42 protein-coding genes and 9 pseudogenes (1 of these 51 only partly in view) are annotated in these 57671 nt (G+C 62.1%); 33 read left to right on the top strand and 18 right to left on the bottom strand.

Going from position 1 to position 57671, the window contains the following annotated elements; translation table 11 throughout:
• Window positions 1-3961 carry the 3' portion of a shikimate kinase gene (locus JN279_RS35305; RefSeq protein WP_202353873.1) on the top strand. The gene continues 4547 nt to the left of window position 1, outside the view, so 3961 of the gene's 8508 nt are visible here — the last part of the coding sequence; its start codon lies beyond the left edge, outside the window; the stop codon is at window positions 3959-3961.
• 27 nt (window positions 3962-3988) lie between these two features.
• Here the strand turns inward: JN279_RS35305 and JN279_RS35300 are convergent, their stop codons facing one another.
• Together JN279_RS35300 and JN279_RS35295 are read right to left on the bottom strand one after the other, a co-directional pair.
• Window positions 3989-4705 (bottom strand): IS6 family transposase, encoded by a 717-nt coding sequence (locus tag JN279_RS35300; protein WP_157866082.1) that lies wholly within the window; start codon window positions 4703-4705, stop codon window positions 3989-3991.
• Between the two features lie 206 nt (window positions 4706-4911).
• The gene (locus JN279_RS35295) at window positions 4912-5349 is read right to left on the bottom strand and encodes a Tn3 family transposase (RefSeq protein ID WP_202379377.1); all 438 of its coding nucleotides are present in this window, start codon (window positions 5347-5349) and stop codon (window positions 4912-4914) included.
• A gap of 626 nt (window positions 5350-5975) precedes the next feature.
• Between JN279_RS35295 and JN279_RS35290 the strand changes: the two genes are divergently transcribed.
• The 11 genes and pseudogenes from JN279_RS35290 to JN279_RS35245 all read left to right on the top strand — a co-directional run.
• The gene (locus tag JN279_RS35290) at window positions 5976-7178 is read left to right on the top strand and encodes a cytochrome P450 (RefSeq protein ID WP_010913992.1); all 1203 of its coding nucleotides are present in this window, start codon (window positions 5976-5978) and stop codon (window positions 7176-7178) included.
• Window positions 7179-7272: 94 nt separating this feature from the next.
• Window positions 7273-8562: a cytochrome P450 gene (locus JN279_RS35285; RefSeq protein WP_202351472.1), complete on the top strand. Its 1290-nt coding sequence runs from the start codon at window positions 7273-7275 to the stop codon at window positions 8560-8562.
• Window position 8563: 1 nt separating this feature from the next.
• A pseudogene (locus tag JN279_RS38870) lies at window positions 8564-8845 on the top strand (ferredoxin); the annotation flags it as partial.
• Between the two features lie 18 nt (window positions 8846-8863).
• Window positions 8864-9688: an SDR family oxidoreductase gene (locus JN279_RS35280; protein WP_027033417.1), complete on the top strand. Its 825-nt coding sequence runs from the start codon at window positions 8864-8866 to the stop codon at window positions 9686-9688.
• Window positions 9688-11031: a cytochrome P450 gene (locus JN279_RS35275; RefSeq protein WP_006329090.1), complete on the top strand. Its 1344-nt coding sequence runs from the start codon at window positions 9688-9690 to the stop codon at window positions 11029-11031. Before JN279_RS35280 ends, JN279_RS35275 begins: the two co-directional genes overlap by 1 nt.
• A 124-nt stretch (window positions 11032-11155) precedes the next feature.
• Window positions 11156-12121, top strand: a complete 966-nt coding sequence (locus JN279_RS35270; protein WP_202327574.1) for a polyprenyl synthetase family protein — start codon at window positions 11156-11158, stop codon at window positions 12119-12121.
• Window positions 12122-12430: 309 nt separating this feature from the next.
• Window positions 12431-13981: a hypothetical protein gene (locus tag JN279_RS35265; RefSeq protein WP_202351471.1), complete on the top strand. Its 1551-nt coding sequence runs from the start codon at window positions 12431-12433 to the stop codon at window positions 13979-13981.
• Window positions 13978-14880 (top strand): terpene synthase family protein, encoded by a 903-nt coding sequence (locus JN279_RS35260; RefSeq protein WP_096453947.1) that lies wholly within the window; start codon window positions 13978-13980, stop codon window positions 14878-14880. The genes JN279_RS35265 and JN279_RS35260 overlap by 4 nt, the downstream gene beginning before the upstream one ends.
• An 84-nt stretch (window positions 14881-14964) precedes the next feature.
• The gene (gene fni, locus JN279_RS35255; protein WP_010913998.1) at window positions 14965-16020 is read left to right on the top strand and encodes a type 2 isopentenyl-diphosphate Delta-isomerase; all 1056 of its coding nucleotides are present in this window, start codon (window positions 14965-14967) and stop codon (window positions 16018-16020) included.
• 405 nt (window positions 16021-16425) lie between these two features.
• On the top strand, window positions 16426-18078 hold the full coding sequence (locus JN279_RS35250) for an MFS transporter (protein ID WP_096453949.1): 1653 nt from the start codon (window positions 16426-16428) through the stop codon (window positions 18076-18078).
• A 356-nt stretch (window positions 18079-18434) separates the two neighbouring features.
• Window positions 18435-18638: pseudogene (locus JN279_RS35245) on the top strand (cold-shock protein); the annotation flags it as partial.
• Window positions 18639-19787: 1149 nt separating this feature from the next.
• On the opposite strand, the gene JN279_RS35240 reads toward JN279_RS35245, so the two are convergent.
• The 7 genes and pseudogenes from JN279_RS35240 to JN279_RS35210 form a co-directional block, all read right to left on the bottom strand.
• Window positions 19788-20054 carry a hypothetical protein gene (locus tag JN279_RS35240; protein ID WP_202351470.1) on the bottom strand — a complete coding sequence of 89 codons (267 nt, stop codon included), beginning with the start codon at window positions 20052-20054 and terminating at the stop codon, window positions 19788-19790.
• 43 nt (window positions 20055-20097) lie between these two features.
• On the bottom strand, window positions 20098-20952 hold the full coding sequence (locus JN279_RS35235) for a tyrosine-type recombinase/integrase (RefSeq protein WP_244672974.1): 855 nt from the start codon (window positions 20950-20952) through the stop codon (window positions 20098-20100).
• Window positions 20949-21104, bottom strand: a pseudogene (locus JN279_RS35230) (tyrosine-type recombinase/integrase); the annotation flags it as partial. The gene JN279_RS35235 and the pseudogene JN279_RS35230, both read right to left, overlap by 4 nt.
• A 29-nt stretch (window positions 21105-21133) precedes the next feature.
• A complete protein-coding gene (locus JN279_RS35225) occupies window positions 21134-22021 on the bottom strand; it encodes a dihydrodipicolinate synthase family protein (RefSeq protein WP_069093303.1) in 888 nt (295 codons plus the stop codon).
• A gap of 18 nt (window positions 22022-22039) precedes the next feature.
• Complete coding sequence (locus JN279_RS35220) at window positions 22040-22678, bottom strand: LysE family translocator (RefSeq protein WP_010914002.1); 639 nt, start codon at window positions 22676-22678, stop codon at window positions 22040-22042.
• Window positions 22679-22762: 84 nt separating this feature from the next.
• Entirely contained in the window at window positions 22763-23452 is a 690-nt protein-coding gene (locus JN279_RS35215) for a B3/B4 domain-containing protein (protein WP_202351469.1), read from the bottom strand.
• Between the two features lie 316 nt (window positions 23453-23768).
• On the bottom strand, window positions 23769-24026 hold the full coding sequence (locus JN279_RS35210) for a transposase (RefSeq protein WP_446720438.1): 258 nt from the start codon (window positions 24024-24026) through the stop codon (window positions 23769-23771).
• Between the two features lie 72 nt (window positions 24027-24098).
• On the opposite strand from JN279_RS35210, the pseudogene JN279_RS35205 reads away from it, so the two are divergent.
• From JN279_RS35205 to JN279_RS35195, 3 genes and pseudogenes are all read left to right on the top strand, one after another.
• Window positions 24099-24341 (top strand): annotated as a pseudogene (locus JN279_RS35205) (IS110 family transposase); the annotation flags it as partial.
• A 91-nt stretch (window positions 24342-24432) separates the two neighbouring features.
• Entirely contained in the window at window positions 24433-25587 is a 1155-nt protein-coding gene (locus JN279_RS35200) for an IS110 family transposase (RefSeq protein WP_202353872.1), read from the top strand.
• 282 nt (window positions 25588-25869) lie between these two features.
• Window positions 25870-26676: pseudogene (locus JN279_RS35195) on the top strand (IS110 family transposase); the annotation flags it as partial.
• A gap of 252 nt (window positions 26677-26928) precedes the next feature.
• Here JN279_RS35195 and JN279_RS35190 read toward each other — a convergent pair.
• The 4 genes and pseudogenes from JN279_RS35190 to JN279_RS35175 all read right to left on the bottom strand — a co-directional run.
• Window positions 26929-27627, bottom strand: a pseudogene (locus JN279_RS35190) (IS630 family transposase); the annotation flags it as partial.
• A 451-nt stretch (window positions 27628-28078) separates the two neighbouring features.
• A pseudogene (locus JN279_RS35185) lies at window positions 28079-29095 on the bottom strand (IS91 family transposase); the annotation flags it as partial.
• 10 nt (window positions 29096-29105) lie between these two features.
• Window positions 29106-29955: pseudogene (locus JN279_RS35180) on the bottom strand (site-specific integrase).
• 260 nt (window positions 29956-30215) lie between these two features.
• The gene (locus tag JN279_RS35175) at window positions 30216-30968 is read right to left on the bottom strand and encodes a carbonic anhydrase (RefSeq protein WP_010914007.1); all 753 of its coding nucleotides are present in this window, start codon (window positions 30966-30968) and stop codon (window positions 30216-30218) included.
• A gap of 679 nt (window positions 30969-31647) precedes the next feature.
• Between JN279_RS35175 and JN279_RS35170 the strand changes: the two genes are divergently transcribed.
• Together JN279_RS35170 and glmS are read left to right on the top strand one after the other, a co-directional pair.
• Window positions 31648-32292, top strand: coding sequence for an acyl-homoserine-lactone synthase (locus tag JN279_RS35170; RefSeq protein WP_006329186.1), 645 nt, complete (start codon window positions 31648-31650; stop codon window positions 32290-32292).
• A gap of 450 nt (window positions 32293-32742) precedes the next feature.
• Window positions 32743-34566 carry a glutamine--fructose-6-phosphate transaminase (isomerizing) gene (gene glmS / locus JN279_RS35165; RefSeq protein WP_202351468.1) on the top strand — a complete coding sequence of 608 codons (1824 nt, stop codon included), beginning with the start codon at window positions 32743-32745 and terminating at the stop codon, window positions 34564-34566.
• 258 nt (window positions 34567-34824) lie between these two features.
• Here glmS and JN279_RS35160 read toward each other — a convergent pair whose 3' ends face one another.
• The 3 genes from JN279_RS35160 to JN279_RS35150 form a co-directional block, all read right to left on the bottom strand.
• Window positions 34825-35223: a hypothetical protein gene (locus tag JN279_RS35160; RefSeq protein WP_202351467.1), complete on the bottom strand. Its 399-nt coding sequence runs from the start codon at window positions 35221-35223 to the stop codon at window positions 34825-34827.
• Window positions 35224-35554: 331 nt separating this feature from the next.
• Window positions 35555-36718 (bottom strand): porin, encoded by a 1164-nt coding sequence (locus JN279_RS35155; protein ID WP_202351466.1) that lies wholly within the window; start codon window positions 36716-36718, stop codon window positions 35555-35557.
• A gap of 630 nt (window positions 36719-37348) precedes the next feature.
• A protein-coding gene (locus JN279_RS35150) for an IS5 family transposase (RefSeq protein WP_202351465.1) occupies window positions 37349-38112 on the bottom strand; the annotation gives its coding sequence in 2 pieces (ribosomal slippage) (window positions 37349-37773 and window positions 37773-38112; 765 coding nt in all).
• Window positions 38113-38895: 783 nt separating this feature from the next.
• Between JN279_RS35150 and hemN (JN279_RS35145) the strand changes: the two genes are divergently transcribed.
• Window positions 38896-40221: an oxygen-independent coproporphyrinogen III oxidase gene (gene hemN / locus JN279_RS35145; protein ID WP_010914012.1), complete on the top strand. Its 1326-nt coding sequence runs from the start codon at window positions 38896-38898 to the stop codon at window positions 40219-40221.
• A 1-nt stretch (window position 40222) separates the two neighbouring features.
• Here the strand turns inward: hemN (JN279_RS35145) and JN279_RS38985 are convergent, their stop codons facing one another.
• The gene (locus JN279_RS38985) at window positions 40223-40780 is read right to left on the bottom strand and encodes a ZinT/AdcA family metal-binding protein (protein ID WP_446720437.1); all 558 of its coding nucleotides are present in this window, start codon (window positions 40778-40780) and stop codon (window positions 40223-40225) included.
• 34 nt (window positions 40781-40814) lie between these two features.
• On the opposite strand from JN279_RS38985, the gene JN279_RS35135 reads away from it, so the two are divergent.
• From JN279_RS35135 to JN279_RS35065, 15 genes and pseudogenes are all read left to right on the top strand, one after another.
• Window positions 40815-41213, top strand: coding sequence for a hypothetical protein (locus JN279_RS35135; protein ID WP_172347046.1), 399 nt, complete (start codon window positions 40815-40817; stop codon window positions 41211-41213).
• Entirely contained in the window at window positions 41204-41593 is a 390-nt protein-coding gene (locus JN279_RS35130) for a hypothetical protein (RefSeq protein WP_172352291.1), read from the top strand. The genes JN279_RS35135 and JN279_RS35130 overlap by 10 nt, the downstream gene beginning before the upstream one ends.
• Before the next feature lie 656 nt (window positions 41594-42249).
• Complete coding sequence (locus JN279_RS35125; RefSeq protein ID WP_202351463.1) at window positions 42250-44280, top strand: conjugal transfer protein TraG; 2031 nt, start codon at window positions 42250-42252, stop codon at window positions 44278-44280.
• Between the two features lie 118 nt (window positions 44281-44398).
• On the top strand, window positions 44399-44812 hold the full coding sequence (locus tag JN279_RS35120; RefSeq protein WP_202308585.1) for a CopG family transcriptional regulator: 414 nt from the start codon (window positions 44399-44401) through the stop codon (window positions 44810-44812).
• Window positions 44809-45777, top strand: coding sequence for a P-type conjugative transfer ATPase TrbB (trbB, locus tag JN279_RS35115; RefSeq protein ID WP_202295876.1), 969 nt, complete (start codon window positions 44809-44811; stop codon window positions 45775-45777). Before JN279_RS35120 ends, trbB begins: the two co-directional genes overlap by 4 nt.
• Before the next feature lie 11 nt (window positions 45778-45788).
• A complete protein-coding gene (locus JN279_RS35110) occupies window positions 45789-46097 on the top strand; it encodes a TrbC/VirB2 family protein (protein WP_010914020.1) in 309 nt (102 codons plus the stop codon).
• A complete protein-coding gene (locus tag JN279_RS35105) occupies window positions 46097-46369 on the top strand; it encodes a VirB3 family type IV secretion system protein (RefSeq protein ID WP_006329217.1) in 273 nt (90 codons plus the stop codon). Before JN279_RS35110 ends, JN279_RS35105 begins: the two co-directional genes overlap by 1 nt.
• Entirely contained in the window at window positions 46363-48813 is a 2451-nt protein-coding gene (gene trbE, locus JN279_RS35100; protein ID WP_202351462.1) for a conjugal transfer protein TrbE, read from the top strand. Before JN279_RS35105 ends, trbE begins: the two co-directional genes overlap by 7 nt.
• Window positions 48810-49535: a P-type conjugative transfer protein TrbJ gene (gene trbJ, locus JN279_RS35095; RefSeq protein ID WP_202308581.1), complete on the top strand. Its 726-nt coding sequence runs from the start codon at window positions 48810-48812 to the stop codon at window positions 49533-49535. The genes trbE and trbJ overlap by 4 nt, the downstream gene beginning before the upstream one ends.
• 31 nt (window positions 49536-49566) lie before the next feature.
• Window positions 49567-50889 (top strand): P-type conjugative transfer protein TrbL, encoded by a 1323-nt coding sequence (trbL, locus tag JN279_RS35090; protein WP_202351461.1) that lies wholly within the window; start codon window positions 49567-49569, stop codon window positions 50887-50889.
• Window positions 50890-51615 (top strand): conjugal transfer protein TrbF, encoded by a 726-nt coding sequence (trbF, locus tag JN279_RS35085; protein WP_010914023.1) that lies wholly within the window; start codon window positions 50890-50892, stop codon window positions 51613-51615.
• The gene (trbG, locus tag JN279_RS35080) at window positions 51612-52640 is read left to right on the top strand and encodes a P-type conjugative transfer protein TrbG (protein ID WP_064987383.1); all 1029 of its coding nucleotides are present in this window, start codon (window positions 51612-51614) and stop codon (window positions 52638-52640) included. Before trbF ends, trbG begins: the two co-directional genes overlap by 4 nt.
• Window positions 52641-52651: 11 nt before the next feature.
• Complete coding sequence (locus tag JN279_RS35075; protein WP_096453976.1) at window positions 52652-53866, top strand: TrbI/VirB10 family protein; 1215 nt, start codon at window positions 52652-52654, stop codon at window positions 53864-53866.
• Between the two features lie 12 nt (window positions 53867-53878).
• Entirely contained in the window at window positions 53879-54148 is a 270-nt protein-coding gene (locus JN279_RS35070) for a DUF2274 domain-containing protein (RefSeq protein ID WP_010914026.1), read from the top strand.
• A 592-nt stretch (window positions 54149-54740) separates the two neighbouring features.
• A pseudogene (locus JN279_RS35065) lies at window positions 54741-56068 on the top strand (IS1380 family transposase).
• Between the two features lie 222 nt (window positions 56069-56290).
• Here the strand turns inward: JN279_RS35065 and hemN (JN279_RS35060) are convergent.
• A complete protein-coding gene (gene hemN, locus JN279_RS35060; protein ID WP_096453978.1) occupies window positions 56291-57640 on the bottom strand; it encodes an oxygen-independent coproporphyrinogen III oxidase in 1350 nt (449 codons plus the stop codon).
• Between the last annotated feature and the right edge of the window lie 31 nt (window positions 57641-57671).

The raw sequence follows: 57671 nt of genomic DNA, 5'->3' as shown, positions 1-57671 counted from the left end.
TCAAGTGCTCAAGGCCCGTGCGAGCCTGGCAGGGTTGCTGCGGCGGCCCTATGTCGAGGGCAACAAGCCCGATTTGCGTGCGAGGCGCGACGAGCTGCAGTCCAAGACCAAGGAAATCCTGGACAGCACGCGCGAGCTCGTCGAACGCGACCTTTCCAACATGAGCTGGAACCTGATCGCGCAGATCGAAGCGGAGGGTCCGACCGATGCGCTGGACACGTTCATGGCGCAGAACGCCGCGACGGTGCAGGCCCAAAATCGAGCGTCCGTCTTCGACGTCCATCAGACTTTGCGAGCCATGGACCACGAGCCCAGACCGCCCCAGGGCGAGGCGGGGCTGATGCGATTGCCGGTGGTCGACATGCAGGGCCGGCAACTGGCCACGGAGGCCGAGACACGCTATTCGATCTTTCATCGCCTGACCTCGGGGGCGGTGAAGATGGTCGCGGTGCAACTGCCCGGAAAGCCGAGCCCGTTCATGCTGGCGCGCACGTTGACCGTCGAGGGCGTGCCATACCGCATGGACCTGTTCGGCGGCAGCAAGTTAAAGCCGCCGCCGAAGACGCTTTCGCAGGTCGCCGCCCGCATTCCAGGTCGGGTGGAGGCAGCATCTTCCGGCGGAAAGCTGCTGGCCATTCCCTATGCCGAAACCGCACCGGGCACTGCGTTCGAGCAGCTATCGCGCTCTTGGGCGCCTTTCAAAGAGGCATATTACTACACTCAGCGCAGGGGGTTTGCAGCGCCACCGAATTTACAAGGTCTGGGGCCTCGCGACTACGCGTTGGAAGGCGCCTTCAAATTGTCGCTGCTGCCGGACCGCCCTGCCAACCAGGAACGTCCCTTCAAGCTGATTGGGCCGGAAGGCCCGATCGCCTTGCGACCGTATGACGGCTGCGGTTTCATCAAGGCCTCGCTGGCCACGCGTATGCCAGCTGTTCGCCGGACCGGTCGGCAGGAAGGACCTGATCGGGTTCCTGCTTTTGGTGAGGGAAGGAGATCGTCCTTGCCTGCCTCGGCGCTGCAACATTATCCGCGCAGCGAGCAAGTGGCCGATGAGGCGCACGAGAAGGCCAAGACCTGGCTCGAGAGCAGAGAGGGGAAAGAGCTGACGGCCGAGGAGCTGTTTCGAACGGTGACTGTCGGACATATCGACGGTCCTGGCGCAGTCGCGGTACCGTCCGCTGATAAGTGTCTCCATGTGCCGACGCTCAAGAGCGAGACGTTGACGGGCAAAAGCGGTGTGCTGATCGGGCGGTCGCCCTACGACAAGCCCAACCTGCGCCCATTTTCCGCCGACCTGGTCAAGTCAGCAGTTGATGGGGACCCGACGGCAGCGTTCCTCGACACCTGCGTTGCTATCCAATACAGCTTTAATGTCGCCCAGAAGTCGGGGGAGGAACTCGCGGCCGACGATCCGACTTTCTTTGCCAAAGGCATCCTGATCGTCGTGCCGGACGAGATGTGGCCGGCCGCCCACGCCGACCGAGGGCTGGTTTTGTCTGCCGAGGACGTCAAGTCCCATTCGCACTGGACGACAGGCAAGGACCGCGTCAAGGAGGACACGCCGCTCGACTGCCTCGGCATCCTGCAGGCCACCGAGGTGTTCGCTCCGGGCTCCTTGGTTGCCGTCCCGACCGGTGAACAGAAAAAGCTTGACGGCGACTTCGATGGCGACACCGTCATCATCATCGGCGACCGGCCGCAGCTTTATGAGCATGTGCGCGAGTTCGATGAAAAGGAGCAAGCTCTCGGACTTCCATCGCTGAAGCCGCCAAAGTCGCATACTCCGGCGCTTGACGGCGACAAGTACCAGTTTGGTCGCGCCAGCCAGATTCTCGCCGCCACCCAGGATGTCCTGGAAACCTATAGCGGTCTGCAGCGAAACTTCCTGGCTCAATCCCATGAAGCGCGAGGCTGGTTTGCCGAGCGTGCCATCTTTGGCACCTACGAAGGCGTTCACCACGAGCTTCGGCGAGACATCGGTCAGTTGTTGGGCCGCGAAGAGGAGGTGAGTGGCCAGGATATCGAGACCGTGTTTGCGAGAGCGCGGCGCGAGATCGAGGTCGCCCGGCATCCGGTTGCTCGCGAAATGGCCGCGCTGCTGGTCGCCGACCTTGAGGCGTGGGCACAGAAGCCGGAACGCCTGCCCGAAACAGTCGGGCCCGTGAACGATGCAAAAAGCACGACGCTGAGCGCAGCAGTCTCAGAGTTGTTGCCGGATCTGGCGGATGCCTATCCGGTAACAAATCAGCCACGAGACCGCATCCGGGCTTTGATCGACAACTATCCTGCGCGGATCGATCCTCGCCCGGACGGTTACAACCCGGATGACCTCGTGCAAAGCGCAAACAATCTCCTGAGCCTCGGCATCAAGGTCGGCACCGATGCCTACAAATCCAACACTGGCGCTCGGCTTTTTTCCAGGAAAAGCCAAGATCTTCAGCGGCTGCTGCATACGACGCCTGGCTTGAGGTCCGTGCCCTACGTCAAGGGCCTGGCAGCGTCTCTCAACCATGGAAGGTTTGATGTCGATGCAGCCTTGAAGGACCTGGAGGACAACCCCACGCTGACGGCTTCAGTCATGGAAACATCGATCAATCTCGCTGCGGAGCACGGCATTTTGCGCAGACCCTCCGGCCTTCGGCCCACCGCCGAAGCTGCCGAGATGATCCCGCTGACCCCCGAGGAGGCCTCAGAGCGCGCCCGAATTGAGGTTGCGCGCGCTACAAAAGAGGAGGGGAAAATCACCGCAGCGGCACTCAGCGTCGCCGCAAGCCTCAGGAAAATGGAGATCCAGGTGAAAATGCCTCATCTGGAGCGCCGGTTGAGATCGGAACGCTCCATAAGAGAGCAGCTCACCGGCACGAGCATCTCGTCCGGCAGCACTCCACAGCTGATCAGCAGCGCCGTACGCCACGTCTTCGAAATTCCTGACAACGATTTTACACGTGCCTTCAAGGCAGCCATTCTGGCCTTCGAGGAGCAGCACTACACCGAAATCGAGGTGACCAACTGGTTCAAATTCGAGCGTCCGAGTTATCTCGGCATACACACTGTGCTCGCCACCACAGAAGGCTACCGTTTCCAGGTGGAATTCCATACGCCAGCCAGCTACAGCGCCAAAGTTGACAATCACGACGCCTATAAAGAGATGCAGGAGCTGAAGCGCCGTGATGCTTTGCAGAAGGCAGAGAAACTCGAGCAGAAGGTAAGAGAAGGCAATAAGGCAGTTGACAGACCCGATAACGTGCTCAGCATAGCACACTGGAGGGATGGTAAGGATAGTGCTGCTGCAGCACCTGGATTGCGAGCTGTCGGACGATCAACAGAGTCGGAGATCGCCAAGTCACCGGAGGCAAAGGAGACTGTCGCTGCCCTCGGCCATCGGCCGGTCGTGCTTGTCGGTATGCCGAGCGCCGGGAAAACCACGATTGGCGCGCCACTCGCCAAGCGACTGGGGCTGCGCTTCATCGATACCGACCAAGAAATTCAGAAGCAGACCGGGAAATCGATAACGCAGATATTCAATACAAATGGCGAGGGCTATTTTAGGAAGCTTGAGGCGGAGGCAATCGCGCGTGTGCTCGAGCAAGGGCCCGCGGTCATCGCGACCGGTGGCGGCTCGTTGAACGATGAGCAGACCCGGCGACTCATCGCCGACAAAGCGGTCTCGATCTGGATAAATACCGACCCGCGGGTGCTACGACGCCGCCTCAGGAACGATACCACCCGCCCGCTGCTGCGGGGCTCCGACCGGGATCAGACGGTTCCCCAACTCATGGACGAGCGCAAGCCGTTCTATGAACAAGCTAACGTCAGGTTTGTCCCACCCCGCAAAAACGATAAACAGAACGCGGGCCCATGTCTGAAGGCCCTGCACGCATACCTGTGCCCCACGGGGGCCGACGCTCAGTCGCTTTCTAATATATCCCACGGCACTGTAAAGTTATCAGCGGATTGATGCAGCGATAGCTGGCCGGGACGGCTGTCACGCTGCGGCGAGACACGCGATTTTGTTCCAGATTTGCATGGCGGCGTTACGCAGGTCTCGATGTTGAGCCGATGACAGCGTATTGCGGGGAAAGTGGAACAGGTTGGCAATCGGATCATGGATGGAAACGAACCGCTGAAGCTGGCGTGCCGACTTGAAGCGTTTCATGGTCCTTTCGCGTCGTCGGGTCGGCTGGTGCGAATTTTCCGCTCGATTATTGAGGCCTTTGTGCGACCGGTGTTCGACACCGGGCATGAGGTCGCGCCTGGCGGCATCATAGGACCGGAGCTTGTCGGTGATCATGACTCGTGGTGTCCGCCCTTGAGCCTTTAGCAACTTGCGCATCAGACGCTTTGCCGCCTTGGCATTTCGGCGGCTTTGCACCAGCACTTCGAGGACCAAGCCGTCCTGATCGACGGCACGCCAGAGCCACTGCTTCTTGCCATTGATGGCCACCACACATTCGTCGAGATGCCATTTGTCGCCCAGGCAGCCGGCTGACCGTCGCTTGATCTCCCGGGCGAAATGCCGCCCGAATTTCTCCGCCCAGCTTCGAATGGTCTGATGCGTGACGATGATGCCGCGGGCCGCCAACATGTCCTCAACCATGCGCAGGCTGAGCGGAAAGCGAAAGTAGAGCCATACCGCGTGCGCAATGATCTCGGCGGGAAAGCGGTGGCAACGATAAAGCGGATCACGAGCAACTTCTGACATGGCCCATGTTCGCACATCTTCATCAGCCGTCGGTTAACTTTACGGTGCCGGCCGGACTATTCCGATGTCGTTCTGGCCGGCCCAGATTGACTGTGGCCATACTGCTGCTCGACCTCCTCCCAAGTGAGGACCTTGGAAAGAATGGGAAGCATTTGGCAATTCAGCGCGCAGGCCTGGCAGCGCCAGCTTCTGCCAGGCGATCGCCCTCAGGCGTGGCGGCAGGTTGAACCCGAGCAGGCGGCAAAAGGGACGCCGAGGGCGCTCTGGCCATGGCTGCCGACATATAAGCGCTGGATCTCCACGTTGGTGTAATGTCGCAGCAAGACCTTGGTCATCGCCGCGACCTCCGAAGACGAACAGCGCTTGAGCTGCGAGAAAATGCAGGTCGAGCCCTTTTCGACATGCCAGTAGATCATCACGCGCGACCGCCATAGCGGACATGCCATTCCGTCATCAGGTTGCCGTCCCAAGCGCCGAACTTCTTGGGCCGTGCCGGCTTCGCCCCAGATGGCGGTGTTGCGGATCGCCTGTGTTGCATTGGCAACGAGCCCGCAAGCCGCCTCGAGCGCGCCCGGAGCAAGCACGTGACCCCTGAGCCAACCAGGAGCCCTCCTATGGCTCAATACGGTCAGGTCGCCTGCCATCATGCCACGACAGGACAACTAATAAAGAAGGTGTCGCCGGTCTGGCGTCTGACCACCGTATACTATCCGACACTGTTTTGTCGCCTTTGTTGGGTCCGCGACACCGGGCTATTTCATCGAGCTCTTGTCTGCCTCAGGCTAATCCCCTGAAAAGCAATCACAATGTTTTTCTTCTGCTGGGTCGGCCAAATTGGCACGAGTTTTGAGACTCCTTCGTTGGGAGCCGGGAGCCGACGACCGATCTTCATTTCGTGGATGACACCGCGATCGATGGAACGAAGAAAGAAAAGCATAATGTCAAATCCGCATTAGATAGCATCCTATGGCAAGGGGGCCTTGGCGAAACCGCCCGTACCCAAACAGGCTGCCAACCTTGTCGACGCTTGCGCAGGAAATCTTGATGGCCGGCTGCGACTCAAGGGCCCACCACACTCGCCTTAATCCTGAACTCGAAGGCGCAGGATAAAGTTCTGCATCTCGCCGCGCGGTATGCCTAGACAGTTACACGTTGGCCGATCTTGACATCGAGTCGGGCTACCCCCCGGACGACGTCTACGTGCCGTCGTAATCATTCGCTGCCCGCAGCGCCTTCCGCCCTTCCATCGCTTAGAGAGTGAAGTGCCACCATGTCCGAACAACCCTTGCCGACGCTGCCGATGTGGCGCGTCGATCACATCGAGCCCTCGCCTGAGATGTTGGCGCTACGCGCCAACGGTCCGATCCACCACGTACGCTTCCCGTCCGGGCACGAAGGCTGGTGGGTGACAGGCTACGACGAGGCCAAGGCGGCGCTGTCCGACGCGGCGTTCCGGCCCGCGGGAATGCCGCCGGCGGCATTCACCCCGGATTCGGTGATTCTCGGTTCGCCGGGGTGGCTTGTCTCGCACGAGGGGGGCGAGCATGCCCGGTTACGCACGATCGTGGCGCCGGCCTTCAGCAACCGCAGGGTGAAGGTGCTCGCGCAGCAGGTCGAGGCGATCGCCGCGCAGTTGTTCGAGACGCTGGCGGCCCAGCCCCAGCCCGCCGACCTGAGGCGCCACCTCTCCTTTCCGCTGCCGGCCATGGTCATCAGCGCGCTGATGGGCGTGCTCTACGAGGATCACGCCTTTTTCGCCGGGCTGTCCGACGAAGTGATGACGCACCAGCATGAAAGCGGCCCGCGCAGCGCGTCGCGCCTGGCCTGGGAAGAACTGCGCGCCTACATTCGCGGCAAGATGTGGGACAAGCGCCAGGATCCGGGCGACAACCTGCTGACGGATCTGCTCGCGGCGGTCGAGCAGGGCAATGCGACCGAGGAAGAGGCGATCGGCCTGGCGGCGGGCATGCTGGTGGCGGGGCACGAGAGCACCGTCGCGCAGATCGAATTCGGCCTGCTGGCCATGTTCCGCCATCCGCAACAGCGCGAACGCCTAGTCGGCGATCCATCCCTGGTGGACAAGGCGGTGGAGGAAATCCTGCGCATGTACCCGCCGGGCGCGGGCTGGGACGGCATCATGCGCTATCCGAGGACCGACGTGACTATCGCGGGCGTGCATATTCCCGCGGAGAGCAAGGTGCTGGTCGGCCTGCCGGCGACGTCGTTCGATCCGCGCCATTTCGACGACCCGGAAATCTTCGACATCGGACGCGACGAAAATCCGCACCTGACGTTTTCGCACGGGCCGCACTACTGCATCGGCATGGCGCTGGCCAGGCTGGAACTCAAGGTGGTGGTCGGCTCGATCTTCCAGCGCTTTCCCGCGCTGCGCCTGGCCGTGGCGCCCGAAGAACTGAAGTTGCGCAAGGAGATCATCACTGGCGGGTTCGAGGAGTTCCCGGTGCTCTGGTGACGCGCGGACGCCGCCCGGAATCGCGATCTACTCCGCAATTTGCCGGCGCGCCCAGCGCGCGCCGGTCAGATCAGCCAGCCAACAGGTAACCAAGATGGACGTGCAAGAAACCACGGCAGCATGCCGGGACGCCTTCGCCGAACTTGCGTCGCCAGCGTGTATCCAAGACCCGTATACGTTCATGCGGTGGTTGCGCGAGCACGATCCGGTGCATCGTGCGGCGTCGGGCCTCTTTCTGTTGAGCCGCCACGCCGACATCTACTGGGCGCTCAAGGCCACGGGCGATGTGTTTCGGGGACCGGCGCCGGGCGAACTGGCGCGCTATTTCCCGCGTGCGGAGACCAGCCTGTCACTCAATCTCCTCGCGTCCACGCTAGCGATGAAGGAACCACCGACGCATACGCGTCTGCGCCGGCTGATCTCGCGCGATTTCACCATACGCCAGATCGACAACCTGCGGCCGAGCATCGCACGCATCGTCGCAGCGCGCCTGGACGGCATGGCGCCCGCGCTGGAGCGCGGGGAGGCGGTGGACCTGCATTGGGAATTCGCGCTGGCTGTGCCCATTCTGGTCTTCGCCGAACTGTTCGGCATGCCCCAGGATGACATGTTCGGGCTCGCCGCCGGCATCGGCGCCATTCTGGAAGGCCTGAGCCCACACGCCAGCGATCCCCAGCTCGCCGAGGCGGACGCGGCCAGCGCGAGGGTGCAAGCCTACTTCGGCGACCTCATACAGCGCAAGCGCACCGATCCCCGCAACGACATCGTGTCGATGGTGGTCGGCGCACACGACGACGATGCCGACACGCTGTCGGATGCGGAGTTGATCAGCATGCTGTGGGGCATGCTGCTGGGCGGCTTCGCCACCACTGCTGCGACCATCGACCATGCGGTCCTAGCGATGCTGGCGTATCCCGAACAGCGGCACTGGCTGCAGGGAGACGCCGTGGGGGTGAAGGCATTCGTCGAAGAAGTCCTGCGCTGCGACGCGCCTGCCATGTTCAGCTCCATCCCGCGTATCGCCCAGCGCGACATCGAACTGGGCGGCGTGGTGATCCCGAAGAACGCGGACGTGCGCGTGCTGATCGCGGCCGGCAATCGCGACCCGGACGCCTTCTCCGATCCCGACCGCTTCGATCCCGCGCGGTTCTACGGCACCACTCCTGGCATGTCGACCGACGGGAAGATCATGCTGAGCTTTGGCCACGGCATCCACTTCTGCCTCGGTGCGCAACTGGCCCGGGTGCAGTTGGCCGAGAGCCTGCCGCGGATCGAGGCGCGCTTCCCCACGCTGGCATTGGCCGAGCAGCCGATCCGGGAGCCATCCGCGTTCCTCAGGACGTTCCGCGCGCTGCCGGTGCGACTGCATGCTCAGGGGGGCTGAGATGCGCGTCGTGATCGATCAGGATCTATGCGGAACCACCGGGCAGTGTGTGCTGACGCTGCCGGGCACCTTTCGCCAGCGCGAACCGGACGGCGTGGCGGAAGTGTGCGTGGCGACGGTCCCGCAGGCGCTGCACGCCGCCGCGCGGCTCGCGGCCAGCCAGTGTCCGGTCGCCGCCATTCGGGTCATCGAAAGCGACGCTGGCGAGCGCGCCAGCGCCGACCCTGCGCCTTCTCCGGCGCAGGCTGAGCGGCATGCCGCGAAAGACCAACGCAACCCAGGAGGACGGTTTGAAGGCAAGGTGGCCGTGGTGACCGGCGCCGGCGCCGGCATCGGCAAGGCATGCGCCCTCGCCATCGCCCGCGAGGGCGGCAGAGTGGTGGTGGCCGACATTGATGGCTCGGCGGCCGTCGCCTGCACCGCGCAGATCGCGGCCGAAGCGGGCCACGCGCTGGCCCTGGCCATGGACATCGCCGATGCGCAGGCGGTGGCAGCGCTGTTCGAGACGGCGGAGCGGCACTTCGGTGGGGTCGACCTGCTGGTGAACAACGCGAGCGCCATGCATCTGACACCGCGCGACCGCACGATCCTCGACCTGGACCTGGCGGTCTGGGATCAGACCATGGCGACCAATCTGCGCGGCACGCTGCTCTGCTGCCGGCAGGCCATCCCACGAATGATCGCCCGCGGCGGTGGCGCGATCGTCAACATGTCGTCGTGCCAGGGGCTCAGCGGTGACACCGCGCAGACGTCCTACGCCGCGTCGAAGGCGGCGATGAACATGCTGTCGGCCTCGCTCGCCACCCAGTACGGTCATGCGCAGATCCGCTGCAACGCGGTTGCGCCGGGTCTCATCATGACCGAGCGTCTCCTCGCCAAGCTGGACGAGTGCATGCAACGGCATCTGAGCCGGCACCAACTCCTGCAGCGCGTCGGCCGCCCCGAGGACGTGGCCGCGCTGGTGGCGTTCCTGCTCTCCGACGATGCTGCGTTCATCACCGGCCAGGTCCTGTGCATCGACGGCGGCATGCTGGCGCATGTGCCGACGTACGCCGACGGTGGCAACAGCCGCGCCGCGCGGCCTGCCGGCGACACCGCCAAAGCGGCCGCGGGGCCGCGCTGCTGATGGACATGCTGCTCAACCCGCTGGACCGTCGGCACCGGCTGCGGGACGACATCCCGGTCGTGCCCGGCGCTTTCCCCCTGGTCGGACATCTTCCCGCCATCGTATGCGACCTGCCGCGCCTGCTGCGGCGCGCGGAACGGACGTTGGGCAGCCACTTCTGGCTGGATTTCGGCCCTGCCGGACACCTGATGACCTGCGTGGATCCGGATGCGTTTGCACTGCTCCGGCACAAGGACGTGTCCTCGGCGCTGATCGAAGAGATCGCGCCCGAATTGCTTGGCGGAACGTTGGTCGCCCAGGACGGCGGCGCGCACCGGCAGGCGCGCGACGCGATCAAGGCGGCGTTCCTGCCCAAGGGGCTGACCCAAGCCGGCATCGGCAACCTGTTCGCGCCCGTCATCCAGGCGCGGGTGCAGGCGTGGCGCGACCGCGGCGACGTAACCATCCTGCGCGAAACCGGCGACCTGATGCTCAAGCTCATCTTCAGCCTCATGGGAATCCCAGCGCAGGACCTGCCGGGATGGCATCGCAAATACCGGCAACTGCTGCAGTTGATCGTCGCGCCCCCGGTCGACCTGCCTGGACTGCCCTTGCGGCGCGGCCGCGCCGCCCGCGACTGGATCGACGCGCAGTTGCGCCAGTTCGTCCGCGACGCGCGCGCACATGCCGCGCGCACTGGGTTGATCAATGACATGGTGAGCTCCTTCGATCGCGGCGACGATGCGCTCTCCGACGACGTCCTGGTCGCCAATATCCGCCTGCTGCTGCTTGCCGGTCACGACACCACCGCCTCGACGATGGCCTGGATGGTGATCGAGCTGGCGCGGCAGCCTGGGCTATGGGACGCCCTGGTCGAGGAGGCGCAACGCGTGGGCGCGGTGCCGACCCGGCACGCGGACCTGGCGCAGTGTCCGGTCGCCGAGGCGCTGTTCCGCGAGACGCTGCGCGTGCATCCGGCGACCACGCTCCTGCCGCGTCGCGCGCTGCAGGAATTGCAACTCGGCCAACGGCGCATTCCTGCGGGCACCCCTCTGTGCATCCCGCTGCTGCATTTCTCGACCTCTGCGCTGCTGCACGAGGCGCCTGATCAGTTCCGCCTGGCACGGTGGCTGCAACGCACGGAGCCGATCCGGCCGGTGGACATGCTGCAGTTCGGTACCGGCCCACACGTCTGCATCGGTTACCACCTGGTATGGCTGGAAATGGTGCAGTTCTGCATCGCCTTGGCACTGACCATGCACAAGGCCGGGGTGCGGCCGCGGTTGCTGAGCGCCGTCGAAAAAGGTCGGCGCTATTTCCCGACCGCACATCCGTCCATGAAAATCCGCATCGGATTCTCATGAGCTGGCATCGCATGCCCCGTGTGGCGAGGCAGCTACTCGGCGCGCGCGCTCGGTGCGACCCCGCCAACACCGCGGCGGCTCGGACGCTCGCCGTGGCCGTGCCAGATACAAGGACATGAACGACATGCAGACCGATTCCACGCTACACGACGACGCGCAGGCGCGCGGCGCATCCGGCAGGCTGCCGTCGGAGATCTGGATGCAGGACGGCGCAAGGCGGGTCGAACAGGCGCTGGCGCGTCTTCTCTGCGCCGAAGACGACGGTGAGACCGAGCTGATGGCGGCGATGCGCTACGCCACCTTGCATGGCGGAAAGCGCACCCGCGCCTTGCTCTGTCTGGCTACCGGCGCACTGGCCGACACGCCGGCGCCCATGCTCGACGATGTCGGCGCCGCCATCGAGATGATGCACGCCTGTACCCTGGTCCACGACGACCTGCCCGCAATGGACGATGACGTGCTTCGCCGCGGCCTTCCGACCGTGCACGTCAAGTTCGGCGAAGCCACTGCGATCCTGGTCGGCGATGCGCTGCAGGCGCACGCCTTCCTGACCCTGGCGAGCCTGGATGCGCCGAGCGACAACCGTATCGCGCTCGTGCGCGAACTGGCGCAGGCGGTGTCCGCCGAGGGTGCCGCAGGCGGGCAGGCCATGGATCTGTCGCTGGTAGGAAAGCACGTCGAGCTGGACAGGATCGTGGCGATGCACCGGATGAAGAGCGGAGCACTAGTGCGCGCGTCCGTTCGCATGGGCGCGCTATGCGCCATCGCGGAGGATGCCGCCCACGCTGCGCTGTACTGTGCGCTCGATCGCTACTCCGCCTGTTTCGGCCTGGCGTTGCAGGTGGTCGACGACATTCTCGACGCGACAGCGGATACCGCGACGTTGGGCAAGACCCCCGGCAAGGACGCGGCGGCGCAGAAGCCGACCTGTGCGTCGATCATGGGGCTGCAGGCAGCGCGCCAGTTGGCGCTGGATCTGTTGCGCGACGCCGGGGAGGCCATCCCCCCGCTGGGAACGCGTGCGGAACGGTTGGCGCAGATGCTGCAACGGGCCAACGCGTATCTGTTCAAGCACGCGCCATGCGCATGAGCGCGCCCGTCCGCATGGAGTCGCCCCTGTGCCGCTGCGATCGATCGGCCGGCGTGAGCGGTGCATGCTGCACTGTGTCCAAGTCGCGGCGGCGATCGCAGCGGTTGCCCAGCACAGCCGCGGCTCACGCGGCGCGCTGCGCGCAAGCCTATGCGGCGGACCGGCCCCAGCATGGGGCGCGTCGCCGCGCCGGAGCAGGGCGGCCGTCCGGCGCTGCCCGTGCGCCGGGCCGCGACGGGCCTGCGGCGACGTGCGCGGCGTCTGCCCGATCCAGGTTCCCGTCAACTGTCTGCAGAAGGAACATACCGCGTGAACGCGCTGTCCGAACAGATCCTTTCCGAATTGCGCCACCTGCTGATCGAGATGAGCGACGGCGGCAGCGTCGGTCCGTCCGTCTACGACACGGCGCGAGCTCTGCAGTTCCACGGCAACGTCACCGATCGGCAGGACGCATACGCGTGGCTCATCGCGCAACAACAGGCCGATGGCGGATGGGGAAGCGCGGACTTCCCGCTGTTCCGCCATGCGCCCACCTGGGCGACGTTGCTGACATTGCAGCGTGCCGATCCTCTTCCCGGCGCGGCCGACGCAGTCCAGGCTGCAACCCGGTTCCTCGAGCGCCAGCCCGATCCCTACGCGCATTCGGTGCCGGAGGACGCGCCGATCGGCGCGGAGCTGATCCTGCCGCAGTTGTGCGGCGAGGCCGCATCCTTGCTGGGCGGCGTGGGGTTTCCGCGCCACCCGGCGCTGTTGCCGTTGCGGCAGGCGTGCCTTGTCAAGTTGGGGGCGGTGGCGACGTTGCCGAGCGGCCATCCGTTGCTGCACTCCTGGGAAGCCTGGGGAACGTCGCCGACCACCGCATGCCCCGACGACGACGGCAGCATTGGCATCAGTCCGGCGGCCACCGCCGCGTGGCGTGCGCACGCCGTAACACATGGGAGCACAACGCAGGTCGGGCGCACCGACGCGTATCTGCAGGCGGCATCGCGGGCGACGCGCAGCGGCATCGAAGGTGTCGTTCCCAACGTCTGGCCGATCAATGTGTTCGAGCCATGCTGGTCGCTGTACACCCTGCATCTGGCCGGGCTGTTCGCGCATCCCGCGTTCGCCGATGCCGTGCGCGTGATCGTCGCGCAGCTCGACGCCCGCATGGGCGTGCGCGGTCTGGGCCCGGCCTTGCACTTCGCAGCCGATGCCGACGACACCTCCGTTGCGTTGTGCGTCCTGCGCCTTGCAGGTCGCGACCCGCCGGTCGATGCGCTGCGCGATTTCGAAATCGGCGAGCTATTCGTCACCTTCCCCGGCGAGCGCAATGCCTCGGTGTCGACCAACATCCATGCCCTGCATGCGTTGCGACTGTTGGGAAAGCCCGCCGCCGGCACCAGCTACTACGTCGAGGCCAATCGCAACCCGCACGGTCTATGGGACAACGAAAAATGGCACGTTTCGTGGCTGTATCCCACCGCGCATGCGGTCGCTGCGCTGGCGCAAGGCAAGCCCCAGTGGCGCGACGAGCGCGCGCTGGCGGCGCTGCTGCAGGCGCAGCGCGATGACGGCGGCTGGGGCGCCGGTCGCGCGTCCTCATTTGAGGAAACCGCCTATGCGCTGTTCGCGTTGCACGTCATGGACGGGAGCGAAGAGCCGACAGGGCGCCGGCGCATCGCGCAGGCGGTGGCGCGTGCGCTGGAGTGGATGCTCGCTCGCCATGTGGCGCATGCATTGCCGCAGACGGCGCTGTGGATCGGCAAGGAACTGTATTGCCCCACCCGGGTCGTGCGGGTGGCCGAACTCGCCGGGTTGTGGCTGGCGCTTCGTTGGGGGCGGCGCGTCCTGGCCGAGGGAGCAGGAGCGGCGCCATGATCCAGACCGAACGCGCGCTGCAGCAGGTGCTGGAGTGGGGGCGTTCCCTGACAGGGTTCGCCGACGAGCATGCCGTGGAAGCGGTCAGGGGCGGCCAGTACATCCTGCAGCGCATCCACCCGAGCCTGCGCGACACCTGCGCCCGCACTGGCCGCGATCCGCAGGCCGAAACGCTGATCGTGGCGTTCTATCGCGAACTGGCGCTGCTGTTCTGGCTCGACGATTGCAACGACCTTGGCCTGATCGCGCCGGAGGAGCTCGCCGCGGTGGAGCAGGCGCTGGGGCAGGGCGTGCCGTGCGCGCTCCCCGGATTCGAGGGCTGCGCTGCTCTGCGCGCTTCGCTGGCCGCGCTCGCCTACGATCGTCGCGACTATGCTCGGCTGCTCGACGACACTCGGTGCTACTGCGCGGCGCTGCGCGCCGGACACGCGCAGGCGGTAGGGGCGGAACGCTGGTCCTACGCCGAGTACCTGCACAACGGCATCGATTCGATCGCCTACACGAACGTGTTCTGTTGCCTGTCGTTGCTGTGGGGGCTGGACATGGCGACCTTGCGCGCGCGTCCGGCGTTTCGCCAGGTCCTGCGGCTCATCTCCGCGATAGGGCGCCTGCAGAACGATCTGCATGGACGCGACAAGGACAGGTCGGCGGGCGAGGCCGACAACGCGGCGATCCTGCTGCGGCAGCGCTATCCGGCTATGCCTGTGGTGGAGTTCCTCAACGACGAGTTGGCCGGCCATACGCGCATGCTGCACCGGGTGATGGCGGAAGAACGCTTTCCCGCGCCGTGGGGAGCGTTGATCGAGGCCATGGCGGCCATCCGCGCGCAGTACTACCAGACCTCGACCAGCCGCTACCGCAGCGACGCTGCGGGGGGAGGCCAGCGTGCGCCCGCCTGAACGGCGGGATGCGGCTGCGTGCGCGCGCTGCCGTCGGTCCGATCCGATGCAACGCCGTCCCCCGATGCGACGGATGGAGCGAGCATGAGCGATAGCGACAACATCCCGAGCCGGCGCAAGGACGACCATCTGGACATCGTGCTGGATCGGCGAACGGCGCCGGCCACGGTCGCCGCCGGCTGGGAGTACATCCGTTTCGAACACTGCGCATTGCCCGAGTTGGACCTGACGCAGATCGACCTGCGCGCCTCGCTGCTGGGCAAGACCATGCGCGCGCCGCTGCTGATCAGCTCCATGACCGGCGGCGTGCTACGCGCCGAGGCCATCAACCGGCATCTGAGCGAGGCAGCACAAGCCTTGGGGATCGCCATGTGCGTCGGTTCGCAGCGCGTGAGCCTGCAATCCCGCAACTCCCAGGGGCTGACGCGCGCGCTGCGCCGCATGGCCCCAGACATTCCCTTGCTGGCTAATATCGGCGCCGCGCAACTGCGCGAGGCCGACGGCCTGGACCTGGCGTGCCGGGCGGTGGATGCGCTGGAGGCCGATGGACTCATCGTCCATCTCAATGCGCTGCAGGAAGCGGTACAGCCGGAGGGCGACCGCGACTGGCGCGGCGTCCTGGCGCAGATCGCTCGCGCCGCGCGCAGCGTGGACGTGCCGATTGTGGCCAAGGAAGTGGGGTCGGGCCTGTCCGCCTCGGTGGCCTGCGCGCTCGTCAAGGCGGGCGTGGCGGTCATCGATGTCGCCGGCGCCGGCGGCACCAGTTGGGCCGCGGTGGAGGGCGAGCGCGCCCGCGATGCCGCCGACCGTGCAGTGGCGATGGCGTTCGCCGACTGGGGGATTCCGACCCCGGCCAGCGTGCAGGCGGTACGTCGGGCGCTGCCAACTGTGAAGCTGATCGCGTCGGGCGGGATCCGCGACGGCGTCGACGTGGCCAAGGCCATCCGCCTGGGCGCGGACATCGCCGGGCAGGCGGCCGGCGTGCTGCGCGCGGCGACGGTGTCCACCGAGGCGGTTGTCGCGCATTTCGAGATCGTCATCCGCCAGTTGGCCGTTGCCTGCTTCTGCACCGGCTCGGCTGATCTGGCGGCGTTGCGTCAGGCGCGGTTGTTGCCCTCGGCGCATCTGCCCGCCGGTTGATGCCGGCGTCGCCCGCACGTGGCGGCGGGCGCCTAGCAGGCTGCTGAATACCTACGCCAAAGATGACTACTGATCCACCTTGGCGAGGCGGTTCAATGCGCGGGAGCTCGTGATCACCAGAAGGGAAGTCGATGCCCAGGACGTGGCTTGGTTGGAGACGCTAAGGAACGTCAAACTGACGATTCTTGTAACGTGGTCGGGGATCGAGAGCGACAGGATCGAACCGGTCTCGTCCCGCATAGCGGAACGATAGCTCCACCGGAAGCATTCGGTTCTGCCACAGCATCGGCCAGGCAAAAATAACTTGCGTTGCGCAGATAAAATGCCCTGATCCTGCCATTCCTCCATGGGCACGTGGGCGGGGAGAAATCTCATACAACTGGCAGCGAAGGGAGGCTCGGCCCAATGAGCGGGGTGGCGCGTGAAGAAGTTAATCCGGTGTCATCGGCAACGTTCGCGCCGCTCGAGAATTCAACTTTCCGTCCGATCTGGATTGCCACACAGGTATCCAGTCTAGGGTGGCTGATTCAAATGGTTGCCATCAGTTGGCTGATGGCGACCATTTCGACATCGGATGTGATGGTCGCCTTGGTGCAGGCTTCGACAACCTTGCCCACATTCCTCCTGTCAATTATCGCCGGCGCCCTAGCGGACAATTACAGCCGCCGCAATCTCATGTTCGCTGGCTGGTGCGTGATAGCATCGTCCTCGACGATGCTGACTGTTCTTGCAGGTCTCGGAATTTTCAATCCATGGATGGTTCTTGCATTCAGCTGTTTGGCCGGAGTAGGCGCCGCTTTCACCGACCCCGCCTGGCACGCGTCGGTTGGCGATATCCTGCGAAAGCGCGATGTTCCGGCCGCCGTCACGCTTATTTCGGTCGGATATAACGCCGTCCGAAGCATCGGTCCCGCTCTCGGTGGAGTCGTCGTTGCTTCCTTTGGCCCTTTGACGGCTTTCGCAGTGGCGACGCTTACATATCTGATGCTGCTGTGGACCATAGGGCGCTGCAAATGGCAAGTTCGCCCGTCACCGCTGCCGAGTGAACCATTGACCACGGCGATCCATGACGGAGCGCGCTTCACTGCCCTGTCATCCGAAATCAAGGCAGCAATTGCCCGCGGTGCCCTCTTTGGGCTGACGAGCATCTCTATACTAGCGCTCTTGCCTCTCGTCGCCCGCGATCAGCTGGGGGGAGGGCCAGTCGTTTACGGCATCCTGATGGCCGGCTTCGGGACCGGCGCCTTGTTCGCCGGCATCTGCAACAACATTCTGAGACGGAGGCTGTCCCAGGAACGTTTGACGACACTGTCGTGCATCGCCTGTGCGGCTTGTTGTCTATCGCTTGCTTTCACCCCCTCGGTGGCGGTGGCGGCTATCGCGCTGGCGCTCGGCGGCGCGGGCTGGGTCGTGACCTGGACCGGGCTGGACGTAAGCGTCCAGTTGGCGAGTCCAAGGTGGGTCGTTGGTCGCACGCTCTCGATCTATTACGCCCTTTCATCCGGCGGCATCGCGGCTGGCAGCTGGCTGTGGGGTACGGTGGCCGAGAGCTATTCGCTGAGCTCGGCTCTGGAGCTTTCAGGTGGCGCGCTGCTGCTGGTCGCTGGCACCGGCTTCCTGCTGCCCATCCGTCAATGGAAAGATTCCGATCAGGCTCCTCTTGGCTTCGAAACGCCTCAGGTTGCCCTGGATTTGAAGCCCCGAAGCGGGCCGATCGTCGCCAAGATCGAATATTCAATACCCGAAGCAAATGTCGAAGCGTTCCTGGAGCAGATGCGGGAACGGCGGCGAGTACAAAGCGGCGTTGGTGCGCGACACTGGAATCTCCAGCGCGACCTCCAGCAGCCTTCGCGTTGGACAGAAACCTTCCGCACCCCGACCTGGATGGACTACCTTCGCCTGAACCACCGCCTTACGGCAGCCGACAAGGAGTTGGACCAGCGTCTCCTCGCATTGCACCTGGGAGAGCTTCCTCCTCGAACCACGCTTGCGATCGAGCGGCCGACTGGAGCTGGCCGCAAGCGGGACCAATCGATGCGGTTCTTTTTCCGGCGTTGACATCCGTCCAGGCGTCCGCGCTGGTGAGACAGGATGGGTTGGAAACGAGCCACCGCTCTCACCATCCGTTTTGCAGATCGGCTTCGATCCATTCGAGTGGTTGCCGAGCCGGCATACTGGGCGGCTCAGACGTATCCTTGTCGGAGAGATTCCTCGGCACTCGAGCGTCTTGCAGCGCGTTGCGCTCAAGCTCACCGGCACCTGTTCGGTGCGTTCCCAAACAGAGCAATGGCTTTTCGCGCCGCAACCCCGAGGTGGGTAATTCTGGTTTTTGCTGGGTTTAACTCTACGAAATATGAACAGGATCGGCTTCACGGCCCGTCTGGTTCGCACTGGCCACAGAGGAATACACAGATATGGCGACCGGAACAGTGAAGTGGTTCAACAGCACCAAAGGTTTTGGCTTAATCCAGCCCGATGACGGCGGTCAGGACGTTTTCGCCCATACTCCAGCTGTAGAACGGGCTGGACTTTCAAACCTCGTTGATGGGCAGAAGATCAAGTACGAGATCGAGCAGGACCGCCTTAGCGGCAAGTCCTCCGCAGGTAGTCTCAGCAAGGGTAGGCTGATTTTCTCGTCGGACCCGCAGAGCGCGAAGGATAAGTCAAGCCGAAGGTACCATCGTCATTCGCGGGGCGTATCGCGACGGACTCTCTTTTACGAGACGATCCTGATGCGTCACGCAAACGGTGAATCACGAACGCTCTCGCCGCAAACCCCTTCCGCCCGGAAATCTGCCCCGGTTACGGCTCTCGGCGTATCCCAGAGTTGGGAGAAGCTTCTGCCAGACTACAACTGTAACCTCATATCGGTTTAGCAGGTCAAGCGTCGGTGGTACCCTGATTGGGTAACTTAACGACTTTGGAGGCCGAGCAATGGATCGCGATAACAAACGGGCACGCGCAGCTGCAAGTTCATCCCAAGACGTGGGGAATCGCAGTACCCTCCGTGACCTTCCATACGGACCATTGACCGATGTTGCAGAACGGCTGGTAAGCGCTAAACCCGCGCGATACAGCGCGAAATCTTGGGACCTTCAAAGAACTCGGGAGGCGAGAGCGCATAGCCGTTCGGGGCACTCGAACCGAGCCAGAAACTGACCTCGCGAAGTTTGAAACGCGGACCAATCAGCTTGGACGATCAGCCGTCGATCTGGGAGATAAATTGACTGCCGGGTTGGGACACACCTCGGATGAAGTAGCATTGGAGCAATTCAGAGCAGTCAGTAATGTGTCTCATTACCTTCGGCCAGAGACACAAGATAGTATTGTTAATCGCATTGGCAACATGGATCCACCTTCGCAAGCTATCGGAGCTCTTTACGCTGCGCAAAACTTCAGCAAGTTTAACGCTGAAAATAAAGCTCGCATTTTTGATCAGGCCGCTGAATTGGCTACCGATCCGGATGGCCACGTCAGGTCGACAGCATCCAATGCTATGTACGCGATGTATCACCAGTTAGATCCAAATCAACAGGGCCAAGCTCACTCAATTCCCGGCATGCAAGACATCTTGCCGCAGATGCCTCCTCCGCGGCATGCAGCAGAGGAACGCAGTGCGGATCTGGACGCCCACATAGCAGGTATTGGGGCTGCAGTCCGTGATACAGTTGGCCCGCAAACCTCCCACGAACAGCTGCAGCGGGGTGGTCAAGTCGGCCGGGACATAAGCCACTCCTACAATCACGCCCGAGAGGATCTAATGGAGGCTAGGAGAAGCAGAGATCGCACCGGCCGTTGAGGTCTCGGCCATGGCAGTAACGCTTCCTCTCCCGAATTCCGTTCACGGCCTTGCTGTTTCCAATTCCCTGGCCGTCGACGTAGCTGCTTAGTGAAACTTTCAAAATCCACGTCTGCCGGGTGGCGCGATGCAAGCATCGCACCACCCGCTGCGGCATCGATCTGTCGAGCGTCGGCATCGCGACCTCGGTTCGGTGTCTAAGCAAGCGCAGCATCAGCACGGCTAATTCGGCCATGGAACAATGTCTTCTACAAAAACGACGTCCCCCAACATAGCCATTAGCATCGCGTGCTCACTCGCCTTGGGGTTCTGTGCGGCAAGTCTGTACGCAACCTTCCGCCACGGGGGTAGCGGCGAGGCTCTGATGGCGTTTGATGTCCGTGCCTTTTGGTTTGAGACGCCCTTCTATTTGGGTATTTGTTCAGCAGCGCCTGCACGCCGTCGGCGCTCAGCTTGCCGCCGTGCGTGTTCGGAAAGAGAGCCGTTGCGCCCCGCTTCCTGGGCTCGTTGAGCCAGCCCCGAAGGGCTTGCTGTGCAACCTTGGTGAGCGGCGTACTTCGCTCCTTGCGGCCCTTGCCAACGCATCGCACGTGGGCACCGTGCCCCAGCATCACCGAGTCCCGGTCGAGATCGATGATCTCCGAGACCCGCAACCCCGTTTGCGCGGCCAGCAACAGCAGAGTGTGATCACGCCGTCCCAGCCATGTGCTGCGATCCGGACAGGCCAGGATCGCTTCAATCTCGGGCCTGGTGAGAAACTGAAGCTGTCGCTTGTCGCATCGCTTGCTCGGGATCGCGAGCACGCGTTGAATCTGGGCGCTATGGGCCGGCTCCTCGAACGACGCATATCTGAAGAAAGACCGAATGGCCGTGAGGCGGAGGTTCCGGGTCCTCACTGAGGCGGATCGCAGTGTCTCAAGGTCCTCCAGGAATGCACCGATGAAAGGCGCGTCCAAATCCCGCAGTGTCAACTGCGACGGAGACCTGCCAAGGCGTGTCTGCGCGAATGCAAACAGGAGCCGGAAGGTGTCGCGATAGGAGGCGATGGTGTTGGAGCTTACGCCTCGATGTCGCATGAGCCGATCGGTGAACCACCGCTCGATCAGCACGGCCAGATCGTTCGAGGCACTCATGAGCGAACCTCCCACCGCTCATCCAGCAGTCGCGCGGCATGGGTCATTAGCTCCGGCGCGGCGGATAGATACCAGTAGGTGTCGCGAACATTGGCGTGGCCGAGAAAGGTCGAGAGGACCGGCAGTTCCCGCTCGACATCTTCGCCCGCACGCAGTTGCACTGGGCATGCCCTGTGCTCGGCTATTCGAGCTTCTCCAATGCCTGCCTAATGTCATCTCCGGCGTCCTCCGGCAACGGCAAAATAGGGCGCGGTGGCTGGACGTGCGCCAGACCGAGGTAGTCGGCGATGACGAACATAACGCGGAAGCTGCCGTAGTGTTTGAACAAGGTCCAGAGCGGCCCGAAAGCGCGGTTCAACCGAGTGGACTCCACCGCGTCGCCGGACTGCGCTGCACGCGTCAGCGCAAGCGCCGGGACCGGCAGCAGACCTGCCGCAACGCTGTACCAGGTGTCACATCCGGCAAGCAGGGCATCCGCCGCGCCCCAATCGCCGCTGTATCCGATTGTGAACGTGTCAGGCGTCATCGACCGCAAACGTGCCAGTTCCCCCGCGTAATCGTCATTCGCCGCCAGAGGCATTTTCACCGCGACGATGTTGGACACCTCTGACAGCCGGGCGATCAATGCGTCGCTGAATGTGAAGCGCGTGGTGCTTGGATTGTTATATATGCACAAAGGCAATTCCCCCGCCTCGGCCACCGCGACGAAGTGCTGGAAGACTTCGTCCTCGTTCAGGGGAACGTAGGACATCGGTGCCAGGAGCAGGCCGTCAGCGCCAGCGGATTTGGCATCGCGCGCCAGAGCCTGAGCTTCATCGGTACGCAATGCACCCACACCCACGACAAGAGGCGTTTTGCCGCCGATGCATTCCACGGCAGCCTGAACGGCACGCTTGCGTTCTTCCCTGGTGAGGTAAGCATAACCGCCCGTGCTCCCCAGAAGGCCGATGGAGTCCGCTCCGGCGCGTTGAATACGCTCGAGAAAACGAGCCAGACCCTCGGTGTCGACATGCCCTTCCGCATCGGTTGGCGTAAGGGGGAACGCCGACAGGCCGCGAAACAAAGTCATCATCCATTCCTTTCGAAACTACATACGGGAAAGCAGCATACGCAGCCCGGCGAACGCGAAGAACATCGCCAACAGACTTTCGATCCAGCGGCGGCAGCGGCGATATAGAGCCACCATAGGCGGTGTGGAGAAGACAATGGCGTAGCCGCAGAATATCGTGACACTTAGGATGGCGCAGCCACCCAATATCGCTGCGATGCTTTGCCACGATGAATTCGGACCGATCCCCAGCGTGACGAGCGCGATCCATGCCAGCACGGATTTTGGGTTCGCCAAATGCATCAAGAGGCCCTTCCTATAGAGCTCACCCCGCGAAAGAGCGACTTGGTCGGTCGATGCGCGCACCGCCAGCTTCTCGTTCGACGTAAGCGCCGACCGTCCCGCCCTGAAGGCGAGGAATAGCAGGTAAAGCCCCCCGAAAACCTGCAGAACGAGCAGTGCCTGGGCGTACCTGGCCAACAGGGCGGAGATGCCGGTGGAGGCCATAAAACCCCAAAAGATCGAGCCGCTGACGACGCCGGAGGCGAGCATGAGCGCAGCACCTCTGCCGCGCGCCATCGCAACCCCCATAATGCGCATGTTGCTCGGGCCGGGGCTCCCCGCGGCAATGACATATGCAGCAAAGACGATGAGCAACTGATGGAGATCGACATTCATTCTCTCAGCCCTTGATAATCTCGATCGGATCGATCGCGCCGGATGCCCCGGGCGGCCATGGATCCACTCGCTCGACCGGAAACCTCATCCGGCGATGGCAATTTCTTGGCTCGCGATTTTGCAGCCAGGCATCAAGGCATTCAGCCCTCCGACCATGGCATCCGTCGCCTCTGCCAATGCATCGTCCGGCATGGTCTCCAACGCCTCCAGTACGAACCACATCCGGCCTGTTAGGGTCTTCAGGCGGGTTCGAGTGCCCTGTCGCCAGTTCCAGCGTCGGCAGGTGACGCCAATGTCGTCGCGCCAGATGACCTCACCGGGCAAGGGAGGATCGTTGACCGCCTCTCCATTCACCATGGTGTCGAACGTCTCACTCCCGTCAGCGATCGTCAGGTGGGGTCTTCCGACATAGGCGTCAAAATTCTCTCCACCCACCGGGACTGCGTATTTCAGGCTGATGGCGTTGTAGAGATCGACGATCGGGTTGATCGTCGAAAGAGTGCCGTCTTTCAGAACCCGCTTTCTGAGGGCCTGGGCTGAGCACGGCGTACGGTTAGGCTTCGCGCCAAAGACGGCGTAGGCGTGGGACCAACTCGCCAGATGAGCTTCTGCCCAAGCCGGGCCATCCGCCAACGCGCAATCGCAGGCTTCACCAAGCAATCGGGGATCGAAACGTCCTTCTTCAGCTGAAGTGGCATCGACGTAGACGCTCACGGCTCTAAATCCCGATGCAATACTCTTAATTCGAGCGTCGATGATGGGACCCTCAAACATCCAGGCAACTCCATCAGTTCGAGCGCAAGCAATCCATGACCGGCGCGACCAGTCACGATCGCTTCCCTGACTGCAAGCCAATATTGCAGTTCACTGGTCCAAACTAAACTGCCACTTTTCGAGATTTTAATTGGTCCAGTATGAGGAGGGTTCTCGCAGCACGGGAGCGACGCGTCGAATTTATCAATCCCTGATCAAGCAGATCCAGGCCGGAGCGTACGGGTGTCGGTGACGCCACCCAGTTCTCCGCAAGCAAGCGGCCCACAAGTTCCCCATGATCCGGTCATGCTGTTGTGAACCCTAGAGCGGGATGATTTTAGGTTGAACAGTATCCGGTGTTTTCGAAGTAGTTGTTGCATTCGGTTGCGGTGAGGCCATCGAGGATTTCGCCGATCGCGCTGCAGACAGTATCGACGGTTTCGGCGCGCCGCCTTTCTGAGCCAGTGCTTGAGCTTGGCAAAGCTTGCTCGATCGGGTTCAGATCGGGCGAATATTTCGGCAGGAGCAGGAGTCTGGCACCGACGCCGCGAATGGCGCGGCGCATTGCCTTGCCCTTGTGCGAGCCGAGATTGATGGGGTGGACGCCCCCTCACGGCATCGCTGTGCCAAAGTGGTGTCGTTGATCATCACTTGAACGGAGGCGTCCATGTTGGAAGTTAGCACAATCGGGTTGGATCTGGCGAAGAACGTGTTCCAGATGCACGGCGCGGATGGATCGGGAGCCGTGGCCTTCCGCAAGAAACTGCGTCGTGACCAGGTGCTCAAGTTTCTTGCCGCGCAGCCTGCTTGCACGGTGGCTATGGAGGCCTGCGCCGGCGGTCATTATTGGGCGCGGGAGATTGCGAAGCTTGGGCACGATGCCCGGCTAATCGCTCCGGGATATGTGAAGATTCCATGAGGAGGAGACGCGCGCGCCTAGCTCTGGAAGAGTTGGGTCGCTCACTTTCTCGATGGAGACCTTTGCCATGCAGACTGCCAGAATGACCACCGCACATACGATTGCGACCGTTGAGTGCGGCGCGATTTTCGTTTCTCTGGAGCTCAGCCGCTCGACGTGGCTGGTGACCACCCTTGCGGCCCCCGTGGGGTCCAAGCTGTCGAGGTATCAGGTGCGGGGTGGGGATATGCCGGGGCTGCTGGAGCGGTTTTCGGATCTGCAACGCCATGTCCACCGCCGGACCGGCCGGATTGTCCCAGTGATCGTGATCCAGGAAGCCGGACTGGACGGGTTCTGGATTCACCGCGCTCTGGTCGCGGAAGGGATCGAGAGCCACGTCGTTGACCCAGCTTCGATCGCGGTTTCGCGCCGGCATCGCCGCGCCAAGACAGATCGGATCGACGGGGAGGCGCTTGTTCGCACACTCATGGCGTGGAAAAGGGGCGAACCGCGGGTCTGTTCGATGGTTTGCGTACCGACACCGGAAGAAGAGGATCGTCGGCGCCTTTGCCGGGAACTGAAGACTCTGATCGGAGAGCGTATCCGTCATGTAAACCGGTTGAAGGGTCTGTTCTTCGCGCAAGGGATCGGCGGGTACGAGCCTCGGAACAAGGACCGCCGAGAACGCCTGGAGGCTCTGCGCACCGGAGACGGGCGGCCGCTTCCGAAACATCTCAAGACGCTGGCCCTGCGCGAGCTGGAAGTCATCGAGCTGCTGAACCGGCAGATCGAGGCCGTGAAGGCGGAGCGTGATGCGCTCTTGGAGGAGGCTCCGGCCGCCGGTTCCGCCCTGGAGCCGGTTCGGATGTTGCTCGAGCTCAAGGGCATTGGCCCCGGTTTTGCCGGCGCCTTGTGGTCCGAAGGCCTGTTCCGGAACTTCGCGAACAGGCGCCAGGTCGCGGCCTATGCCGGTCTTGCGCCCACGCCCTGGAAGAGTGGCACGATCAACCACGAACAGGGTGTCTCGAAGGCGGGCAATCCCCGTTTGCGCGCCATTGCCGTGGAAATGGCCTGGCTCTGGCTGCGGCATCAGCCGGGTTCGGCGCTTGCATGCTGGTATCACGAGAGGGTCCGCCGGTTCGGCCCACGCACCAGGAAAGTCACGATCGTCGCTCTGGCGCGCAAACTGCTTGTCGCTCTGTGGAAGTACGTGACCGGCGGTGTCGTGATCGAGGGCGCCAGAATGAAGGCCGTCTGACCGCCACCCGGAAAACTGAAACCAATTCCACCGGGACCCGATCAGTTCCGGCGGATCCGGGGGGACGAACCGGCGTAGGTTTTGGCCTCGCACGCCGTAGTTAAGAATGGTCCCGTCCTCCCGAGCCCTGTCCGCAGGATGCGGAATTCTGGTGCAGCCGTTATTTCGGCGACCGCATGTGAGCTTGAGCGCGCAGGTCGACTGCGACACGCGTTCCAATGAAGGGTTCGGACCTTGGATCCGAAACATCAGAGGAGAAAACGATGACCTGAAAATCCATACTTGATCCAATCCTCCTCATGTGAGCCTTTCGTGAAGCGGCAGAAGAACGATGCCGCTGACGCTGAGGCGATCTGCGAAGCAGCCCAGAGGCCGACCATGCGGTTCGTGGCGGTGAAGAGCGAAGAGCAGCAAGCTGCGGCAATGGTGTTCCGCGTTCGCGATCTTATGGTTCGTCAGCGGACCCAGACCATCAATGCGATACGGGGCCATCTTGCCGAATTCGGACTCGTGGCTGCACAGGGTCTCTTCCATGCCGCCAAGCTTGTCACGGCGATTGAGGACAAAGGTACCGCCATCCCCGAAGCTGCCCGTCCGATCCTGTCTCTGCTCGTTGCACAGTTGCGGTCGCTGGATGAGAGAGTGGCCGTGCTCGACCGCGAGATCGCCCAGCGTGCCAAGGAGGATGCAGAAGCCAGGCGATTGATGACCATTCCCGGCATAGGGCCGATCACCGCGACGGCACTTGCTGCTCTGGCTCCATCGGCGACAACCTTCAAGAGGGGGCGAGACTTCGCGGCCTGGCTCGGCCTCACGCCGCTGCAACGCTCCACGGGCGGAAAGCAGAAGCTCGGCGAGACGTCTCGGATGGGCGAGCGAACGCTACGCCGGCTGCTGATCATAGGGGCCAGCGCGGCCGTACGCTGGGCAATGCGGAAGGGGAAATCTGCGGACCCATGGCTCATGCGCATCTTGGGCCGCAAGCCGCCCATGTTGGTGATCGTCGCGCTTGCCAACAAGACTGCACGCATCGTCTGGGCACTGATGGCGAAAGGCGGAACTTATCGGGCTCCAGCCGTGGCGGGTTAGTTCCGCTCGGCCAGAAGGCCTCGAAAGTGTGAGAAGGTCAAACGGAGAGTATGGCGCAACGGTCAACGAGACGGGATCGGGAAAACCAGATCATGGATACGCGCCTTGAGCGCGCCAGATTGAATTGGACCCGCTCCGCGAACTCCCATACAGGCCCGCGGCATGTGACAGCCGCAACAGAGGCCGGACACATGTCAGCACCCGACCACGCTCCGTGCTCTTCGAAAGATTCTTCTTGCACCAACGGGGGCGTCCACACATGTCCATGATCACGATGTCACCGGGTTTAAGGGTCGGAACCAGAACCTGCTCGACATAGAGCCGGAACCGCTCGCCGTTGATCGGTCCGTCGATCAGCCATGGCGCGTCCAGGCGATCATGGCGCAGTGCCGCCAGGAGTCATGGTCTGCCAGTGGCCGTGCGGGACCTCGGCATAGAGCCGCTCCCCGACCGGCGCCCAGCCGCGCAACGGCGCCATGTTTGTCTTGGTCCAGGTTTCGTCGATGAACACCAGGCGTGAAGGATCGATCGCTGCGCGATACTTCAACCATTGCTGACGCCGGCGCGCGATGTCGGGACGCCTCTGTTCGGCCGCGACCAGCGTCTTTTTTTATAACTAAGCTTCTCCTCGTGAACGAAGGCCCAGACCGAGCGATAGTCCACCTTCAGGCCGCGTTCGGCCAGTTCCGCGACCAGCCCACGCAAGGTGAAGGCCTCATTGCGGCAGCGCTCAACCAACCAGTCGCGGTGGGCGCCGCGGATCTTCTTGGGCTTGTGTCCACCGATCTGGCCGGGGCTGACGCTGCCTGTTTCTCGAAAGCGCCCCATCCATCTGATTACCGAGCTGATGCCGACATCATAACGCGCCGCTGCTTGCCGGCGCGAAAGCCCCTCCTGCTCAACCGAAGCGACAACCCGGTCCCGAAGATCGTTTGAATATGGCTTGCCCATCCATGCCGGCCTCCTTCTCCCAGCCAGCATCTTGAATCTGGAGGGTTCTGTGTAGTCGCGAGCCCGATTGGGTGGGCACGCACGGGTCGCGACTACATTGAAGCCTGATTGAACTGAACCGCGGGATGGCGGGCGGGGCTATGGGGATTTAGGGCTCGACAGTGTGTCCGAGCCGCCGGAGCGGGCTCGCCGATCGCTCTGGGGCAGTCGCCCGTCGTCGCGGTGCAGGACCATCTGCGACGCGAGAGACGGCGCCATTGGGTCGTTGACGCTGAGGTGCAGCGTTGCTGGCGACAACCAGGCTGCGACTTTGACTAGCGGCGCGCAAAGGCCCGGCAGCGACTGTAGCAGACGCCGGGATGGACGGGGCGAGCGTGTCGGTAGGCAGCGTATCATGAGGTGTCTGGCCAGATCGGGGCCTTGCGCGGGATCAGGCCGAGCGAGGCCATGGCGCCGCCGCAGCCCTGGCGAGGAGGCCGTAATGGCGGATGCGATGGAATCCGTCTGGAAGGGCGTGCAGCAGGAAGCGCCGGATGAACTCGTCGGCGCTTAAGGTCATGAGCTTGTGCTTGGACTTGTCGTGGTGGCGATAGTCCTTCCAGCGGAAGCTGACCTTTCCGTGGTCCAGGCTCACGAGGCGGCTGTTGGCGATGGCGACGCGATGTGTGTAGCGGTCCAGATAGGCGAGGACCTGTTCGGGACCGCCGAACGGGGGCTTGGCGTAGACGACCCATTCGATCCGCTTCAGTCCAGCCAGTTGGGCGCAGAAAGTGGCAGGGTCGGCCAGGCTGGCGAGATCGCTGAAGAAGCGAAGCTGGCCGGCGTCGAAGGCGTCCCGCAGGCGCTCCAGGAATAGCCGCCTGAACAGGCGCGACAGAACCCGCACGGGCAGGAAAAATCCCGGCCGGCAGGCGATCCGTCGCCGGTCCCCGGCCTTCCCCGGGGCAGGCTCGAGCGACAGGCCACCGCCCGGCACGACGCAGTGGACATGCGGATGATGGTGGAGATTTTGACCCCAGGTATGAAGCACGGCGACCATGCCGATCTCGGCGCCCAGATGCCTGGGATCGGCCGCCGCCACCCTCAAGGCTTCGGATGCGGCCTTGAACAGGATCGCATAGACCGCCGCCTTGTTCTGGAAGGCGATCTCAGCGATCTGGGCCGGGACGGTGAAGACCACGTGGAAGTATGGGACCGGCAGCAGCTCAGCCTGCCGCTCGGCCAGCCACTGGGCGCGGGCTAGGCCTTGGCACTTAGGGCAGTGGCGGTTGCGGCAGGAGTTATAGGCTTGCCGCACGAGGCCGCAGTCGGTGCAGTGTTCGGCGTGACCGCCCAAGGCCGCGGTCCGGCACGCCTCCACCGCGGCCATGACCCGCCGCTCGACACGCCCGAGATGGCCGGCATGGTCGCGGCGATAATCAGCCCCGTGACGGTGGAATACATCCGCCACTTCCAGATCCGGGCGCATGGCGCGCGGCTCAGCCGGGCGGCGTGATCTCCATGTGGAGTTGGTCAAAAGGACTGGCGGTCCGGCCGATCACAGCCGTTGAGACCTGGGCGTATAGTGTCGTCGTCGCCAGGCTGCGATGGCCCAGCAGGACCTGAATGATCCTTATGTCCGTGCCGGCTTCCAAAAGGTGGGTGGCGAAGGGTGTGCACCGTCACCCGCTTCTCAACGCCCAGGAACTCGCAGGCTGCTCGACAGGCGATCCCCAAGGTCTGTGGATGGATCGGGCCGCGGCCATCGCGCCGGGGAAACAGCCATCGTCCCGGCTTGGTCAACCGCCAATAGACGCGCAAAATCTCCAGCAGCTGCGGCGACAGCATCACATAGCGGTCCTTGCCGCCCTTGCCTTGCTCGATGCGAATGATCATCCGGCTGCTATCGATGTCCGTCACCTGCAGACGCGCCGCCTCCGCGGCGCGTAAGCCCACCGCATAGGTGGTCATCAGAGCGACCCGGTTCCTCGTCCCCTTCACGGCCTGCAGAAAGCCGACCACCTCATCGGCGCTCAGCACGACCGGCAACTTGCGCGGCGTCCGGGCGTAAGCGATTCGCTCAGGCAGATCAGATCGACCCAGCGTCACGCCGTAGAAGAAACGCAAGGCGCAAACCGTCTGGTTCAACGCGCCCCACGAGACCCTTCGGCCCACCAAGTGGGCCTGATAGGCGCGCACCTCTTCGTATCCCAGTTGATCGGGTGATCGTCCAAAAAATCGACTGAACTTCGCCACGTGATGCACGTAGGATCGCTGGGTCTCCGGTGACAAATTGCGGATCGTCAGATCTTCAATCATCCGCTGACGCAGAGGGCTTATCTGGGCCATCTGGGGTTCTCCTGTCTGGAAGGTTGGCTCGACACCAAATCTTCTCAGACAGGGGCCTCCTCAGGCCAGACCCGCGCATCAGCTACCTCGGCAGCGGTTTAGTTCAATCTGATTTGCAGACCCTTGGGAATCCCTTCGATTCAATCCAAATTCATCCCGCTCTAGGGCATTATGGTCGATGCCAGCGCCACCAGGGTGCCGTCGTACTGTTCGAAACCCCCCGATTGTTACCGCGGTTTTGCTTGACGCGCGCGATGACCTTAGCTGAGGCCTAGGATGAAGCGCCGATTGGAGGGACGGATCGACCGCGCGTTAGATGCGTAAAGCGTCGTAAACCGCTTGATGTCTGCGGTGTCGACCTCGACCGGTTCCATTGCAACCATCCACTCCACGTTTTCGGTGCAGGGCGGAGTCGTTAATGATCCCTCATAGGTCCAATAGCCGAGCGAGGCCGGCAAAAGCCCGTTGGGATCGAACTCGTCAACTGCCATCTCCTCGCCGGGCCGGGCCGGAAAGACCTTGGCGAGACCGGCAAAGCTGTTATTTGTCGCGCCAGGCATAAGAAGGGCGCTCAGCACACCCAGAGTATCGCTCTTTGTGTCTTTATGGACAAAATGCGCTTCCATCGGGAAGCTCATGCCCGCCACGTGATGCTCGCTCGGCGCGTGGAAATGCAACTGTGCCAGTTGGTAGACGCGATCCCCGCGGGTCAAGGTGCTGCCTTCCGGCATGTTGATTTGAATGGTGTGGCCGTTGTTCACCATCCTGCCGCCGCCCTTGAGCCAACTGATGTCGATGCGCGGTATATCCGCCTTTACCGTGCCGGCGATGTCGATGGGTGACTGCTGCCTGCCCGCCGAACAGGCGAAATTTCTCGTGTCCAGATCGGCCCAATGCTCCGGCCCGACCGAGCCGCCATATCCCCAATGGGCGCTGGCCGCACGCGCGGTCTGGGCGCAGATCGGGCACACGCCCAGCGCGATGAATGCTCTAATCAGGTTACGACGATGCATATTGCCTCGCTCCTTGATGCGAACCTAATGTCCTTGCTTCCAATTGGTGCAGTCAAGGCACAGCCGCAAGGGCGGGCGTAGGTTGAGCCGCGCCACCAGCGTACACGCCAGCCAGTCCTCGTCGAACTGGTAAACTGGAAGAAGCGTCGCCGCCGGCGATCGTTGGAGGCTACGCTCGCCGGTCCGTGGAAATGGCTGGCGACGTGGCTCAGATTCACCGTGCTGCCGCTGATCAGGCCAACAACCAGCACAGTCGGCGTCGCCGGTCCGGCTGTTACTCGGCGGTATGTGGCGCGTAACGTTGAAGCGGGAGTGTCGGGCAGGCAGTGCATTGCAAGGATCTCTCTTTGGCGAGACGAATTCCTCCATTCCATCTGATTCCCGACCTCTCGGCCACCCACTGTGTAGCCTGCCCGCCACGCTCGCCAAGACCATAAAGGCATGGATAAAATTCGCGAATACGCCTTGGAAAGCAGGTCTCAAAGGCCAAGGGGACCTTCCATCTGGAAAATGCCAAGCAAAGCTCGCGTTCGGACGATCCATGCGGTTGCCAGGCTGGCTGCCTCCGGTCAGGCGAGATCCGGATCCTTCCGCGAGGATAGCTGTAAACGTCCACAGGCTGCATCGCTGTGCGCTTTGCCCTTCGATGGCGGGAACACAACCCGCACGGAGGCGACGAATGATTCAGCTGATCACACCTGGCCTCTACAGCGAATTCGCAGGCGAGCTCAAAGAGATGCACGGGCTCAGATATCGGGTTTTCAAGGAGAGGCTCGATTGGGAAGTTCAGACCGGAGGCGAAATGGAAACAGACACCTTTGACGACTTGAAGCCTGTCTATCTGCTGCTCAAGGGATCCGATTGGCGAATTCGTGGCTGCGTGCGCCTCTTGCCAACCACTGGGCCGACCATGTTGCGCGACACATTCCCGGCGCTGCTGGGTGAAGCTGTGGCGCCCGCGAGTCCCGACATATGGGAAAGCAGCCGTTTCGCGCTCGATTTGCCCCCATCAACGCCCAAGGCGGCAGGCGGCCTTGCCCAAGCAACCTACGAGCTCTTCGCCGGCATGATCGAATTCGGCTTGGCCAACAATCTCACCCGGATCGTGACGGTGACCGATACGCGTATGGAACGGATCCTTCGCCTCGCAACGTGGCCATTGTCGCGCATCGGAAAGCCGCAGCCCGTCGGCAAAACGGAGGCGGTGGCCGGGTTTCTCGAGATCTCTCACGCCAGCCTGTTGCGCATCCGCTGGAGGGGACGTCTGAATGGGCCGGTACTGTGGCGACCGATTCTCGGCCTGCCGCACGGCCCATGCGGATAGCCAAGACGTGGTGCGTGGCCCCAGGGATCGGAAGAGGGTTTGCTTCTCGTCGCCGAAAGGAGTCATTGCGTCCGGCCTGGAGAAGCAAACCGAGGAATGATGCATGAAGCAGCCGCACAATTGAACGGCGAGATCAAAGAGTGCGGGGCTACCCATTCGCACTCGGCCCAAGTATCCCCCGTCTCCTCCGGCCGGCTTGCATGCTATTAACGCAGGTGAGGGCGCCGGCCATGATATGCGCAGCCCGTTGAAGGCGGAAGCGTACGCCCCGGTTCACATCACCCGCATTGGACTGAGGTTTAGTTCATCCATGGCGTGGATGATGGCTATCCCAACAATCAATTTTACCGAACTTACCGGATTCCATTAGAAGACTCTAACTGAGCGCATGCCGGGCGGCGTCCCTCGTCTGCGTCGGCTAAGGCTGCCGGGAAGAATTCGGAGAAGAACATGTGCGGAATTGTTGGCATCGTTGGGCAACAGCCGGTGTCGGAACGCCTGGTCGACGCATTGAAGCGTCTGGAATACCGCGGCTATGATTCGGCCGGCATTGCGACGATCACCGAGGGCACCTTGCACCGCCGGCGCGCGGAGGGCAAGCTCGTCAATCTCGAGAGGAGACTCAAGGAAGAGCCGCTGGGTGGTACCATCGGCATCGCCCACACCCGCTGGGCAACCCATGGGCCACCGACGGAACGCAATGCACACCCGCACTTCACGGATGGTGTGGCCGTCGTCCATAACGGCATCATCGAGAATTTCGCCGAACTGAAGGACGAATTGGCGGCGACGGGAGCCGAGTTCCAGACCGACACCGACACTGAGGTCCTTGCGCATCTCTTGGCAAGGCGCCGCCGGGAGGGCATGAGGCGTGGTGAGGCGGTGCATGCCATGCTGAAAAGCGTCAGGGGTGCCTACGCGCTTGCCATCCTCTTTGAGGATGATCCGTCGACCATCATTGCGGCGCGCAATGGACCACCGCTGGCGATCGGTCACGGCGACGGCGAGATGTTCCTGGGCTCCGACGCGATCGCGCTTGCTCCATTCACGAATGAAATCACCTATCTCATCGACGGTGACTGGGCCGTTGTCGGCAGGACGGGCGCTGATATATTTGATTACGACGGCCACCCCGTCGCGCGTCCGCGCCAGACCTCCGTGGCCGTGGCCACTCTGGCCAACAAGGGCAGCCATCGCCACTTCATGGAGAAGGAAATCCTCGAGCAGCCCGAGGTCATCGCCGATGCGCTCGGTCATTATATCAATTTCATCGAAAATGGTGCCGATGCGGTTTCTGACATCGACTTCGCCAAGATCCCGAGCTTGGCGATCTCTGCCTGCGGCACCGCATATCTCGCCGGGCTGATCGGAAAATACTGGTTCGAGCGCTATGCGCGCCTGCCGGTCGAAATAGATGTTGCATCCGAATTCCGCTATCGCGAGATTCCATTGTCGCCGCAGTCTGCGGCTCTGTTCATTTCACAGTCGGGCGAAACCGCCGATACGCTGGCATCGCTGAGGTACTGCAAGCAGCTTGGGCTGAAAATTGGCGCTGTCGTCAATGCGCGCGAATCGACCATCGCTCGGGAGGCCGATGTGGTCTTCCCGATCCTTGCCGGCCCAGAGATCGGCGTCGCCTCCACCAAGGCCTTCACCTGCCAGCTAGCCGCTCTTGCCGCACTCGCCATCCACGCAGCCAAGGCCCGCGGAACCGTGACCGAAGATGAGGTGCAGGCGCTCGTCGAGAGCCTCACCGAAATGCCGCGCCTCATGAGGCAGGTGCTGGACAGCATCCAGCCGGAGATTGAGCTTCTGTCGCGCGAACTGTCAAAGTGTTATCATGTCCTTTATCTCGGCCGTGGCACAAATTTCCCACTGGCGATGGAGGGTGCGCTGAAGCTCAAGGAGATTTCCTACATCCACGCCGAAGGCTATGCGGCGGGTGAATTGAAGCACGGTCCTATCGCATTGATAGACGAGAACATGCCAGTGATCGTCATCGCGCCACATGATCGCTTTTTCGACAAGACCCTCTCCAACATGCAGGAAGTGGCCGCCCGCGGAGGGCGCATTATCCTCATCACCGATGGAAAAGGGGCAGCCGCATCGAAACTCGATACGATGCACACGATCGTGCTGCCGGCCACCGACGAGATTATCGCGCCGATGATCTTCTCGCTGCCGATACAGCTTCTTGCGTACCACACGGCGCTCTTCATGGGCACAGATCTCGACCAGCCACGCAACCTGGCAAAATCAGTCACCGTCGAATGATGTGACGCCTTCATTAGTCGCAACGCTCGCCCATTCGGAAAAACTCCAAGCACTTCAACCGGGGCTCAAGCGCGCCGCTACCGCCTTGCCGTTATTTGCTGGAGCATGCCGTTTAGCGACGATTGGTTATCCCTTTGGCCTCCCCTCACGCTGCTTGGCTGTGCCTACGGGCAAACCCGGTCGAGAAAAGCATCGAATACGCAGCAATAGCGCTAACCACAAAGCGATCCTCCTGCCGCATGCGGATAAAACCCTTCGCTATCCACTATTTCGTCCTCGCTCGATGATTGCGGCTCGCCGCGGTCTTCGTCGGTGAGACGGTTGCCCTTTGACTTTGCCAGGCGGCCAGCTGCGATGTGCGGCTGTAGGAATCCCGTGTAACCTCGTTCTGGATCTAACGCTCACCGATAGGCCCGGCCAGTCGCAAGAGGACCGGGCGATGATCGACACTTCCTGGAACCGCTCGATGGTTCGGTCGAGCGCGAGGATCATGAAATCGTGGTCGCACGGCACGAGATTGGGCGAGATAAAGACATGGTCGATCAGCGACTTGAAGGGCGCCTTGACGCAGGTGATTTGCTTGTCCGAAGCATCCTGCGCGGCGAGCGCGGTCAGGCCGGCGGCGGTCAGCGCGGTCTCCGGAAGCCAAGGTTGCATTGAGTCGCCGCCGATTCAGTCGTTGTCGAAGCTGGGATACTGGGCGAGTTCGGCGATTGCTTCGGCGATCACGCGCCCACCCATCTGCCGGCGGCCTCCACCGTGTCGCCGGACTGCGCCGCACGCGTCAGCGCAAGCGCCGGGACCGCCAGCAAACCCGCCGCAACGCTTTACCAGCTGTCACATCCCGGCAAGCGGGGCATCGGCCGCGCCCTAATCGCAGCTGTATCCGATTGCAAACGTGTCAGGGCTTATCTGCCGCAGGCGTGGCAGGTCCCCCCATAATCGTCATTCGCCGCCTGAGGCCACCGAGATGAAGCTCTTCCTCCCGTTAGAATGAACGTTCGAAACGGAGGATGCCGCCGACACTGCTCTTTTTGTTGGCATTAGCCCAGCTAATGGAAGGGTCGACCTTGCCGACGGCGAAGTCGCCGTAGCGGTCATAGTCGAGTTCGGCTGTAATTGTGAAATCTGCAAGAAACGCATAGGCAACGTTTGCAGCGACTCCATAGTTCCTGAGCTGATCACCCGAGAGCTGAAGATTCAACGAAGTTGTCTCATTGAGCTTGTAAGTGGCGCCGGCCCAGAAAGCCCAGTTACCGCCCCAACTTTTGTAGAACCCGCGACCATGAGCGTCGATTGCGTTAGTGACGTCATCGTTGAGCTTGCCGCTGGAGCCGTAGCCGAACATTCCGAATAGCGAGAGTTGGTCGGTAACATCGACGTCGATGCGGACCTTGCCGGCGACCGATTCGTAGTTGCTATCATAAGCGACAACGCCGGCGATCGCGCCCCAGTGTTGTGTGTATTTCACTCCGCCGACTAGGTGCGGAACGTAGCTGTCGATGGTGCCGACCAGGCCCGAGCCTTCTTCGAGTGAAACCACAGCCGAAAAGCCGTTACCGGCGTCAAAGTAGTACTGAACCACATTAGTATCGAAGGCGCCGTACGGGATAAGCATCTGATTGAGCACGTCGCCCGCGTAGCCAATAAACATGTCGAAGGCGGACCAGTCCTTGCCAACTCGGAGGCCACCAAGCTGAACCCAGGCGAAAGTCAACGTGATGCCTTGGCTGAAGGCATAGTATCGAGGACTGTCCGAACCGGAATAGGCGGTGTGCTTGCCGTAGTTCATGCGGGTCTCGATGTAGGTCTGCAATGTACCGAGTTCGGTCTCTTGCCCGGTCCAAGTTTTGAATGTGAAACGCGTGTGGTTTTGCCATATGCCCTGGGCCTCGCCAGTCTTCACATCCGTGGTTCTAGCTTTGTCATACGATACGACATCGCCGAGGCCGATGTCGTAACGGATATAGCCGCCGATGCGCAGGCAGGTCTCGGTGCCGGGGATGTAGTAGTAACCAGCGCCGTAAACGTCGCAGATCTTGACGTATTCAACGGGCTCAGGCTCGGCCAGGACGATGGCGTCGGCGGCTCGGGCACAGGAAACGGCGATCAGGGCCGCAGATGAGCCGAGCAGGAGGCTCCTGATGTTCATTCTTGATCTCCGTTCAAATATTGAAGAACGGGACGTCAACGAACGAGCCAGCCCTTCCTGTCCCACAATCGAAAACGATGCACATCGCGCTGCGCCTATCGCAGTGTGACATACGATAATAATTATTCAACAACAGGGGCGATGAAGCTGAATCATACTTTAACACGATAAGTTGTTGTTCTCATATCACCTGCTTGAAATGCCCGGGGAGGAATCAAACACTTCCGAGTCGATCGCCATGATTATCTCCGATAGCTGCGCGTACCGTCACAACGGCTTCGAAAATCACCCCGCAAATGACGTGCCAACCTCACGACCAAGCTACGATTGACACTCAAGTTTGCCGTCGGACCTTGGTTTGCGTTTCCTTTTTTGCTCTGAGGGTCAAGCTGAGCACGAAAAGCAAATGTTTCGGACATGGTTCGTCTGTTCGCTTCGCGACAGTATCGTTCAATGGCGATAGCCTTTGTTTGTTTTGAGCCTCGACATTGTTGACATCATGCGAGTGCACCGCTCGGTACGTCAGCCGAGATGCCCCACTGATGCCGACATGCCTAGGCGTAAGCGTCCTCGTTAGGGCGAAGGGCCACACGTCGGCGGTGGCGAGGTGCACCAGCTTTCCAGCTAGGGTCAGGACTCATTGATCCAGAAGATGAAGGCTGCAGCGAAGGCGATCGCCGACAGGAAGGTGTGAGCACATCGGTCGTATCTGGTGTGGATGCGTCGCCAGTCTTTGAGGCGTGCGAACATGTTCTCGATCCTGTGGCGTTGTCGGTATAGGACAGGATCGTAGCTGTGCTGAACACGATGCTTGGCATGGGGTGGGATGCATGGCGTGATACCACGCTCGACGAGCGCCTGGCGGAAGGCCGCTGAACTGTAGGCCCGATCGGCCAGCAGGGCGTTGGCGGCGGGCAAATCCTCGATCACTGCCGCAGCAGTCTTGTGATCATTGGCCTGCCCTTCGCTCAGATGCAGCAGCCGCGGACGTCCCTTCCCGTCACAGACCACTTGCAGCTTGGTGGTCAGTCCGCCTCGGCTGCGTCCGATACATCGGGATAGAGCCCCTTTTTAAGGAGGCTGGCGGCAGTGCGATGCGCTTTGAGATGGGTGGCATCGATCATCAGATTGTCCGTTTTGCCGCCCCGCGCAGCCAGTTCCGCCAGGATGCGGTTGAACACACCCAGCCGACTCCAGCGGATGAAGCGGTTGTAGATGGTCTTGTGCGGACCGTAGTCGGAAGGGACATCTCGCCAGCGAAGGCCATTGCGGATCACGAACAGAATGCCGCTCAGCACCCGGCGGTCATCTACACGCGGCACACCATGCGACAAAGGAAAATAGGGCTCGATCCGGCGCATCTGCTCCGGCGTCAACATCAGCAAATCACTCAAGGCAGCAACCTCCTGCCACCTTGAATCACCCAACAGATATCAACTCAACAAATTAATGGGTCCTGACCCTAGTCCGGACAAAGTGGTTCCGAAAGGCGGGAAGGTCGAGACGAGCCGTTGTAAGCCCCTCTCTGAATCGCAAGCCGTGCACGGGCCATTTTTGTTTTTACGGAAGCACATGCGAATTCGCTCGATTGTCAGTTGCGAGCGATGCTTGAGTTGCGCTTCACTCCGGCGCTTTGCCGGGCCACAGGAGCGCGATTTGTCGGTGATCATGCGCCTGGCGTAGCGCATTGGTTCATCAAGCTTGCAGCCTTGGCAGGGGCGGACCTGGACGGTCTCCTCGAGCACAATTCCCGCTCTGACAGACGGTGCGCCACGGCCAAAGCCTCGTGCCGGCAATTAATACGACGAACTCATCGAGATGCCAGGTATCGCTACGTGACGCCGTCTTACGCACCAGCCGGCGAGCAAAAGTCTGGTCCCAACGCCGAATCGACTGGTCGGACGGGGCATGCTGCGTTCCATCGGACGCTGAAGGGAGGGGATAGGATAGGATAGGATAGGATAGTAACACCAAACGGTGGGCGGGAAAGTCTCGACGGGAAACCCATGGCGCTTGTCCCTGACCAGCGCGTGCTCATACCATCGCTGTCCAGCCAAGGCTGAATGGGGCTATCGCTGCGAAATAATCGGGCCCAAAGCGGACCGGACTGATATAGCGCAAAGACACAGGAGAGCGCAGTGGTAAGGATGGAAGGCAACAACATGGGACGGTAACTGTTGCAGACCACAAAACATCGCGAAGCCCGCCTGCCTTGGTACACCATCTATCCGACTGTCGCGGAGTTCTCTGGGGCGGTCGGCGCCGACGCTTATGAGGAATGGCTCAGGAACCTACCGGCTAACGATCCGGCGTCACTCTACTTGCACGTTCCGTTCTGCCGATCAAAGTGCTGGTATTGCGGCTTCCCCACCACCATCACCCGCCATGATGCGCCGATCGTTAATTATCTGGCGGCGCTGCGTGACGAGATACGTTTGGTCTCGGAGCACGCGCCGCAGGCGCTGCCCGTGAGCGATGTGCATTTCGGCGGCGGAACGCCAACTCTCATGGGGCCAGTTGAGTTCCTCGCCCTGACGGAATTCCTGCGCCGCCACTTTGCGCTTGCGGAAACAGCTACGATCGCCGTCGAGATCGATCCACGCACGTTCACGGCCGATATGGCCGAAGCCTTGCAAGCAGCCGGCGTGAACCGCGCGAGCCTCGGCGTGCAGAGCTTCGATCCCATTGTTCAAAAAGCGATCAACCGGGTCCAGAGTGAGGCGCAGACGGCGGCTGCCGTCGAAATGCTGCGTCGGCATGGAGTGACAAGCATCAACTTCGACCTCATCTTTGGTCTCCCGCATCAAACGGTGCAGTCTTGCGTCGAGACCACGAGGGCGGCGGTCGCCATGCGCCCCAACCGGCTTGCGGTGTTCGGCTACTCGCACATTCCGTCCTTTATTAAGAATCAGCGCCTCATCGAGGAGGCATCGCTTCCGGGCAGCGCTGCCCGCGCCGAACAGGATGCGGCCATTGCCGTGACGCTGATTGCCGCCGGCTACCGAGAGATCGGGCTCGACCATTTCGCCTTGCCGGACGACGATCTCGCGCTGGCACAGAAAACCGGTCGCCTGCGGCGCAACTCGCTGGGCTACTCGGCCGACACCTGCAAAACCCTGATCGGTTTCGGCGCGTCGGCTATCGGGCGTGTCGGCGAGGGCTACGTCCAGAACGAGGTTACACGGGATTCCTACTGCCGGCACATCGCAGCTGGCCGTCTGGCGACGTCAAAGGGCTACCGTCTCACCGACGAAGACCGCGCGCGAGCCGCAATCATCGAGCGACTAATGTGCGATCTCGAGGCCGATGTGCCGGCAATCTGTGCCGCCCACGGATCTGATCCGATCCATTTTCTCGATTCAGCTGAACGCTTGGCGATGCTTGCCAAGGACGGGATTGTGGACATCGAAAAGGGTTTTGTCCGCGTACGGCGGCAGCATCGCTTTGCGATGCGCGTTGTCGCTGCCGCATTCGACGCTTTTCTCGACCGGGTTGCCCGCTGAGTCAGCCAACCAAGTGTGAGGAGGCCAAGGCGACGCCGAAGCGGAATTTGACGCCCATGCGGTTTCCTTTCTTCGAGGTCAGGATTTCACAGCCGTCGCCAGGGAAGCAGGCCTCAAGCGGCTTCCCGCCCTCGAAGAATGCCACGGTGTCGCATCGATCGTGATCCGCTCGAATTGGTGCGATAGCCGATCTCGTAGTAGGCGCGTACTCATCTGCGCTCTGGTCGCCGCTCTCCGCCTTATAAGCCATGACTGGATCGAGCGTTCCATCGTCAGGAAGGGATAGACCAACTGCCAATCCCTGACCCAAATTCGACAGGGCGCGCTGCTTGATCTGGTCGTCCTCAAATGTAGATCGGCTGGACCGCGGGATCGTGGCTATATGCGTGATCTTTCTCAGCTGCTTGATCGTGGATCTTGCCGCTCCCGCCGCCGGCCACGATGTAGAAGGGCTTGCCCTCCACGGCGATCTCGCCGTTACTGCTGAACGATCCCGCCGACACGATATAGGGCTTGAGGGTCGGTCACGACGATGTTGTCCCCTGCCGCGGCGATGCACGGCCGTGCCCGTCCATCGAATAGAGGTCGTGAGCTTGAGCGAGTTGGCGATCTTGCCAGCCACGAAGCTTGGCGTTCTGGTGACGCTCAACAAGGCGACCGCAGCAATGGAACGTGCTGCCAGAGAAGCCGAATCCGTTGAGGCGGGCGGCAAGCTGCGGCCGCGCGTGCAAATCTGTATGGTCAGGGAACTATTGAAGGGCAGAAAGCCCACGCTTCCACCTGTCTATGACATTGTCTCTGCCGCTGCCGCCCGGCAGGTGGCCGCCGCGGTTGCCAACGCGACAGGAAATACGGGACCCGCCGTCCTTCAAATATTCCATCGCCGGCAGCGGACAGAAAGCCACGAACAATCAGTCGCCGACACCTGTGAACAAGCCGTGTGCGACATTGCAATCATCCATTTATTGGCTCAACTGCCCACATGGCCGTGAATGAACTGGATTTGTTGGTTTTCCAGATGGCAGTGGAAAGCGTCCGCTCACTCTGCTTGAGCTTCAATGACAAAGCGGCGGAGATAGCCGCGAGGAGCCGCGGAAACCTGCTTTTCGATGTGCGGATCGATGATGACGCCGAGGTCCAACGGCTCGCAGCCATCCGATATCGAGGCGGGCAGATTGGTGTGCTGGCGTTGGACAGACAAGGCCTTATTAGCCGCTACTGCGTCATCGACGATACCTTCTCCCGCTTCATTGCACCGTTGGAGAATTGGACCAGCATGCCGGTGTCAATGCAGGCCAAATTCGATGTCACTCACCATGCCGGCCTCTTCCTAGACGCGTTGCGAAATGCCGGTCATATGCTTGGCAACTAGGGCTGGCGGAACGCATCTGTGGATCTTTGCATCCGCCTGGGCGTTTGAGCCGGCGGCTCATCGAGGTTCTGCAGCGCACGGATGTGCCACGGCCGGGGTGATAGCCGCCTCTGCCCAACAGATCGCCGGCGAGGGCTTGTCGGACAATGAATGTCGTCAATCCACCGTCCGAGAAATGGTGTCTGGCTCACAAGAAGCACAGCGAATTGAGACTGAAACGCAGTCCAGCTGGGAAATCCAGCGCGAAGGCCGGAAGGTAACTTATCTGCGATAGAGGCAACGGGAAGGCGCCTTCCACTTATAAGGCAGCGCCCAATATGTCGGTACTCGCCTGAGGAATTCCCATGGCGGGCAGGGCTACCTCGCGATCCGATCTCGTTGTACCTCAGACCGGACTCGATGTTACGAATTTCCTCAGCGGCTTGCCCGCATGCCACCGCCAGTTCCCCGACCACGTGCTCACGATAGGCACGAACGATATGAGTCCCCTCCGACATAGCAGTCCTCGGGAATGCGCGAATGTTGATACACCTCGAAGGAGAGCAACGGCGCGCCAAACAGCCTCTCATCGCACCAAGTCGTACATAGGGCGCATTCCTGTTCCGGCCGTCCCGCGCGATGCTCGATCCATCTTTCCAGAACAGCGGAGCAAGCCAGTGACGCCCACGAAGCTTCTGATTGGGCAGATCGCCATTGTGTTCGCCATCGTTCTCCTCGGCGTGTGGGCTGCCACGCAATGGTGCGCTCATATGCTAGCCTTTCAGGAACAACTCGGCGCGCCATGGTTTGTCGCGGCTGGCTGGCCGATCTACGAGCCGTGGAAACTGTTGGAATGGTGGTTCCAATTCGATGCCTATGCGCCCGAGGTATTCGACAAGGCGGGCATGCTTGCGGGCACCAGTGGATTCATGGGCTGTGCCGCTGCGATCGCTGGTTCCCTCTGGCGCGCGCGCCAGCGCGGCTTGGTCACCACCTATGGCTCCTCTCGATGGGCGGCGACGCGGGAGATCGAGAAAGCAGGGCTGTTTCAGCCGGCAGGCGTGTTCCTCGGCAAACTGAAGGACCGGTATCTGCGTCATGACGGGCCTGAGCACGTCATGGCCTTTGCGCCGACACGTTCCGGCAAGGGCGTCGGACTGGTTGTCCCAACCCTTCTCTCCTGGTCCGGCTCGGCCGTCATTCACGACATCAAAGGCGAGAACTGGCAGCTGAGCTCCGGCTGGCGGTCGAGGTTCTCGCATTGCCTTTTGTTCAATCCGACTGATCCGCGATCGGCCCGCTACAACCCGCTGCTGGAGGTACGCAAAGGTTCGGACGAGATTCGCGATGTCCAAAACATCGCCGACATTCTAGTCGATCCGGAAGGCGCGCTGGAGCGGCGGAATCATTGGGAGAAGACCAGTCATTCACTCCTCGTCGGCGCTATCTTGCACGTGCTCTACGCCGAAGAGGAAAAGACTCTTGCCCGCGTCGCCACCTTTCTGTCGGACCCGCAACGCTCGTTTGCCGCGACTTTGCGGCGAATGATGACGACCAACCATCTCGGCTCGGCCAATAAGCCTCAGGTCCATCCCGTCGTGGCCTCGGCGGCACGAGAGGTGTTGAACAAATCGGAGAACGAACGTTCAGGCGTCCTCTCGACCGCCATGTCTTTTCTCGGCCTATACCGTGATCCGACCGTGGCGGCGGTAACATCGGACTGCGACTGGCGCATTGCCGATCTGATGGATGCGGAGTGGCCGATGTCGCTCTATCTGGTCGTGCCGCCATCGGACATCTCGCGCACCAAGCCCTTGGTGCGACTGATCCTGAACCAGATCGGCAGGCGGCTGACGGAGCGCCTCGAGGGTGACCCAAAGAAGAGCCGCAAGCATCAACTGCTGATGATGCTGGATGAGTTTCCGGCGCTCGGTCGCCTCGACTTCTTTGAGACCGCGCTCGCGTTTATGGCCGGTTACGGAATTCGTGCCTACTTGATCGCGCAATCGTTGAACCAGATCTCCAAAGCGTATGGCGACAACAACGCCATTCTGGACAACTGCCATTTGCGAATTGCCTTTTCCTCCAATGATGAGCGCACGGCCAAGCGAATCTCGGACGCGCTTGGCACGGCCACGGAACTCAGATCCATGCGCAACTATGCGGGCCACCGGCTGGCACCTTGGCTCTCGCATGTCATGGTGAGCCGCCAGGAAACCGCCCGCCCGCTGCTGACACCGGGCGAGGTGATGCAATTGCCGCCCGCGGACGAACTGGTGCTGGTTTCGGGATTGCCCCCCATCCGGGCCAAAAAGCTGCGATACTATGAGGATCACAATTTCACCGAGCGGGTGCTGCCTTCGCCGGTGTTGCGCGACGGACCCTACGCGGACTGCCCGATGTCGCGGCCGGACGATTGGACTGGGCAAGTACGCGGCGTCGACCGTCGTCTTGCGTCCGACGATGAAAGCGCTGGCACCGCGCTTGCGGACGAGGGAGGTGTTCAGCAGCAGCGCCATCCTGGCCTACCCGAAGAACATACCGCCGTCACCCAGGAACCGGACCAGGACGATCTGTCCGGACCCGCAGACGATGATAGCGAGGCGATGGCGGACAAGCGCGTCATGGACCGGATCTCCACCGTCGCAGGTGCCTATGGCATCAACGAGGGAAGGGGCGATGATAAGGATATCGTCCCCGGCTTCTGAACGCTTTCCGCAGTTCAGACGTATCTCAGCGTAGATAACGGCCGTAAGCAATTTTGGGCATCTCGATAATGCTTGTTCCGCCGCCGGCCCGCCAGCGCCGGCCAGTTGGAACAAGCGCATGAAGCCCCACCGCATTCGTCACCAGTTTCTGCTCGAACCGGAATTGAGCGAGAAGCTGGACAACCTCAGCCGCGATCCCTCGACCACAAAATCCGCGGTCGTCGCGAAGGCCGTAGAAGCTTTCATCGAGCGGCGTGGCGAGAATGAACTCGATCGGCGCTATGGCATGAGGCTGGACCGTCTTTCCCGCGACCTCAGTCACGTCAGGCGCGATGTCGACATGACATTGGAAAGCTTGGCGCTCTTCATCCGCTTTTCGATCACGCTTCATGCCCACACGCCTGTTCCGGACAAGGCGACGCAGGCGATTGCCCAGGAGCGTTTCGACAAATTCGTCGAGCAGGTCGGTCGCCAGATCGCATCGGGGAAACGCTCGCTTGGCAAAGACAATGGCGGAGGAGGGGAAGCATGAGCGCTCATCCAGAGGCCGACCACCGACGCCGCGCCATGCTGCGCACCGCCATGGGTCCGACGATCACTGAGGCGCTGGCCGATCCATTGGTCATCGAGGTGATGGTCAATCCCGATGGTGCGCTGCGGCTCGACCGGCTGGGAGAAGGCCGAATCGATACGGCCGTGCATATGCATCCTTCCGAGGCGGAACGCATCATCCGCCTGGTCGCTTCCCACGTGCGTGCCGAGGCGCATGCGGACAATCCGATTGTCAGCGCCGAATTGCCATCGGGCGAACGCTTCGAGGGACTGCTGCCGCCTGTCGTGCTGGCGCCTTGCTTTGCCATCCGCAAACCAGCCGCAAAGCTCTACACGCTGGCCAACTATGTTGCGGATCGCATCATGTTGCCGCTGCAGGCCGATGCGTTGATAAAGGCAGTCCGAGAACGGCGCAACATCCTTGTCGCCGGAGGCACGTCGTCGGGTAAGACGACGCTTGCCAATGCACTGCTGGCCGAAGTCGCCGAATGCGACGAGCGAGTGATCCTCATCGAGGACACCCGCGAACTGCAATGCGCAGCAAAGGACTGCGTTGCCCTGAGAACCAGGCGGGGCTCGGTCACACTCGCCGATCTCGTGCGCTCGACGCTCCGGCTCCGCCCCGACCGCATCATCGTCGGTGAAGTCAGGGGCGCGGAAGCGCTGGACATGCTCAAGGCATGGAACACCGGGCACCCCGGCGGCATCGCCACGGTTCATGCCAATTCGGCGCGCTCTGCCCTCTATCGCATCGAGCAGCTTGCACAGGAAGCTGTCGTCACCGTGCCGCGCCGCCTCATCGCCAATGCCATCGATCTCATCGTCTTCATCGCGGGGCGCGGCTCGTCGCGCCGCATCGATGCAATCGCTGAGGTCACAGGTCTCGACGGCAGCGGCGACTACGCCCTCACCCCACTCACGCCTCCGCAACTCCAGCAACTCTGAAAGGCCCCCTTATGCGCAAGAAGCTCCGCTTTCTTTCGTTTGCCGCGCTCGCGTTTCTTCTCACAGTTCCGGCGCACGCTGCCGGCTCCGGCATGCCTTGGGAACAGCCGCTGCAGCAGATCCTGGAATCGGTGCAGGGACCGGTCGCCAAAATCGTCGCGGTGATCATCATCATCACCACCGGCTTGACCCTTGCCTTCGGCGATACTGCAGGCGGTTTCCGCCGGCTGATTCAGATCGTCTTCGGCCTGTCGATCGCCTTCGCCGCATCGAGCTTCTTCCTCTCGTTCTTCTCCTTCGGCGGCGGGGCGCTCGTCTAATGGCCGCCGGAGTGCAACATATCGAGGGCTTCGAGGTTCCCGTTCACCGGGCCTTGACTGAACCGATCCTGCTGGGCGGCGCGCCGCGGGCGGTGGCGATCCTCAACGGCACGGTGGCTGCGGCCATCGGACTAGGCTTGCAGCAATGGATTGCCGGGCTAGTGCTCTGGCTTGGCGGCCACACGCTCGCGGTCTTTGCCGCAAGGCGCGATCCCGACTTTGCCAGCGTGCTTGTCCGTCACCTTCGCCTGAGGGGATGGCTCGCATGCTGAACCTTTCGGAATATCGCGGCAAGGCCGACCGGCTTGCCGACCATCTGCCCTGGGCAGCACTGGTGGCGCCCGGCATCGTGCTCAACAAGGACGGCAGCGTTCAGCGGACTCTTCGGTTTCGCGGGCCCGATCTGGAAAGCTCGACCGAAGCCGAACTCATCGGCATCTGCGCCCGGGCCAACAATGCGCTTAGACGCTTTGGCTCCGGCTGGACATTGTTTTTCGAGGCCGAGCGCATCGAAGCGCTGGGCTATCCGTCCTCGCGTTTCCCGGACGCGGCGTCATGGCTGGTTGATGAAGAACGGCGTGCTGCCTTCGAAGGCAAGGTCGCGCATTTCGAGAGCCGCTATCACCTGACCTTGCTGTCCATGCCGCCACCGGACGCCCAGGCGCGGGCGGAAAGCGCGCTCGTCGACTCGCATCATTCAGAAGGCGAAAGAGACTGGCGCCAGGAGATGGCGCGGTTCCGTGACGAGACCGACCGTGTGCTGGATCTTCTGTCGGGCTTCATGCCCGAAGTGCGTCCGCTCGATGACGCCGAGACGCTGACATACCTGCACGACACGATCTCGACCCGCCGCCATCCGGTCGCCGTGCCGGAAATGCCAATGTATCTGGACGGCATCCTGGTCGATGTGCCGCTTACCGGCGGCTTGGAGCCGATGCTGGGTGAGCAACATCTTCGCACACTTACCATCCTCGGCTTTCCGAACCTCACCCGGCCCGGAATCCTCGATGCCCTCAATCATCAGGATTTCGCCTATCGCTGGATGACGCGCTTCATTCCGCTCGACAAGACCGAGGCCACCAAGACGCTGACCCGCTTGCGCCGGCAGTGGTTTGCCAAGCGCAAATCGATCGTCGCAATCCTGCGCGAGGTTGTAAGCAACGAACCCGTTCCGCTCGTCGACAGCGACGCCGACAATAAGGCGCTCGACGCCGATGAAGCACTTCAGGCGTTGGGCGGCGATCATGTCGGCTTCGGGTATCTCACTGCAACGGTGACGGTATGGGACGAGGATCGCCAAGCCGCCGCTGAGAAACTTCGCGCGGTCGAGCGCATCATCAATGGGCTCGGGTTCACCACCATCCGCGAAAGCGTCAATGCGGTCGAAGCCTGGCTCGGCTCGCTGCCGGGTCATGTCTATGCCAACGTTCGTCAGCCGCTCGTTCACACGCTGAACCTTGCCCATCTCATGCCGCTTTCCTCGGAGTGGGCCGGTCCTGCGGCGAACGAGCATCTGGCTGAAGTCACTGGACGAGAGGCCCCGCCGCTCCTCATCGCCGAAACCAGCGGGTCGACTCCGTTCCGGCTTTCTTCCCATGTCGAAGATGTCGGCCACATGCTCATCGTTGGACCGACCGGCGCCGGAAAATCGGTGCTGCTTGCCCTGATCGCCCTGCAGTTTCGTCGCTATGCCGGCGCGCAGGTCTATGTCTTCGACAAAGGCAATTCGGCGCGCGCGGCAACGCTCGCCATGGGTGGAGAGCATCATGTCTTGGGTTCGGACGGTGCGCTTGCCTTCCAGCCACTGCGCAATATCGGTGATCAGGGTAGGCGCAGCTGGGCAGCTGAATGGATCGCCGGCCTGATTGCCCATGAGAACGTCACCCTCACGCCGGAGGTGAAGGAGGCGATCTGGTCGGCGCTCAACAGCCTCGCCACCGCGCCGGCGCAGGAGCGCACGCTGACCGGTCTGTCGGTCCTGCTTCAGTCCAATGCACTGAAGTCCGCCTTAATGCCCTACACGCTCGACGGTCCCTTCGGCCGATTGCTCGATGCCGATGACGATCGGCTGGCCTTGTCGGATGTGCAGTGCTTCGAGACCGAGGAGCTGATGCATAGCCAAAGCGCTGTGCTGCCTGTGCTCACCTATCTCTTCCATCGCCTTGAGGAGCGGTTCGACGGGCGACCGACGCTGCTCATGCTCGATGAGGCCTGGGTCTATCTCGACAATCCGCTTTTTGCTGCCCGCATCCGCGAATGGCTGAAGGTGCTGCGAAAGAAGAACGTATCGGTGATCTTCGCCACGCAGTCGCTTGCCGACATCGCCGGCTCTGCAATAGCGCCGGCGATCATCGAGAGCTGCCCACAGCGCATTTTTCTCCCCAATGATCGTGCCGTGGAACCGCAGGCACGGACTGCCTATGAGCGCTTCGGTCTCAACAACCGGCAGATCGAACTGATCGCCCGGGCCACGCCGAAGCGGCACTACTATTTGCAGTCGCGCTGCGGCAACCGTCTCTTCGAGCTCGGGCTCGGCCCCATCGCGCTTGCACTTTGCGGCGCCTCGGGTCCAGCCGCGCAAAGCCTGATCGACAGGGTCCTGTCCGAGCACGGGCAGGACAGCTTTGTCTTTCGCTTCCTCGGCGCCCGCGGCCTCGATTGGGCGGCCGAGCTTCTCCAGCAATTCCCTCAACCAACCAAGGAGCAATCGTCATGATGCGGCGCCGCTTTCTCTCGAGCCTGATCACCCTTTCGTTGATCGCCAAGCCGATGGCCGACTACGTGCAGCCGGCCTACGCGCTCATCGTGTTCGATCCGTCGAACTACGCTCAGAACGTGCTCACGGCGGCGCGCTCGCTGGAGCAGATCAACAACCAGATCCAGTCGCTCCAGAACCAGGCGACCGTGCTGCAGAACATGGCACGCAATCTTCAGAGTCTGGATTTTTCTTCCGTGGGTCAGCTTACCGGCTCGCTCCAACGGATCGACGGTCTGATGGACCAGGCAAGTGGCCTGAGCTTTGATCTCAACAAGCTTCAGGACCAGTGGCGTAATCAATATCCGGAAAGCTACGACGCCACGATCAAGGTCAGCGATGTAGCGAGCGCCGCACGTGACCGCTGGCAAAGCGCAATGCAGGCATTCCGTCAGACCATGGGTGTTCAGTCGCAGATCGTCGAGAATGTTCGCGGTGATGGCGACCTGCTTGCCGATCTCGTCAACCGCAGCCAAGGCGCGGCCGGTGCGCTTCAGGCAAGTCAGGCCACTAACCAGCTCCTTGCGCTTTCGACCAAGCAGCAGATGCAGATCCAGACGCTGCTCGCAACGCAGTTCCGCGCTGAGGCCGAGGATGCGGCGCGCAAGGCGCAGTCCGAGGAGGCCGCGCGCGAGACGACAAAGCGCTTCCTCGGCACAGGCACGGCCTATCCCGGCAACTGATCACCAATCTCTTGACGACGAGGAAGGCGGCATGAACGACCTTGGGGTCATTGATCGCTTCATGGAGACCTTCATCCGCTACATCGATAGCGGGTTCGGTCTGCTCTCGGGCGATGTCGCCTTCCTTACCACGACCCTGATCGGCATCGACGTCACACTTGCCGGCCTCGCCTGGGCATTCGGCGGCGAACCCAACATTTTCGGCCGGCTCATCCGCAAAGTGCTCTATGTCGGCGTCTTTGCCTTCATCTTGAATAACTTCAAGAACCTCGCCGACATCATCTATCGGTCCTTCGCTGGCCTCGGCATCAATGCGTCCTCAGGCAATCTCTCCGCCGACAATCTCCTGCATCCGGGCCGCATTGCCGCAACCGGTTTCGAGGGCGCCTGGCCGCTTCTCGATCAGGCAAGCCAGCTTCTCGGCTTCCCAGAAATCTTCGGCAACGCGCTCACCATCTTCGTGCTGCTCGTGGCCTGGTTCCTGGTCATCATCGCCTTCTTCATCCTCTCCATCCAACTCTTCATCACCATCCTCGAATTCAAACTCACCACTCTGGCCGGATTCATTCTTGTGCCCTTCGCGCTTTGGAACCGGTCAGCGTTTCTCGCCGAGCGCGTGCTCGGCAATGTCATCTCGTCGGGCATCAAGGTGATGGTGTTGGCCGTCATCATCGGCATCGGCTCCACGCTCTTTGGCGAGTTCGCTTCCGCGCTGCAAGGCAAGGAGCCGGATCTGGCCGCCGCCATGTCACAGGTCCTGGGCGCCTTGGCGCTCCTTGGTCTCGGCATTTTCGGACCTGGGATAGCCTCCGGTCTTGTCTCGGGCGCGCCGCAGCTTGGCGCGGGCGCCGCACTTGGAACCACGGCAGCCGCAGCCGGTGCATCGCTCGTTGCCGCAGGCGCAGCATTTGCCGGCGCGCGCACGGCAACCGGCAGCGGTCTCACCGCACTCCGTGCCGGCACGACCATGGGGTCAGCGGCTTCTACGGCCTGGCAGATCGGGCGCGCAACATCGCCCGAGTCCGGCCTGTCCGGTGTAGCTGCTGGAATGCATGGTGTGACCAGCGCCGCCGCCGGCGCCGCAATGCGGGCGGCACGATCTGCCGCAGGAGGCTTCGGGCGCAGCGTTGATGCCGGGCGCGAAGCTGCCTGGACCGCGACCGGTGGTGCGCCGACCGCATCCATGACCGGAAGCCCTACTGGTCCGGTCGCTGATGCCGCGCCCGGCTGGGCCAGGCGCCTGCGTTCGGAACAGACAGCCCGTGCCCACCGTCACACCGCCATGCAGGCCGTCCGTGAAGGCGACAGGCCGGGAGGCAGCGCCAATCCCTCTCTCAACGACAAGGACGACTAAATGCTATTCAAGCGACCCATTCAACGTTACGGCAAGACGCCCGAGCCGGTCACGCCGTATCAGAAGGCCGCGCAGCTCTGGGACGAGCGCATAGGCTCATCTCGAGTGCAGGCCCGCAACTGGCGGTTCATGGCTCTTGGCTGTCTGACCTTGGCGGCCGGACTTTCCGGCGGACTCGTGTGGCAGTCGATGCAGAGCCGCGTCGTGCCTTACGTCGTCGAGGTCGACGGCTTCGGCGAGGCACGCGCCGTTGCGCCGGCAATCCGGGACTACGAGCCCTCCGATGCCCAGATCGCGTGGCATCTCGGCCGCTTCATTCAGAATGTCCGTTCCGTTTCCACCGATCCGGTGCTGGTGCGGCAGAACTGGCTTTCGGCCTATGACTTCGCCACCGACCGCGCGGCGCTCTTTCTCAACGAGTACGCCAAGGCGAACGATCCTTTCGGCCAGATCGGCACACGCAGCGTGTCGGTGCAAGTGACCAGCGTGGTCAGGGCTTCCGACAGCTCGTTCCAGGTCAAATGGGCCGAGCAGGTTTTTGAGCGCGGCAGCCTTGCCAGCACGACGCGCTGGACCGCGATCCTCACCATCGTGATCCGCCCGCCAAGTAATACTGACCAACTGCGCAACAACCCGCTCGGCGTCTTCATCAATGCGATCGACTGGTCGCGCGAGCTCGACAGTGCTGCGCCGACGTCCGTTTCCCCGAAAGGAGTCCACCAATGAAGAATAGAATGTCGTCGGTCCGTGCCGTGCTGATCCTGTCGGCCTCTACAGCAGTCCTCTCCGCCTGCGCGTCGAAGCCGGTACCGCCGCCTGAGATTTCCTATGATGCTGCCGATTTCAAACCAGCCGCAATCGAGAAGCCGCCGGAGAAGCCGGTCAAGATAGTCGAAGTGCCAAAGCCGCTGCCGTTGCCAGGTCAGCTACAGCCCGATCCGGGCAGGGTGGCCGATGACAAGCGCTCTCCTGAAGAACGGGTCTCCGATGCCAATAAAGCAGCGACGCAGCAACCCACCAGGTATGGGTACGTGAATGCGGTTCAGGTCTATCCATTCGCCGATGGCGCACTCTATCAGCTCTATGCCGCGCCGGAGCGCGTTACCGATATCGCACTCCAGCCGGGCGAGAAGCTAACAGCCGTGTCGGCCGGCGACACGGTGCGTTGGGTGATCGGCGATACCGTCAGCGGCACCGGTGACAATCAGCGCACCCATGTGCTGGTAAAACCCTTCGCGCCGGGACTTAACACAAATCTGGTGATCACCACGGAACGACGCACCTACCATTTGCAGCTTCAAAGCACCGAGAAGACCTCAATGGCGGCGATCTCCTGGACCTATAGCGAGGACCAGATCATCGCGCTACGCCAGCGCAACGCCCAAGCCGAGGCTGCCACGCCGGTGGCGTCGAATGTGGCGCTCGAGAATATCCGCTTTCGGTATTCAATCACCGGCGACACACCACCCTGGAGGCCGACGCGCGCTTTCGACGATGGCAGCAAGGTCTATATCGAATTCCCCCGTCGCATTGATCAGGGTGAAGCGCCTCCTCTCTTCATCGTCGGTGCCGATGGGGACAGCCAGCTCGTCAATTATCGCATGCGCGGCAACTACTACATCGTCGATCGCCTCTTTGGCGCTGCAGAACTGCGTCTAGGCAGCAAGCAGCAGCAGGTGGTGCGCATCACCAGGACTGACGGCCGGCAACCGCCGCGGCGGATTCCGCTCTTTGCGCGGCCCAGCAGGTGAGGGGAGCGCTCATGACCGATACTTCCCGATCCGATGCGCCGCCGAAACTCGATCCCGAGCAGCTGCAATTGCGAGCCTCGCCCCGCCGCGCTGTCCGATTCAGGCGCGGTGTGATCATCGCCATCGCTGCAGTCGGATCCGGTGCCATTCTGGGCGTCACGATGATGGCGCTTCAAGGACCGGCATGGCGTATCAAGCACCAGGCAGAGGACCGCTATAACACCGAGCGCAAGCCACCCGCCGAGGGACTAGAAGCGCTTCCCAAGGACTATTCCGGGATCATGCCGAAGGCCCCTGTGCTCGGACCGCCACTGCCCGGCGACCTCGGTCGCCCCATCCTTGAACGCCAACGTCAGCTCGGCATCGCGCCAGGGCAGGATATCTCCGCCGAGGAGCAGCGCCTTGCCCAGCAAGCAATTGAGGCGCGCGAGTCGCAAGTCTTGTTCCGGATCGACAATCGACCCAGACAGACAGATGTCGCCGGCGGCGGGCCGAGTGCGCAGCAGCCGTCTGAGGCGCTTCCGCAATCCGGAGCGACGCGCACGTCAGCTTCCGTTGCCCCAGCCGAGGGTGACCAGAACAACCAACAGCGCAAGCTCGATTTTGTCAGTCAGCGAAACACAAGCGGGATCTACAATCCGCATGCGCTGCAGACGCCGGCCTCGCCCTACCAACTGATGGCCGGCAGCGTGATCGCGGCCAGTCTCGTCACCGGCATAAATTCCGACTTGCCTGGCCTTGTCGTCGCGCAGGTCACCGAGAATGTGCACGACACAGTCACCGGCAGCATTGTGCTCATTCCGCAAGGCTCACGCCTCATCGGCACTTATGACAGCGTCGTGGCTTTTGGGCAGAGGCGCGCATTGCTGGTCTGGCAGCGAATAATCCTGCCCGACGGTTCCTCGATCGAAATCGACAATCTGCCAGCGACGGATACTGCCGGCTATGCTGGGCTTGAAGACAAGGTCGATTTTCACACCTGGCAGCTGATCAAGGGAGTTGCTCTAGCGACGCTACTGGGCGTTGGTACCGAGTTGAGCTTTGGGGAAAACGAAAGCGACCTAGTTAAGGCGATCCGGGAATCCACTCAGCAAAACATCAGTCAAGCCGGCCAGCGCATCACCGAAAAGAACCTGAATATTCAACCCACCATTATCGTCCGCCCCGGTTGGCCCCTACGCGTGATTGTACACAAGGATCTTGTGCTGCGCCCATACCCGACTTGAACAGGAGTAATCATGGCAGATCTGAAACTTGGAAAGCTTCCGGACCGGACACCTTCGAAGATGACCATCACCGTTAGCGCGGACCTGAACCAAGCACTCAAGGACTATGCGGCGCTTTACCGCCAGACCTATGGCGAGTCTGAAACGGTAGCGGAACTCATACCTTTCATGCTGGCAGGGTTTCTGGAAGGTGACAGAGCGTTTGCCAAGGCCAGAAAGGAAAGCTTGCCCGCCGGCATGTCAGAGAAATCGCGACGCGTGTCAGGTTCAGATTCCGAGTAATCGAAGCATAAAGTTGGTCAATTGGCGCAGCCGCCCGGGTGCCTAATTTCCCGGCGGTCGCGGCCTACCGATCCGTCATGTAAGGCCTATGCGCGAACTTCGAGCAGCTGGAGGTCAAGTAAGTGCCTGGGCGGCCCGGAAACCGCGAACAGGCGCAGGGCGTGCTAGCCGCACTGATGCATGGTTTCAGACCCGTGGGAACGCCGTGCGCTTGTTACTCAGAATGAGCTCATCTCAAAGGGGCATTCAAGAGCCGCGGCGCTGAGTAGCGGAAGCCGCAATGGGGTGCGTCGCTGACATTCAGTGAAAGACTGGGCCGAACAATCCAACCTGCTTGGGCGGATACGAAGTGAAGCCCTGCCTGCAGGGTTCCGGCGGGTCCCAGCCCTCTGCCATGCGACCCCCTTTGGGAAATACCCGCGTCGTCACAGCATCGTAAAGTGGCGTCATATGCACTATCGAATTGTTAGCCCGTCTTATGCACGACGACCCGTCTGAGAGATTGGCGGATGTAGCCTAAGCGATTGAATTTGGCGTAGGATTCGGTTGTCTAAGCCAGTCCTGCCACCACGTCTCGCGAGCCACACCCGCCATGACCGACGATACGTTGCTGCCGCTCTCATTTCCAGCCGTTGGGCGCAAGAAGATCACAGCTGCGTTTGACGGCGGACGCATCACCTCGGATGGTGGCGTCATGCTTTTGGCCGCGGCCGAGCGACGCCTGCAACTGGCCGACAGGCTGGCGGCTGCGATCCACGATCCGCGCGACCCACAGCGGGTGACGCACGCCATGGCCGACATTCTGCGCGCCCGCATCTTTGCGATCGCATGCGGCTACGAGGATGCCAACGATCTCGATCGGCTGCGCACCGACCCGGCCTTCAAGCTCGCCTGCGGGCGGCTGCCCGACAGCGGGATTGATCTGTGCTCGCAGCCGACCTGCTCGCGCCTGGAGAACCTGCCAGACCTGCGCACCGTCATCCGGCTCGGCTGGGTGCTGGTCGATCTGTGGCTGTCGAGCTATGCCGCGCCGCCCAAAAGCGTGACGCTCGACATCGACGACACTGTGGATGTCGTTCACGGCCATCAGCAGCTCTCGCTCTTCAACGCCCATTACGACGAGCGCTGCTTCCTGCCGATCCACATCTATGACGCCGCGACCGGACGTCCGGTCGCCATGATCCTGCGTCCTGGCAAGACCCCGACGGGCAAGGAGATCCGCAGCCATCTGCGCCGGCTTGTCAGGGGCCGGCCACCCGCATCCTGGTCCGCGGCGACGGCCACTATGGCCGGGCGGAGGTCATGGCCTGGTGCGAGAACAATGCGCTCGACTACCTCTTCGGATTGCCCGGCAACAAGGTTCTCCAGCGTCTCGTTGATGAAGCCGCCGACGATATCCGCACCCGCCGCGCGCTCGAGCAAAAGCCGGTGCTGCGCGGCTATGCCGAGACCCGATACAAGGCGAAATCCTGGAAGACGCAGCGTCGCGTCTGCGCCCGCATCGAGGCAACCACCCGCGGCCTCGACATCCGCTTCGTCGTCACCAATCTCGACAAAGCCTCCGCCGAGCATGTCTACGACGTGATCTACTGCGCCCGCGGCCAGGCCGAAAACCTGATCAAGATGCACAAGAGCCAGCTTGCCTCCGACCGTACCAGCTGCCGCTCACCGATTGCCAACCAGGTGCGCCTCGTCCTGCACACCGCCGCATACTGGCTGATGCTCACCCTGCGCGAGGCGGTGCCCACAACCGATCATCTCAGCAGCGCCGAGTTCGCCACGCTGCGGCTCAGGCTCCTCAAGCTCGGCGCCCGCGTCATCGAAACCGTCTCGCGCATCCGCCTGGCCTTCGCCGCCGCCTGTCCCGAGGCCAGCCTGTTCCGACAAATCGCTCTCACGCTGCAGCCCGCAGGACCATGAGCGCCGGGGCATCAAAGCCCCGCCGAACCGACACCTTGACCCTCCAGCGCGTTCCAAAGTCCAGTCTCAGCTGCGGTGAAAAAGACGCCTTACACCTGCATGACCGAACGCTCAACGGCGCTCGAACCACAAGGCTCATGAATAGGACGGGTTAGCTGCTGGTTTCGGCGATTTTGAGGAGGTTCGCGATCGACTGAAGACGGTGACGTTCGTCTGTGGCACTCAGACTGCCACTGAGTGCCTGGCCGTTCCACTTTCGAAATATTTGTCGAACTTCGCTGCAATGCTCCTTACAAAGGGACGACTTTCCGCCGATACGACGTAACTGTCACCTTGGAGTTCAAGCGGTCGAGCAGGGTCGCCAATGGCGATGGAGCTTGCTTGGAAAAGAAGCTTTTGTCCGGCTTCCCCGAAGCGTTCCACCAGATCGGCTGCTGAAAAGCCGAAATCGCACATCAAGCGCTCGATGATCCAGCCGCGAACACGGTCATCTTCGGAAAACGCGATGCCGCGGACCGTGGCCAGATGTCCCCCCTCGACCATGCGTCCATATTCGGCTGTCGACGGCATGTTCTGCGAATAGCCCTGTCGAAACCGGCTGATCGATGACGGCCCGAGCCCGATCAGTGTTTCGCAGCGATCCTCGGTGTAGCCCTGGAAATTGCGGCGGATTGTTCCCGCGCGAGCCGAGACTGCAAGCGCATCATCCGGCCTGGCGAAATGGTCTATTCCAATCGCCTCGTATCCGGCGCCCATGATCAGACGGGCGGCAATTTGCCACTGAGCGAACCGTTCGGCCGGACCCGGCAACCATGCCTCGTCGATCATAGTCTGATGCTTCTTGAACCAGGGCACATGCGCGTAGCCGAACAGCGCCATCCGGTCCGGCTCCAGAGTCAGCGCCTGCGCCACGGTGGAACAGACGCTCTCCCTGGTCTGATGCGGCAGGCCGTAAAGCAAATCGAGGTTCACGGACCCTACGCCGCGAGAGCGAATGCCGTCTACAACCGCCTTGGTCTGCAAAAAGCTCTGTTCGCGATTGATCGCCTTCTGCACCTTCGGATCGAAATCCTGAACGCCGAGGCTCGCCCGCGCCATGCCGATCTCGGCAAGTGTATCAAGGCGGGCTTCGTCCATGTCGTTGGGTTCGATTTCGACGCTGATCTTCGCATCGGCAAGAAAATCGAAGCTATCCCGCAGGACAGTTCCCAAGGCTATCATATCCTCGGGCTTCAGCATGGTCGGCGAGCCGCCGCCGAAATGCACGGCGCGGACATGGGCCTTGCCGCCGACAAGACCGGCGACAGTCGCGATCTCCGCGTGAAGCGAGCGGAGATACGAAGCCACCGGCTCGTAGCGGCGGGTCTGCTTTGTATGGCACGCACAGAACCAGCACAGCCGGTCGCAATAAGGGATGTGCAGGTAGAGCGAGACCTCGTCACCGCTTTCGAGCGCCTTCAACCAGCTTCGATAGACATCAGCGTCGACGCCAGGATGGAAATGCGGCGCGGTCGGGTAACTGGTATAACGCGGGACGTTCTCGCCAAGCCTGGCAGCTAATTCCGGTCTCATTTGGTGGTCCGCCGTTTTTGCCTCGCCGGAA

It is taken from the genome of Mesorhizobium sp. 113-1-2 (genome assembly GCF_016756475.1).
Lineage (GTDB): Bacteria > Pseudomonadota > Alphaproteobacteria > Rhizobiales > Rhizobiaceae > Mesorhizobium > Mesorhizobium loti_C.
This window is presented reverse-complemented; position numbering and strand designations above follow the sequence as displayed.

What these genes read in the sequence shown, in the direction of transcription:
- JN279_RS35300 (WP_157866082.1), bottom strand. Translation starts at nt 4,705, where the DNA reads ATGTCAGAAGTTGCTCGTGATCCGCTTTATCGTTGCCACCGCTTTCCC.
- JN279_RS35295 (WP_202379377.1), bottom strand. Translation starts at nt 5,349, where the DNA reads ATGGCAGGCGACCTGACCGTATTGAGCCATAGGAGGGCTCCTGGTTGG.
- JN279_RS35290 (WP_010913992.1), top strand. Translation starts at nt 5,976, where the DNA reads ATGTCCGAACAACCCTTGCCGACGCTGCCGATGTGGCGCGTCGATCAC.
- JN279_RS35285 (WP_202351472.1), top strand. Translation starts at nt 7,273, where the DNA reads ATGGACGTGCAAGAAACCACGGCAGCATGCCGGGACGCCTTCGCCGAA.
- JN279_RS35275 (WP_006329090.1), top strand. Translation starts at nt 9,688, where the DNA reads ATGGACATGCTGCTCAACCCGCTGGACCGTCGGCACCGGCTGCGGGAC.
- JN279_RS35270 (WP_202327574.1), top strand. Translation starts at nt 11,156, where the DNA reads ATGCAGACCGATTCCACGCTACACGACGACGCGCAGGCGCGCGGCGCA.
- JN279_RS35260 (WP_096453947.1), top strand. Translation starts at nt 13,978, where the DNA reads ATGATCCAGACCGAACGCGCGCTGCAGCAGGTGCTGGAGTGGGGGCGT.
- fni (WP_010913998.1), top strand. Translation starts at nt 14,965, where the DNA reads ATGAGCGATAGCGACAACATCCCGAGCCGGCGCAAGGACGACCATCTG.
- JN279_RS35250 (WP_096453949.1), top strand. Translation starts at nt 16,426, where the DNA reads ATGAGCGGGGTGGCGCGTGAAGAAGTTAATCCGGTGTCATCGGCAACG.
- JN279_RS35240 (WP_202351470.1), bottom strand. Translation starts at nt 20,054, where the DNA reads ATGGCCGAATTAGCCGTGCTGATGCTGCGCTTGCTTAGACACCGAACC.
- JN279_RS35235 (WP_244672974.1), bottom strand. Translation starts at nt 20,952, where the DNA reads ATGAGTGCCTCGAACGATCTGGCCGTGCTGATCGAGCGGTGGTTCACC.
- JN279_RS35225 (WP_069093303.1), bottom strand. Translation starts at nt 22,021, where the DNA reads ATGACTTTGTTTCGCGGCCTGTCGGCGTTCCCCCTTACGCCAACCGAT.
- JN279_RS35220 (WP_010914002.1), bottom strand. Translation starts at nt 22,678, where the DNA reads ATGAATGTCGATCTCCATCAGTTGCTCATCGTCTTTGCTGCATATGTC.
- JN279_RS35215 (WP_202351469.1), bottom strand. Translation starts at nt 23,452, where the DNA reads ATGTTTGAGGGTCCCATCATCGACGCTCGAATTAAGAGTATTGCATCG.
- JN279_RS35200 (WP_202353872.1), top strand. Translation starts at nt 24,433, where the DNA reads ATGACCACCGCACATACGATTGCGACCGTTGAGTGCGGCGCGATTTTC.
- JN279_RS35175 (WP_010914007.1), bottom strand. Translation starts at nt 30,968, where the DNA reads ATGCATCGTCGTAACCTGATTAGAGCATTCATCGCGCTGGGCGTGTGC.
- JN279_RS35170 (WP_006329186.1), top strand. Translation starts at nt 31,648, where the DNA reads ATGATTCAGCTGATCACACCTGGCCTCTACAGCGAATTCGCAGGCGAG.
- glmS (WP_202351468.1), top strand. Translation starts at nt 32,743, where the DNA reads ATGTGCGGAATTGTTGGCATCGTTGGGCAACAGCCGGTGTCGGAACGC.
- JN279_RS35160 (WP_202351467.1), bottom strand. Translation starts at nt 35,223, where the DNA reads ATGCAACCTTGGCTTCCGGAGACCGCGCTGACCGCCGCCGGCCTGACC.
- JN279_RS35155 (WP_202351466.1), bottom strand. Translation starts at nt 36,718, where the DNA reads ATGAACATCAGGAGCCTCCTGCTCGGCTCATCTGCGGCCCTGATCGCC.
- JN279_RS35130 (WP_172352291.1), top strand. Translation starts at nt 41,204, where the DNA reads ATGGCCGTGAATGAACTGGATTTGTTGGTTTTCCAGATGGCAGTGGAA.
- JN279_RS35120 (WP_202308585.1), top strand. Translation starts at nt 44,399, where the DNA reads ATGAAGCCCCACCGCATTCGTCACCAGTTTCTGCTCGAACCGGAATTG.
- trbB (WP_202295876.1), top strand. Translation starts at nt 44,809, where the DNA reads ATGAGCGCTCATCCAGAGGCCGACCACCGACGCCGCGCCATGCTGCGC.
- JN279_RS35110 (WP_010914020.1), top strand. Translation starts at nt 45,789, where the DNA reads ATGCGCAAGAAGCTCCGCTTTCTTTCGTTTGCCGCGCTCGCGTTTCTT.
- JN279_RS35105 (WP_006329217.1), top strand. Translation starts at nt 46,097, where the DNA reads ATGGCCGCCGGAGTGCAACATATCGAGGGCTTCGAGGTTCCCGTTCAC.
- trbE (WP_202351462.1), top strand. Translation starts at nt 46,363, where the DNA reads ATGCTGAACCTTTCGGAATATCGCGGCAAGGCCGACCGGCTTGCCGAC.
- trbJ (WP_202308581.1), top strand. Translation starts at nt 48,810, where the DNA reads ATGATGCGGCGCCGCTTTCTCTCGAGCCTGATCACCCTTTCGTTGATC.
- trbL (WP_202351461.1), top strand. Translation starts at nt 49,567, where the DNA reads ATGAACGACCTTGGGGTCATTGATCGCTTCATGGAGACCTTCATCCGC.
- trbF (WP_010914023.1), top strand. Translation starts at nt 50,890, where the DNA reads ATGCTATTCAAGCGACCCATTCAACGTTACGGCAAGACGCCCGAGCCG.
- trbG (WP_064987383.1), top strand. Translation starts at nt 51,612, where the DNA reads ATGAAGAATAGAATGTCGTCGGTCCGTGCCGTGCTGATCCTGTCGGCC.
- JN279_RS35075 (WP_096453976.1), top strand. Translation starts at nt 52,652, where the DNA reads ATGACCGATACTTCCCGATCCGATGCGCCGCCGAAACTCGATCCCGAG.
- JN279_RS35070 (WP_010914026.1), top strand. Translation starts at nt 53,879, where the DNA reads ATGGCAGATCTGAAACTTGGAAAGCTTCCGGACCGGACACCTTCGAAG.
- hemN (WP_096453978.1), bottom strand. Translation starts at nt 57,640, where the DNA reads ATGAGACCGGAATTAGCTGCCAGGCTTGGCGAGAACGTCCCGCGTTAT.